At 70.5% G+C, this 57,671-nt stretch carries 44 protein-coding genes and 2 pseudogenes; 24 read left to right on the forward strand and 22 right to left on the reverse strand.

Translation table 11 applies throughout. The features are described from left to right. Positions 1-122: 122 nt before the first annotated feature. From AB0I10_RS23940 to AB0I10_RS23960, 5 genes are all read right to left on the reverse strand, one after another. Positions 123-1,031 carry a virginiamycin B lyase gene (locus AB0I10_RS23940; protein WP_363154620.1) on the reverse strand — a complete coding sequence of 303 codons (909 nt, stop codon included), beginning with the start codon at positions 1,029-1,031 and terminating at the stop codon, positions 123-125. Between the two features lie 214 nt (positions 1,032-1,245). Continuing rightward, positions 1,246-2,328 (reverse strand): substrate-binding domain-containing protein, encoded by a 1,083-nt coding sequence (locus AB0I10_RS23945; RefSeq protein ID WP_363154621.1) that lies wholly within the window; start codon positions 2,326-2,328, stop codon positions 1,246-1,248. Positions 2,329-2,772: 444 nt separating this feature from the next. Continuing rightward, positions 2,773-3,972, reverse strand: a complete 1,200-nt coding sequence (locus AB0I10_RS23950; RefSeq protein WP_363154622.1) for a hypothetical protein — start codon at positions 3,970-3,972, stop codon at positions 2,773-2,775. Between the two features lie 79 nt (positions 3,973-4,051). After that, complete coding sequence (locus AB0I10_RS23955; protein ID WP_363154624.1) at positions 4,052-4,747, reverse strand: dioxygenase; 696 nt, start codon at positions 4,745-4,747, stop codon at positions 4,052-4,054. A 179-nt stretch (positions 4,748-4,926) separates the two neighbouring features. After that, positions 4,927-7,341: a LuxR C-terminal-related transcriptional regulator gene (locus AB0I10_RS23960; protein WP_363154625.1), complete on the reverse strand. Its 2,415-nt coding sequence runs from the start codon at positions 7,339-7,341 to the stop codon at positions 4,927-4,929. Positions 7,342-7,770: 429 nt separating this feature from the next. Here AB0I10_RS23960 and AB0I10_RS23965 point away from each other — a divergent pair, with 429 nt between their 5' ends. The 8 genes and pseudogenes from AB0I10_RS23965 to AB0I10_RS24000 all read left to right on the forward strand — a co-directional run bounded on the left by AB0I10_RS23965 (position 7,771) and on the right by AB0I10_RS24000 (position 14,544). Continuing rightward, positions 7,771-8,415 carry a hypothetical protein gene (locus tag AB0I10_RS23965; protein WP_363154626.1) on the forward strand — a complete coding sequence of 215 codons (645 nt, stop codon included), beginning with the start codon at positions 7,771-7,773 and terminating at the stop codon, positions 8,413-8,415. A gap of 154 nt (positions 8,416-8,569) precedes the next feature. Then, the gene (locus AB0I10_RS23970) at positions 8,570-8,653 is read left to right on the forward strand and encodes a putative leader peptide (protein ID WP_351591484.1); all 84 of its coding nucleotides are present in this window, start codon (positions 8,570-8,572) and stop codon (positions 8,651-8,653) included. Between the two features lie 146 nt (positions 8,654-8,799). Then, on the forward strand, positions 8,800-9,720 hold the full coding sequence (locus AB0I10_RS23975) for an ABC transporter permease (protein ID WP_363154628.1): 921 nt from the start codon (positions 8,800-8,802) through the stop codon (positions 9,718-9,720). After that, positions 9,693-10,532, forward strand: a complete 840-nt coding sequence (locus tag AB0I10_RS23980) for an ABC transporter ATP-binding protein (RefSeq protein ID WP_363154629.1) — start codon at positions 9,693-9,695, stop codon at positions 10,530-10,532. Before AB0I10_RS23975 ends, AB0I10_RS23980 begins: the two co-directional genes overlap by 28 nt. A gap of 92 nt (positions 10,533-10,624) precedes the next feature. Beyond that, positions 10,625-11,668: an ABC transporter substrate-binding protein gene (locus tag AB0I10_RS23985; protein ID WP_363154630.1), complete on the forward strand. Its 1,044-nt coding sequence runs from the start codon at positions 10,625-10,627 to the stop codon at positions 11,666-11,668. Between the two features lies 1 nt (position 11,669). Further along, a complete protein-coding gene (locus tag AB0I10_RS23990) occupies positions 11,670-12,875 on the forward strand; it encodes an LLM class flavin-dependent oxidoreductase (RefSeq protein WP_363154632.1) in 1,206 nt (401 codons plus the stop codon). 234 nt (positions 12,876-13,109) lie between these two features. Beyond that, positions 13,110-13,307: pseudogene (locus AB0I10_RS23995) on the forward strand (hypothetical protein); the annotation flags it as partial. Positions 13,308-13,419: 112 nt separating this feature from the next. After that, positions 13,420-14,544 carry an NAD(P)-binding domain-containing protein gene (locus tag AB0I10_RS24000; protein ID WP_363154634.1) on the forward strand — a complete coding sequence of 375 codons (1,125 nt, stop codon included), beginning with the start codon at positions 13,420-13,422 and terminating at the stop codon, positions 14,542-14,544. Here the strand turns inward: AB0I10_RS24000 and AB0I10_RS24005 are convergent. The 6 genes from AB0I10_RS24005 to AB0I10_RS24030 all read right to left on the reverse strand — a co-directional run bounded on the left by AB0I10_RS24005 (position 14,505) and on the right by AB0I10_RS24030 (position 21,303). Then, positions 14,505-15,098, reverse strand: coding sequence for an ATP/GTP-binding protein (locus AB0I10_RS24005; protein WP_363154635.1), 594 nt, complete (start codon positions 15,096-15,098; stop codon positions 14,505-14,507). The genes AB0I10_RS24000 and AB0I10_RS24005 overlap by 40 nt on opposite strands. Beyond that, the gene (locus AB0I10_RS24010) at positions 15,079-15,462 is read right to left on the reverse strand and encodes a DUF742 domain-containing protein (protein ID WP_363154636.1); all 384 of its coding nucleotides are present in this window, start codon (positions 15,460-15,462) and stop codon (positions 15,079-15,081) included. The genes AB0I10_RS24005 and AB0I10_RS24010 overlap by 20 nt, the downstream gene beginning before the upstream one ends. A gap of 10 nt (positions 15,463-15,472) precedes the next feature. After that, a complete protein-coding gene (locus AB0I10_RS24015; protein WP_363154638.1) occupies positions 15,473-15,880 on the reverse strand; it encodes a roadblock/LC7 domain-containing protein in 408 nt (135 codons plus the stop codon). Then, positions 15,877-18,435: an ATP-binding protein gene (locus tag AB0I10_RS24020; RefSeq protein ID WP_363154639.1), complete on the reverse strand. Its 2,559-nt coding sequence runs from the start codon at positions 18,433-18,435 to the stop codon at positions 15,877-15,879. Before AB0I10_RS24020 ends, AB0I10_RS24015 begins: the two co-directional genes overlap by 4 nt. A 60-nt stretch (positions 18,436-18,495) precedes the next feature. Then, positions 18,496-19,278 (reverse strand): MHYT domain-containing protein, encoded by a 783-nt coding sequence (locus tag AB0I10_RS24025; RefSeq protein WP_363154640.1) that lies wholly within the window; start codon positions 19,276-19,278, stop codon positions 18,496-18,498. A gap of 717 nt (positions 19,279-19,995) precedes the next feature. After that, a complete protein-coding gene (locus AB0I10_RS24030; protein ID WP_363154641.1) occupies positions 19,996-21,303 on the reverse strand; it encodes an MFS transporter in 1,308 nt (435 codons plus the stop codon). Between the two features lie 121 nt (positions 21,304-21,424). On the opposite strand from AB0I10_RS24030, the gene AB0I10_RS24035 reads away from it, so the two are divergent. From AB0I10_RS24035 to AB0I10_RS24050, 4 genes are all read left to right on the forward strand, one after another. Then, a complete protein-coding gene (locus tag AB0I10_RS24035) occupies positions 21,425-22,201 on the forward strand; it encodes a (Fe-S)-binding protein (protein WP_363154643.1) in 777 nt (258 codons plus the stop codon). Beyond that, on the forward strand, positions 22,198-23,688 hold the full coding sequence (locus tag AB0I10_RS24040) for a lactate utilization protein B (protein ID WP_363154644.1): 1,491 nt from the start codon (positions 22,198-22,200) through the stop codon (positions 23,686-23,688). Before AB0I10_RS24035 ends, AB0I10_RS24040 begins: the two co-directional genes overlap by 4 nt. A 73-nt stretch (positions 23,689-23,761) precedes the next feature. Then, positions 23,762-24,406: a lactate utilization protein C gene (locus AB0I10_RS24045; protein WP_363154646.1), complete on the forward strand. Its 645-nt coding sequence runs from the start codon at positions 23,762-23,764 to the stop codon at positions 24,404-24,406. A 171-nt stretch (positions 24,407-24,577) separates the two neighbouring features. Further along, entirely contained in the window at positions 24,578-25,762 is a 1,185-nt protein-coding gene (locus AB0I10_RS24050; protein WP_363154647.1) for an SGNH/GDSL hydrolase family protein, read from the forward strand. Between the two features lie 88 nt (positions 25,763-25,850). Here the strand turns inward: AB0I10_RS24050 and AB0I10_RS24055 are convergent, their stop codons facing one another. Then, positions 25,851-27,704 (reverse strand): ABC transporter ATP-binding protein, encoded by a 1,854-nt coding sequence (locus AB0I10_RS24055; protein ID WP_363154649.1) that lies wholly within the window; start codon positions 27,702-27,704, stop codon positions 25,851-25,853. 138 nt (positions 27,705-27,842) lie between these two features. Here AB0I10_RS24055 and AB0I10_RS24060 point away from each other — a divergent pair, with 138 nt between their 5' ends. Beyond that, positions 27,843-28,301: a MarR family transcriptional regulator gene (locus AB0I10_RS24060; protein ID WP_363154650.1), complete on the forward strand. Its 459-nt coding sequence runs from the start codon at positions 27,843-27,845 to the stop codon at positions 28,299-28,301. 27 nt (positions 28,302-28,328) lie between these two features. After that, positions 28,329-31,280: an FAD-binding and (Fe-S)-binding domain-containing protein gene (locus AB0I10_RS24065; protein WP_363154652.1), complete on the forward strand. Its 2,952-nt coding sequence runs from the start codon at positions 28,329-28,331 to the stop codon at positions 31,278-31,280. Positions 31,281-31,347: 67 nt separating this feature from the next. On the opposite strand, the gene AB0I10_RS24070 is transcribed toward AB0I10_RS24065, so the two are convergent. After that, positions 31,348-32,718, reverse strand: coding sequence for an alpha-amylase family protein (locus AB0I10_RS24070; RefSeq protein WP_363154653.1), 1,371 nt, complete (start codon positions 32,716-32,718; stop codon positions 31,348-31,350). Between the two features lie 312 nt (positions 32,719-33,030). On the opposite strand from AB0I10_RS24070, the gene AB0I10_RS24075 reads away from it, so the two are divergent. Continuing rightward, entirely contained in the window at positions 33,031-34,464 is a 1,434-nt protein-coding gene (locus AB0I10_RS24075) for a Gfo/Idh/MocA family oxidoreductase (RefSeq protein WP_363154655.1), read from the forward strand. 68 nt (positions 34,465-34,532) lie between these two features. On the opposite strand, the pseudogene AB0I10_RS24080 reads toward AB0I10_RS24075, so the two are convergent. The 3 genes and pseudogenes from AB0I10_RS24080 to AB0I10_RS24090 all read right to left on the reverse strand — a co-directional run bounded on the left by AB0I10_RS24080 (position 34,533) and on the right by AB0I10_RS24090 (position 38,116). Next, a pseudogene (locus AB0I10_RS24080) lies at positions 34,533-35,995 on the reverse strand (cation:dicarboxylase symporter family transporter). 209 nt (positions 35,996-36,204) lie between these two features. Next, on the reverse strand, positions 36,205-36,957 hold the full coding sequence (locus AB0I10_RS24085) for a L,D-transpeptidase family protein (RefSeq protein ID WP_363154657.1): 753 nt from the start codon (positions 36,955-36,957) through the stop codon (positions 36,205-36,207). A 367-nt stretch (positions 36,958-37,324) separates the two neighbouring features. After that, on the reverse strand, positions 37,325-38,116 hold the full coding sequence (locus AB0I10_RS24090) for a metal-dependent hydrolase (protein ID WP_363154658.1): 792 nt from the start codon (positions 38,114-38,116) through the stop codon (positions 37,325-37,327). A 145-nt stretch (positions 38,117-38,261) separates the two neighbouring features. Here AB0I10_RS24090 and AB0I10_RS24095 point away from each other — a divergent pair, with 145 nt between their 5' ends. Then, a complete protein-coding gene (locus AB0I10_RS24095) occupies positions 38,262-40,775 on the forward strand; it encodes a DUF3516 domain-containing protein (protein ID WP_363154660.1) in 2,514 nt (837 codons plus the stop codon). A 52-nt stretch (positions 40,776-40,827) separates the two neighbouring features. After that, the gene (locus AB0I10_RS24100) at positions 40,828-41,691 is read left to right on the forward strand and encodes an acyl-CoA thioesterase II (RefSeq protein WP_363154662.1); all 864 of its coding nucleotides are present in this window, start codon (positions 40,828-40,830) and stop codon (positions 41,689-41,691) included. A 76-nt stretch (positions 41,692-41,767) separates the two neighbouring features. Here the strand turns inward: AB0I10_RS24100 and AB0I10_RS24105 are convergent, their stop codons facing one another. After that, a complete protein-coding gene (locus AB0I10_RS24105) occupies positions 41,768-42,658 on the reverse strand; it encodes a DUF6397 family protein (protein ID WP_363154664.1) in 891 nt (296 codons plus the stop codon). A 79-nt stretch (positions 42,659-42,737) separates the two neighbouring features. Further along, positions 42,738-43,145, reverse strand: coding sequence for a roadblock/LC7 domain-containing protein (locus AB0I10_RS24110; RefSeq protein WP_363154666.1), 408 nt, complete (start codon positions 43,143-43,145; stop codon positions 42,738-42,740). Positions 43,146-43,311: 166 nt separating this feature from the next. On the opposite strand from AB0I10_RS24110, the gene AB0I10_RS24115 reads away from it, so the two are divergent. Further along, positions 43,312-43,740, forward strand: a complete 429-nt coding sequence (locus tag AB0I10_RS24115) for a PPOX class F420-dependent oxidoreductase (protein ID WP_363154668.1) — start codon at positions 43,312-43,314, stop codon at positions 43,738-43,740. Positions 43,741-43,813: 73 nt separating this feature from the next. Here the strand turns inward: AB0I10_RS24115 and AB0I10_RS24120 are convergent, their stop codons facing one another. After that, the gene (locus tag AB0I10_RS24120) at positions 43,814-44,428 is read right to left on the reverse strand and encodes an ATP/GTP-binding protein (protein ID WP_363154670.1); all 615 of its coding nucleotides are present in this window, start codon (positions 44,426-44,428) and stop codon (positions 43,814-43,816) included. Between the two features lie 321 nt (positions 44,429-44,749). Between AB0I10_RS24120 and AB0I10_RS24125 the strand changes: the two genes are divergently transcribed. Together AB0I10_RS24125 and AB0I10_RS24130 are read left to right on the forward strand one after the other, a co-directional pair. Further along, positions 44,750-46,234: a cytosine permease gene (locus AB0I10_RS24125; RefSeq protein WP_363154671.1), complete on the forward strand. Its 1,485-nt coding sequence runs from the start codon at positions 44,750-44,752 to the stop codon at positions 46,232-46,234. Continuing rightward, the gene (locus AB0I10_RS24130) at positions 46,231-46,842 is read left to right on the forward strand and encodes a class I SAM-dependent methyltransferase (RefSeq protein WP_363154672.1); all 612 of its coding nucleotides are present in this window, start codon (positions 46,231-46,233) and stop codon (positions 46,840-46,842) included. The genes AB0I10_RS24125 and AB0I10_RS24130 overlap by 4 nt, the downstream gene beginning before the upstream one ends. Before the next feature lie 17 nt (positions 46,843-46,859). On the opposite strand, the gene AB0I10_RS24135 is transcribed toward AB0I10_RS24130, so the two are convergent. Next, positions 46,860-47,756 carry an oxygenase MpaB family protein gene (locus tag AB0I10_RS24135; protein ID WP_363154673.1) on the reverse strand — a complete coding sequence of 299 codons (897 nt, stop codon included), beginning with the start codon at positions 47,754-47,756 and terminating at the stop codon, positions 46,860-46,862. A 129-nt stretch (positions 47,757-47,885) separates the two neighbouring features. Then, the gene (locus tag AB0I10_RS24140; protein WP_363154674.1) at positions 47,886-48,287 is read right to left on the reverse strand and encodes a hypothetical protein; all 402 of its coding nucleotides are present in this window, start codon (positions 48,285-48,287) and stop codon (positions 47,886-47,888) included. 89 nt (positions 48,288-48,376) lie between these two features. Between AB0I10_RS24140 and AB0I10_RS24145 the strand changes: the two genes are divergently transcribed. Beyond that, a complete protein-coding gene (locus tag AB0I10_RS24145) occupies positions 48,377-49,159 on the forward strand; it encodes a hypothetical protein (protein ID WP_363154675.1) in 783 nt (260 codons plus the stop codon). A 270-nt stretch (positions 49,160-49,429) separates the two neighbouring features. Here AB0I10_RS24145 and AB0I10_RS24150 read toward each other — a convergent pair whose 3' ends face one another. Next, the gene (locus AB0I10_RS24150) at positions 49,430-49,612 is read right to left on the reverse strand and encodes a hypothetical protein (RefSeq protein ID WP_363154676.1); all 183 of its coding nucleotides are present in this window, start codon (positions 49,610-49,612) and stop codon (positions 49,430-49,432) included. Between the two features lie 150 nt (positions 49,613-49,762). Here AB0I10_RS24150 and AB0I10_RS24155 point away from each other — a divergent pair, with 150 nt between their 5' ends. The 3 genes from AB0I10_RS24155 (at position 49,763) to AB0I10_RS24165 (ending at position 57,651) form a co-directional block, all read left to right on the forward strand. Next, a complete protein-coding gene (locus AB0I10_RS24155) occupies positions 49,763-52,888 on the forward strand; it encodes an SNF2-related protein (protein WP_363154677.1) in 3,126 nt (1,041 codons plus the stop codon). Next, positions 52,885-54,321: an SWF or SNF family helicase gene (locus AB0I10_RS24160; RefSeq protein WP_363154678.1), complete on the forward strand. Its 1,437-nt coding sequence runs from the start codon at positions 52,885-52,887 to the stop codon at positions 54,319-54,321. Before AB0I10_RS24155 ends, AB0I10_RS24160 begins: the two co-directional genes overlap by 4 nt. A 402-nt stretch (positions 54,322-54,723) precedes the next feature. Next, complete coding sequence (locus AB0I10_RS24165) at positions 54,724-57,651, forward strand: glycoside hydrolase family 2 TIM barrel-domain containing protein (protein ID WP_363154687.1); 2,928 nt, start codon at positions 54,724-54,726, stop codon at positions 57,649-57,651. Positions 57,652-57,671: the final 20 nt, after the last annotated feature.

Genomic DNA, 57,671 nt, shown 5'->3' on the forward strand with positions numbered 1-57,671 from the left:
GGTGGTGGACGTTCTGTACGCCGCCTGGGTCAGGGCGCGGGCCCGGCCATGATCCATCGGAGAGCCCCTAGGCCGACCGCACCGGCCGCCGGTCCGGTCAGTCTTGCCGGACGACGATCCGATCAGTCTTGCGGGACAACGATCCGGGCGAGCGATCCCGTCTCCAGGGCAACCCACAGCGCGCCGTCGGGGCCGAGTGTGATGCCGTGCGGCTCCGAGGCGCGGTCCGGGAGGTCGTAGCCGTCGATCCGGCCCTCGGTGGTGATCCGGCCGATCCGGCCGGCGCCCCACTCGGTGAACCACAGGGCGCCGTCCGGGCCCGCGGCGATGGCGTGCGGGCGGGACTCCCGGTCCGGGAGCGGGAATTCAGCGATGGTGCCGTCGGCGGCGATCCGGCCGATCTGGCCGGCGGCGATCTCCACGAACCACAGCGCGCCGTCCGGCCCTGGAGCGATCCCGACCGGCCCCGCCTCGCGGGTGGGCAGCGGATGGAGGCCGATGTCGCCGTCGACCGTGATCCGCCCGATCTTGCCGCCGGCCTGATTGACGGTGAACCAGAGGGCGCCGTCCTGGCCCGGTGCGATGACCGACGCGAAGCCGCCGGCGGTCGGCAGAGCGAACTCGCTGATCTCGCCGTCGGTGGTGATGCGGCCGATGCGGTCGACCGCGGACTCGGTGAACCACAGGGCGCCGTCGGACCCGGCGGCGATGCCGAGCGGCCCGGCCTGCTCGGTCGGCAGGGCAAACGACCGGATCCGGCCGTCGGTGCCGATCCGGCCGATGCGGTGCTCCTTGAACTCGGTGAACCAGAGGGCGTCGTCGGGCCCCGCGGTGATCATCGTCGGACCGCCGGAGGCGGATTCCAGGTCGTACGTGGTGACCTTGCCCTCCGTGGTGACCCGCGCGATGCCGCCCCCGTGCACCAGCGTGCACCACAGCGCGCCGTCCGGCCCGGAAGCGAGCGCGTACGGCCCCGCGCCGGGCCCGGCGACCGTCAACTCCTGGATGGTGACCTCGGTTTGCTGCGGCATCGGAGCGGGCTGGTCCTCTCGGGGCAATAGGGGCAATGGGGCAGGTGGAGGTTACGACACGGGACCGGGCATGGGCATCCGCATTAGCCGACCGACGGCTCAGCCAGCCCACAGCCCAGCCCGTCCAGCCGGCTCAGCCGGTCCACGGAGACAACAAGCAGGGGGCCTGCCGCTCCGCAGCGACAGGCCCCCTACGAGGTAATGGCGTCAGGAATCAGTTCAGGTCGAGCGATTTGCAGGCGGTGGCAAGGTCCTTGGTGCAGAGCAGGTCGACGCGGACGACGCCGTCCTGAACCACCGTGTCCTTCAAATTCTTCCTGGTGACGATCTCAGCGCTGAACAACTTGGCAGGAATGCCGGACTTGCTGGCGCTGTCGGCGGTCGTCGAGGTCAGGGACTTGATGCTCTTCCCCTCCAGAAGACGGAAGGCGATCTCGGCAGCGGTTTCGGCTTCCGGCCTGACCTCCTTGTAGATGGTGAAGGACTGAGTGCCTCTAATGATGCGCTGCAGTGCGGGGAGTTCGGCGTCCTGACCGCCGAGCGGCACATTCCTGATGCCGGCCGACTTGAGCGCTTCGGCGATGCCGCCGGCCATGCCGTCGTTGGCCGAGTAGACGGCGTCAAACCCCTCCGGGCCAAGGGCATTGATGACCTCGGTCATCTTCTTCTTGGCCTCGGCCGGCGACCAGTCGGGGATGTCGTTCTCAGAAACGATCTTCTGGACCTTGCGGTCGAGGACGCCGTGTGCGCCCTTCTTGAAGGACGGCGCGTTCGGATCGGTCGGCGAGCCGTTCATCATGACGACATTGGCGGTCGACGCCTGGGAGCCCAGCGCCGTGGCGATGCCCTGCCCCTGGAGCCGGCCGACGCTCTCGTTGTCGTAGGAGACGTAGGCGGCGACATCGCCCTCGGCGAGCCGGTCGTACGCGATGACCTTGACGCCCTTCTTGGCGGCCGAGTTCACCCAGCTCTTGGCGGCCTGGGCGTCGACCGGGTCCAGGATGATGACCTTGACACCCTTTTTCACCAGGCCCTCGAACTGCATTTTCTGGGTGTCTACCGCCGACTTTGCATTGCGGTAGTCCAATTCACATTCAAGGCAGAGCGTCGCTATCCGCCGCGAAATGATTCGGTAGTCGAAATTCTCGTAACGGGCCGCCTTGTTCTCCGGCAGAAGCAGGCCAATGGTCTTCTCGCCGGCACCTGCGTCGGTTTGTTCCTCTCCGCATGCCGCCAACGGCACGGCGAGCGAAAGTGCCATCGCACTTGTGACGATGCGACGCAGTCTTGCATTCATTTCAGGTACCTCCCATGGGGCCGCCCTGACCGGCCCCGAACTGCTGAAGTGAACGACACCGTCGCGTCGCCGTCAAGAATCGACGCGGTACCGATATGAAAGAGAGTTGTGTATTGGCCAAGCAAAGACGGGAGGCCTGTGCGACAGGGCGTCAAGTCGGCGGATCGGCACAGTGGATGGGGTGTGCGGCACGTCGGTGACGCCCTCCGGATCTCAGGGGTGAGCGTCGGCCATTTTTTCATCGTTTGTCCGCACACCCCACGATGATCACTGGTGTCCGGATTCGCCCCCGACGACGCCCACCGGCAAGATCGCGATCTGCGGGTAGTGCAGCACCTGCGCCTTTTCATTTACCGCAAATTCACTGCACATAAGCTGCACACAATCTGCGGAAAATCAGCCGCATCGCGCATCTGAAGACCGGCACTTCTCCACGCCGCCGAATCAGCCCTTCATACGGGTGATCGCCGGAACGAGGTCCCCCTGTTCGGCAATACCCGCGACCCAGAGGCCGGCGCTCTTCGGCACTGTGGCAAAACCCCGTACGACCACACCCGGGCCTGCTGCCCTGTCCCACCGTTTGTCCTGCCTGTTCCAGCGCAGGGCGACGGGCGCGGCACCCTTGCCGCCGACCGCCCAGAGCTCACCGCCCCCGGCCCGGCCGACGGCGCGCAGCCGCCCGTCCGCCACGTCCGGGGTCTCCGCTGCCGACCACTTCGCGCCGTCCCAGTGCACCGTGTAGGGGCGCTCCGCGCTTCCCGAGGTTCGGCCGCCCACCGCCCAGATGTCGTCGGCGGCGAACGCGGTGATCCCCCCGAGCCAGGCGTGGCCTGCCGCCGGGCCGTCCACGTCGACCCGCTTCCAGGTCGTGCCGTCCCAGTGCAGCAGCAGAGCCGTCTGCGGCGACTTCTCGTCCACGGCGTAGGACGCGCCCACGGCCCAGACGTCGTCCGGTGCCACCGCCGTCACACCGTTCAGCTCACCCTTACCGACGTCGGGCAGCGGCTGTCGGTGCCAACTCCTGCCGTCCCACGTCTGGATGGCGGGCACGGAGTCCTTGATCGACCGGGCCATCGCCCGGCCCACCGTCCACGCCTGCCCGTCGGCTGTCGTCGTCACGGCTTCGGGTACCACCCGGCCGGCCGGATCGCGGTCCAGAGGGCGCGTCGTCCAGGTCTTGCCGTCCCAGTGCTCGGTGGCGGTGCCGACGGCCCAGATGTCGTCGGCGGACCGGACGGTGAGGGCCTGCGGGAAGCTGTTCTCCGGGAGCGTGGACTCCTGGGCCCAGGACGTACCGTCCCAGCGGAGTGCTACGGCTTCGAGCGCGGTCGCGCTCTTCAATCGGTAGCCCACGGCCCAGGCCTGCTTGTCGCCCAGAGCGGCTATGGCGGTCAGGTCGCCTTTCGTCACGGGTACCGGAGTCCGCTGCCACTGGCCGGAGCGCGATGCGGACGAGGACACGGCGGAGGAGTCGGTCACGGATGGGGCAGACGACGCGGGGACGGTGGGCGCTGCCGAGGCGGTCGGACCACCGTTCAGGCCGACGGCGGCCAGGCTCCCGGCCGCGACGGTGACGGCAACCGCCGCCAGCAGGGGCACCCGGCCGGGCCTCGGCCCCCGGGACGACGACGTACTCGATGGCATCACGGAATTCCTTCGCTGGTGAGGGAGTTGACGAGGGCAGGGGGAGTTGATGATGAGGGCAGGGGTAGGGAAGGCCGACCTAGGCCGTGGTTTTGAGGACGAAGTCGAATGTGCCGGTGTAGCGGGTGTTCTCGGGGGTGGCGGTGAGCCTGATGGTGCAAGCGCGGTTGAGGAGGCGGTCTGCCGCGTTGAGGGCGGCGAAGTCCCGGCCGTACGCCTCGGTGTCGTCGGGGAAGTAGAGCTGGGTGATGAGCACGGGGCCGCCGGGTGACTGGACCTGGGTGTGGATGTGCGGCGCACGCTGGCCCCAACGGCCCCAATAGTCCCGGGGGATGATCGTCCGGAGCCGGAAGGCGCCCCGGCTGTTCGTGTACTGGTGACCGCGGAGCGAGAATCCCGAGGTGTCGTAGTCACCGTTCTGGTCGCACTGCCAGAACTCGATGAGCGTCCCCGGCAGCGGCTTGCAGGCCGTGTCGTGGACGACTCCGCCGAGGTCGAGTCGGACGCCGCGGATGCCGGGCGTGATCAGGTCCGACCGTTCCGGGGAGTCGGGCTTGAACAGGGGGCCCTCGATGGCCGCGGGCGTCTCGTGGCCCGAGCAGGCCGGGGTGACGGCCAGGGGGAGCCCATCGCAGCGCGCCTTCCGCGGCTCGGCCGCGGAGGCCTCCGGCCCGGCCGAGGCGGCCACGGTCGCCGCGAGGGCGACCGAAGTCACGCCTGCGGAGGTGGTCTTGATGAACGCTCTCCTTGAGCTCTTCTCCTTGCCGTTACGCATCCGCGTCTCCTTGTCCCGTCGTGAGGTCGTGGGGTCGTGGGGTCGGCCGGCGACCGTGAGGTCGTGGGGTCGTAGGGTCGTGGGGCGACCGTGCGGTCGTCCGGGAGCGATTCGCCCGGACAGCCTCTGCCGCCGCGCGGCCCACTCACATCGGTCGGATGACCGGTGACCTGCGCGCGTTACGAAACCTCGGCGCCGGGATGCCGCGGAGCCTGCCCGGCGACCCACAGCGCGATCTGCGTACGGGACCGGACTCCCAACTTGTCCCGGACCCGGTCGAGATGACTGGCGACGGTGCTCTTGGACAGGCCCAGGTGTGCGGCGATCTGCCGGTTGGTCAGGCCCTCCGCGACGAGCCCGGCGACCACCGTCTCGCGCTCGGTCAGCGGGGACACAACAACGGCACAGGCGGCGCCGTCGACGCGTACGGAACCGCCACGCCGGCCCCGCAGCGCATACGCAACGAGCGCGTCTCCGTGCAGCCTTCGGCCCGCCGCCAGCGCCGCCTGCGCCCCGGATTGAGTGAGCCGGTCCCTCGCCCGCGCTGCCGCCGCCTCCACCTGCCCCCGCCAGTGCGCCTCAGGCTCCGTGTCGAGTCGCCGCCGTGCCGCAGCAGCAGCCGCGTACAGCCGCAACGACCGCTGCATATCGCCCCGCTCACCCTCAACAATGGCGAGCCCTTCGAGCGGATAGAGCGCGTGGTAGCTCTCCCCGGACGTCATGTGGAGCACCTCCGCGAACATGGCCTCGGCGGCGTCGAAGTCCCGCTGCGCCAGCCGGATGGCGCCGACGGTGTGCAGCGCCGCCGTCACCTGCCCCGCAGGGGCGCCCGCCCTCAGCTCGGGCAGGCACCGCGCCATCAGCTCATCGGCCTCCGTCGCCCGGCCCGTGTGCAGCAGGGCCCAGGCCAGGTGGTGCCGGCAGAGCGCGGTGTCCAGCGGGCGGTGGAGCGTACGCACGACACCGAGGCACTCCGCGAAGACGGCGACGGCATCGGGGAACTCGCTCCGGCACAGCCGCGCGGCCCCCAGCGCGTCCAGGGCGTTGACCAGTCCTCCGGGGCAGTTCCCGGCACGCTCGACGGCCACCGCCTCGTCGGCGAGGGCGAGTGCGGCCGTGTGATCCGCCTGGAGACAGGCCGAACGCGCGGCCAGCGCCAGCGCCACGCCCCGATGGACACCGTCCGACGCCCGCTCCAGCACCCCCGACAACAACGTCCGGGCGGCCGTCAGCTGTTCCTGCTGGTACCGCGATCGGGCCAGTGCGATCGCGAGCGGGACATAGCGGCTGTCGGAACGGCCGGAGGTGTACGCGACGGCCGCCGCGAGGTTCTCCCGCTCGCCGCTGAGCGGCCCCTCCGCGGTGTCGGCGAACACCGACGCCGGGGCACCGGCCGCCTGGCCGGCCAGCCGGTCCAGCGCACGGTGCCAGGTCGTGTGCAGCTCTCCGGACTCGGCGAGCCGGTCCATCCCGTACGTACGGATCGCGCTGAGCTGCCGGAACCGCGCCGTGTCCGGATCGCCGTCCCGCATCCGTACGATCAAGGACTTGGCCTCCAGGGCGCACACCACACGCAGCACCTCTTCTGGCCGCACCCCGGCACCCGCGCCGCCACGCCCGGTGTCCGCGCCGCCACCCCCGCCGTCCGCGCAGACCGCGGCCGCTCCCCTGGCGTCGAAGCCGCCGCCGAGGACGGAGAGGCGCCGGAACACCGCCCGCTCCACGGGATCGAGTAATCGGTGACTCCAGTCGATCGCGGCGCGCAGCTCGCGGTGGCGGCCCGGTCCCGTCCTGCTGCCGTCGGTGAGGAGGGAGAGCTGGTCGTCCAGCCCGCGCAGAATGTCCCCCAGCGGGAGCGAACCGGTGCGGCCTGCCGCCAGCTCGATGGCCAGCGGCAGACCGTCCAGCCGTCGGCAGATCTCGGCGACGGTACGGGCGTTGCCCGAGCCGAGTGCGAAGCCGGGGTCGGTGGCTCGCGCCCGCTCGGCGAAGAGCCGGACCGCCTCCGAGCGCAGCAGCACCGCGGTGTCCTCGCCCTCGCCGACCTGGCTCTCGCCGGCAGGCGACAGCGACAGCTCCCCCACCCGGAACACCACCTCGCCGGGCACACGTAACGGCTCCCGGCTGGTGGCGAGAATCCGCAGTCCGGGGCAGCGGGCGAGCAGGGTCGCGGCCAGGTGCGCGCACGCCTCCACCAGGTGCTCGCAGTTGTCCAGGACGATCAGCCGCGTACGGGTACCCAAGGCGTGCACGAGTGCCTCGACGCCCGCCCGCCCGCCGCGCTCGCCCACCCCCAGGGCCCCGGCGACGGTCTGCGGGAGCAGCTCGCCGTCATGGAGCGCTTCCAGTTCCACCATCTGCGTACGACCCGCCCGGCTGCCGCGCACCCCCCTTGCCAGCTCAAGCGCCAGCCGCGTCTTGCCCACCCCGCCGGGGCCGACCAGGGTGAGCAGCCGTGCGGACCTCAGCAGCGTCCGCAGTCGTGCCAGCTCTCGCTCGCGCCCCACGAACGAGTCCAGCGAATGCGGCAGCCCTGGGCCCGCGTGCGGCGCGGCCCGCTCCGGCGGGTTTCCCGTCGTCGTGCGCTCACGCATCGCAGGTTCATCCATGGCACGTTCAGTCATGGCGCGTTCACTCATGGCACGTGCCCGGAATGCTCGCTGGCGGCACGCGCTGGAGCAGTAGCGGGCGGGCCGTCCGCCCCGGGGCCTGCCGTCGCTCGCCCGCTCACCGTGCGCCGAAAGCTCCGTACCGCACGCCTCACACGTCCGCGTCGTCGTCACACGCCGCATCCTGCCCGCGCACCCATGCCCGCACCACCAGCCCCGGCACGCGCCGTCAGTCCACCCGGGCTTGTCATCCGGGCTTGGCATCCGGGCACGGCATCCGGGCACGGCGGCCATCCAGCCTTGTCATCCCCGGACAACTTCGCAGCGGGCCTGAGCGGGCCGATGGCCCTCGACGTACTGGCAGGCAACCGAACCCGCGCCCCCGGGGTTCTACATCGAGGACAGGAGTCATGCGTGTCCCGAAAGAGAAGAGTCGGCAAGGGTACAAAGATCACCCTCTTCGCCAGTGCCGCGACGCTGGTCGGCGGCATCGCCATCGTCACCACGGGCACCAGCCAGGCATCGGCGGCGTGCGACGGACTGGCGACCGCGCTGAGCAACAACCAGAAGTTCATCGCCGCACAGCAGGCCAACCCTGACGCCCAGTCAGCCGACCGGATCGCCAACCGCGAAGCCGTGATCAAGCAGATCGAGGCCCAGCAGAAGGCGGCCGGCTGTGCCGCGGCGCCGCCGGCATCCTCACCCGCGTCCCCACCCGCGTCCCCACCCGCATCCCCGTCCGCATCCCCGTCCGCATCCCCGTCCGCCTCCGCTCCCGACGATCAGGCGCAGGGCTCCGCAGCGCCGGACGGCGATGTCGTCTGCCCCGGGTCAACGGTGACCCTCTCCGGCGAAGGCGGCTCACCAGCCGCGTCCAGCGGCCAATTCCCCGTCGGTACCGAACTGAAGGTGACCAACCTGGACAACAACAAGTCGACCACCGTGTCCGTGACTTCGACGTCGGGCAGCTGTGTGCTGCTCAACAATGCGGCGTTCGAGCAGGTCCGTGAGTCGGGCAAGTTCCTCATCCGCAACGCGCGGATCGAGCGCGTGGGGTAGCCCGCCAGATCGCCACCCACCCCACGACCGGTGCGCCACAGACTCCAGGCTGTGGCGCACTGCCGTGTGCGTCATCGCAATACCCGCGCAACAAAGGTCCACCAGCCGAGACGACGTTTGACCCGTCTCGGAGCACACGGCTACGTTCGGCCACATGTCTACGTCAGCCCTGCTCACCACGCGCGGTCACATCGACCTGCTGCGGGTGGCCTCCGCCGCATGTCGCCGCGGCTGCTGACGCTCTTTCACCTCCCTTAGCTCTTCGCTCCGAGCTCTGCGCCCCGAGCTCTACGCTCTCAGCTCTCCTCTCTCAGCTCCCCTTTCGCAAGGCTGCGCGCTGTCGTCGTGCACCTGGCGTCGCCCTCCCCCGCCCGTGGAGCCTCCATGACGCTCGACCAGGCCGTACCCGGTCACGCCCCACCCGACATTTCCACTGAATCGCGGATATCCAAGCCGTCCGCAACCACATCCACATCCACACCCGCCTCCCCATCCGCCTCCCCCGAGCTCACCCGTGTCGTCCCCGTCTCCGGCCGCCGCGGGTCCGTGCCCCGCTGGTTGCGCCGTACGGTCGGGCCCGTCGCGCTGCTGGTGGTGTGGCAGGTGCTCAGTTCGACCGGCGCGCTGCCGACCGAGATCCTGGCTTCGCCCGGCACCATCGCCGCAACCGCCGGGGATCTCGTCGCGGACGGGACGCTGCCCTCGGCGATGCTGGTCTCCCTCCAGCGGGTCGCCGTCGGGCTGCTGTTGGGCGGGGCGGCCGGCATTGTGCTGGCGCTCGTCTCGGGGCTGTCGCGGCTCGGTGAGGACCTGGTCGACGCGACCGTGCAGATGCTGCGTTCCGTCCCCTGGGTGGGCGTGATCCCGCTGTTCATCATCTGGCTGGGCATCGGCGAGGCGCCCAAGATCGCGCTGATCGCACTCGGCGTGGCCTTCCATCTGTATCTCAATGTGTACGCCGGGATCCGCGGCGTGGACGCCCAGCTGGTCGAGGCCGGGAACTCGCTCGGGCTGAGCCGCTGGGGACTGGTCCGGCATGTCGTACTGCCCGGCGCACTGCCGGGCGCCATGACCGGACTGCGCTACTCACTGGCCACCGCCTGGCTCGCGCTGGTCTTCGGCGAGCAGATCAACGCCGATGACGGCCTCGGCTTCCTGATGAACCAGGCCAGGGAGTTCTTCCGGACCGATGTGATCGTGGTGTGCCTGGTGGTGTACGCGGCGCTGGGGCTGCTGGCCGACTTCGTTGTCCGTACGCTCGAAAGGCTGCTGCTGCAATGGCGACCGACCTTCACAGGCCAGTGACCGGCAACGAGCACGCGGCGGGCCCCGGCACCGCCGTACAGGTCGACGGGCTGGTCCGCTCCTTCGACGGCCGGGCGGTCATCGATGACCTCCAACTTACCGTCCGTCGGGGTGAGTTCGTGGCGCTGCTCGGCCGCAGCGGCTGCGGCAAGTCGACCCTGCTGCGTGTGCTGGCCGGGCTCGACCGGGAGATCGAGGGCGAGGTGCTGGTGCCGCGCCGCAAGGCCGTGGCATTCCAGGCCCCGCGGCTGATGCCCTGGAAGCGGGTCTGGCGCAATGTGTTGCTGGGGCTGCCCGGCAGGACCGAAAAGGCGGACGCGGTAAGGGCGTTGGACGAGGTCGGGCTCGGTCACCGCGCCGATGCCTGGCCCAAGACGCTCTCCGGTGGTGAGGCGCAGCGCGCCTCGCTCGCCCGTGCGCTGGTGCGCGAGCCCGACCTGCTGCTCCTCGACGAACCCTTCGGCGCGCTCGACGCGCTGACCCGGATCAAGGCCCAGCGACTGGTGGCCGAACTGTGGCAGGAACGCGGCTGCGCGGTGCTGCTGGTCACCCACGACGTGGAGGAGGCGCTGCTGCTCGCCGACCGCGCGCTGGTGATGGAGCACGGCCGGATCGCGTACGAGACCGAGGTGGATCTGCCGCGGCCGCGCGATATCTCCGATCCGCGATTCGCCGGGCTGCGCGCCCGGCTGCTCGACCGGCTGGGCGTCGAGGGTCCGGAGGAGGCGGTCCCGCAGCCCTCGGAGAGCGAGAACGAGAACGAGACCAAGAAGCAGAGCCCAGGCGCCAAGCCGACAACCACCGCGGCCTGACCCCGCGGCCCGACTCCGCCCCCACTCCCCCACTCCCCCACTCCCCCATTTCCCCGCCCCAACGCGATCAAGAACGAAAGAACGGACACCTCATGAGACCACGGCACACCGCCCCGGCCCTGCTGCTCCCGCTCGCCCTGCTGCTGGCCGCCTGCGGTGGTGCGTCGCGGGCCGACGGCTCCACGGGCGGAACCGGTAGCGGCACCGACGGCAAGGGGTCGCTGACCCTGAACGTCGGTGACCAGAAGGGTGGTTCGGAGGCGCTGCTGCGTGCCGCCGGCGAGCTGGACGACCTCCCGTACAAGATCAAGTGGTCGACCTTCACCTCGGGGCCGCCACTGCTGGAGGCGGTCAACGCCGGGGCCGTCGATGTCGGCGCGGTCGGTAACACGCCGCCCGTTTTCGCCGCCGCGGCGAACTCCAGAATCAAGGTGATCGCCGCGACCCACAGCAGGTCCGACGGCGAGGCGATCCTGGTGAAGAAGGACTCGCCGCTCAAGCGGCCGGCCGAGCTGAAGGGCAAGTCGATCGCGGTGGCACAGGGCAGCTCCGCGAACTATCAGCTGGTCGCCTCGCTGAAGCAGGCCGGACTGTCCCCGAAGGACGTCAAGCTCAACTACCTTCAGCCGGCCGATGCACTGGCCGCGTTCACCAGGGGAAAGGTGGACGCCTGGGCGGTGTGGGACCCGTACACCTCGCAGGCCCTCGACCAGGCCGACGCCCGGGTGCTGACGACCGGCCAGGGCGTGGTCAACGGTCTGAGCTTCCAGGTCGCCGCGCCCGCCGCGCTGGACGACAAGAAGAAGGCATCGGCGCTCAAGGACTACACCACCCGGCTGGCACGGGCACAGAACTGGGTCTTCAAGCACCCGGACGTCTGGGCGAAGGCCTGGGCGAAGGAGACCGGGCTGCCGGAGAAGGTGGCGCTGGACGCGGTCAAGCGCACCCGGGGTACGGCGGTTCCGGTCGCCGTGGACAAGGCGGCCATCGCCTCCGAGCAGCAGATCGTGAAGACCTTCGCCGCGCTGAAGCTCATTCCCCGCTCCTTCGACTTCGGGTCGTTCGTCGACCCGCGCTTCAACGGTGACCTGCCGCCGTCGAGCACGGCGCCGCGCAGCTACGGAAAGGCCAAGTGACGTGTCCGTACACCTGCATTGGTTTCTGCCGACCGGCGGCGACGGGCGTACCCTCGTCGACCGACACGCCTACACCGACGGCGGCATCCGGCGCGACCGCATCACCCCGGTCAGCGGGGTGCGGGCTCCGGACATCGAGTACCTGGCCCAAATCGCCAAGGCCGCCGAGCAGTTGGGGTTCGAGGCGGTGCTCACACCGACCGGTACCTGGTGCGAGGACGCATGGTTGACGACGGTGGCGCTCACCCAGGTGACCGAGCGGCTGAAGTTCCTGGTCGCGTTCCGGCCCGGGGAGATCTCGCCGGTGCTGGCCGCGCAGATGGCCGCGACGTATCAGCGCATCTCGCGCGGGCGACTGCTGCTGAATGTGGTCACCGGCGGCGACTCGACCGAGCAGAAGCGGTTCGGCGACCATCTCGGCCATGACCAGCGGTACGCCCGAACCGATGAGTTCCTGCAGGTCGTACGGGGTGTGTGGAGTGGCAGGCCGTCCGACTTCCAGGGCGCGCATTACCAGGTCGAGGGCGGTCTGACGGCGCTGCCGCCGGACCCGCTGCCGCCGATCTTCTTCGGCGGTTCGTCGGCGGCCGCGGGTCCGGTCGCCGCCCGGAACGTGGATGTGTACCTCACTTGGGGCGAGCCGCCCGAGCAGGTGAAGGAGAAGATCGACTGGATTCGCGGGCTGGCGGAGCAGGAGGGGCGTACGGTCCGGTTCGGCATCCGGCTGCACACCATCTCGCGGGACTCTTCGAAGGAGGCCTGGGCAACCGCCGACCGGCTGCTCGACGACCTCGATCCGGACACCGTGGCGGCGGCCCAACAAGCCCTGGGCAAGAGCGAGTCGGTGGGCCAGCAGCGGATGCTGGCGCTGCACGGCGGCTCGCGCGACAAGCTGGAGATCGCGCCCAACCTGTGGGCGGGCGTCGGTCTGGTGCGCGGCGGGGCGGGCACCGCGCTGGTCGGCAGCCATGCCGAAGTGGCGGACCGGATCGAGGAGTACCACGCCCTGGGCGTAGAGCACTTCGTGCTCTCCGGCTATCCGCACCTGGAGGAGGCGTACTGGTTCGGCGAAGGCGTACGCCCGGAGCTTGCCGCGCGCGGCCTGCTGGATGCGGGCCCCTCTCCCCTGGAGGGCGTGCCGGCCGCCAACGGCCGTCCGGCGTCCGCGCCCGGAGGCGCGCCGTTGCTGGTCGCGGGCGGACGCTGACGTGGGGAGCGGCGGTCATGGCTTCCCCGGTCCACCTCATGACCGCCGCTCTTATTTCTTGGCGCGCGCCGAGTGGTTCGCGGCATCATTGCCGCCATGCCCCGTCCCCGCCGTACCTCCGCCCCGCTCCCCGACTCCGCGATGATCACCATCGCCGCGTATGAGAATCTGCCGGGCGCCCCGCACCCTATGGCGGCCGTACGGGCTTGACTGCGGGAGCGCGGCATCGACTGGATGCCGCTGCGGGACGGCGACATCTGCTGGGGTCTCGCGTGTGGACCGGGCCCGGACGGCCGATGGCACGGCTGGTACACGGTGCGGGTCCGCGCGGATGCGCTGCGCCCGCTCGGACTCCACCCCGACCAGCCCGCCTCGAAGATCGTCGGGCCGTCCAGGCCGGGTTGGTGGTACGCGGCGGCGGCGCGGGCCGCCGAGTGGCGTCAGGGTTCCCAGTCAGGCGGATGGGCTCCAGCCGGGCTGTACGCCGATGGCAGTGGCCCGGCGCATCGGGAAGACATCACCCCCTCCCCGGGTTGGTAGAAGCATGAACTACACCGACGGGGTGCGCGAGATCGAGGTCGTGGTGATCGGTGCCGGGCAGGCGGGCCTGGCCGCCGCCTTTCATCTGCGGCGGGTCGGTTACGAACCGGACCGGGATTTCGTCGTCCTCGATCACTCCCCGCGCCCCGGTGGCGCCTGGCAGTTCCGCTGGCCCACGCTGACGTACGACAAGGTGCACGGTATGCACGCGCTGCCGGGCATGGTGCTGACGGATGCCGATCCGGGGCGCCCGTCGTCCGAGGTGATCGGCGGGTACTTCGACACCTACGAGCGGACCTTCGGGCTGCGGGTGCACCGGCCGGTGAGTGTCCTCGCGGTGCGCGCGAGCGGTGGGGGAGGGCGGCTGCTGGTGGAGACCTCGGAGGGCGGCTACGCGCCGCGGGCGCTGATCAACGCGACCGGGACCTGGGACCGGCCGTTCTGGCCGCGCTTCCCCGGGCAGGAGACCTTCCGGGGCCGTCAACTGCACAGTTCGCAGTACGACGGGCCAGAGGGGTTTCGTGATGCGCGGGTCGTGGTGGTGGGCGGTGGGACCTCGGCTGTACAGCAGCTGATGGAGATCGCCCCGGTCGCGGCCGCCGCGACCTGGGTGACACGCCGGCCGCCCGTCTTCCGGGAGGGCCCGTTCGGTGAGGAGCAGGGCCGGGCCGCCGTCGCCCTCGTCGAGCAGCGGGTCCGGGAGGGCCTGCCGCCGCGGAGTGTGGTGAGCGTGACCGGGCTGCCGATGACCGAGGCGGTCCGGCGGGCCCGTGAGAGCGGCGTACTGGAGCGGCTACCGCTCTTCGACCGGGTGACACCGAACGGCGTGACCTGGGCGGACGGGCGGACCGTCGAAGCGGACGCGATCCTCTACGCGACGGGCTTCCGCGCCGCCATCGACCATCTCGCCCCGCTGAAGCTGCGCGAGGCGGGCGGCGGCATCCGGATGGAGGGCACCCGCGCCCTGCGCGACGCGCGGGTGCACCTCGTCGGTTACGGGCCGTCGGCGAGCACCATCGGCGCCAACCGGGCGGGCCGGGCCGCGGTCCGCGACATTCGCCGGCTGCTGGCCGAAGACTCTCAACTCGCCTATGGTGCAGCGGTCTTGGAACGCAACTTCGCCTCGTAGGACGAGGCCGCGTGCTCCACCAGACCGATCAGCACCTCCTTGCAGGACTCGCGTTCCCGGGCGTCGCACAGCACCACCGGGGTCCCCGGGTCGAGGTCCAGGGCCCGTGCCACGTCCTCGGCCCGGTAGGAGCGGGCGCCGTCGAAGCAGTTCACGCCCACGACGAACGGGATGCCGCGGTGCTCGAAGTAGTCGATGGCCGCGAAGCTGTCGGCGAGCCGCCGGGTGTCGGCGAGCACCACCGCGCCGAGCGCGCCCTGCGCCAGCTCGTCCCACAGGAACCAGAACCGGTCCTGGCCCGGCGTGCCGAAGAGATACAGCGCCAGGTCGTCGTGGATGGTGATCCGTCCGAAATCCATCGCCACGGTCGTGGTCGTCTTGTGCTGGACCCCGTCGAGCCGGTCGACCGGCCGTCCGGCCTCGGTCAGCCGCTCCTCCGTGCTGAGCGGGCGGATCTCGCTGACAGAGCCGACGAGGGTTGTCTTGCCCACGCCGAACCCCCCGGCCACCAGGATCTTGAGGGCCATGAACGAGTCAGAGCGCGCGGAGTCCATCGATCACTTCCCTGAGAATGTGCGCATCGGGCAACTGGGCGGGCGGTACCGGGCGGTTGACATGGATCAGGCCCTCGGCCAGCAGATCGCTCAGCAGCACCCGGACCACACCGAGCGGCAGCCCGGAGTCGGAGGCGACCTCGGCCACCGGACGGGGGCGTTCGGCGCACAGCGCGTGGATCGCATACTGCTCGGGCGACAACGCGGAGCCCTCGCCGTCCGGGCCGGGCAAGGAATCGGCATGCACCACGGCCATCAGATCGAAGGCCGCGCTGCCCGGCCTGGCCCGCCCGGCGGTCATCGCGTAGAGCCGGACCATCGGCCCCGCCTCGTCGTCGTACCAGTGGGGGGTGGAGTCGGTCATCTGCGGCCGATCATTCCACTCCGGCGCGCTCGGGTGTCCCGAGGTGGGCGCCGACCCGTTTGACCAGCCGGGCCATCTCGTAGGCGACCAGGCCGATATCGGCCTCGGCGTCGCCGAACACCGACAGACACGATCCGTCGCCGGCCGCCACGACGAAGAGGAAGCCGCCCTCCAGCTCGACCATGGTCTGGATGACCTGGCCGGCGGCGAAGTGCCGGCCGGCACCCTTGGCGAGGCTGTGGAAGCCGGACGCGATCGCCGCGAAGCGCTCGCTGTCGTCACGGGTCAGTCCGGTGGAGGTGCCGACGGCCAGGCCGTCTCCGGAGAGCACGACGGCGTAGCGGATCTCCAGTACGCGGGACACCAAGTCGTCGAGAAGCCAGTTGAGTTCGCCGGAAAGGTGCTGGTCGCCGGTCATCGTGTCTCTTCTCGTCGTGGGGAGTTCCCGGTCGGCTCGGCCGGCTCGGCCGGCCCGTTCGGCTGCGGCGGGTGCTGCGCCGGACGCTCTTGCTGTGTCGTGGTGGCGGCGCGGCCGCGGGCCCAGCCGGCGCGCAGGGACGCCATGGTGGCGCGGGCCTGCTCGGGAGAGCGGTGCGGTGGCGGCGTGCCCTGTGCGTGCGGGACCCATGCGGGCTGCTCCGGCGGGCTCTGCTGCAGCTCGGGCGCGAGGTTCGCCTGTCGCACCCGGCGCGGCAGGCCGGCGGGCATGGCCTCCTGGGGGGCTGCGGCGGCCGGGGCGGTCGGCGCGGCGTCGGAAGCTTCCTGTCCAGCGGCTGACCGTTGGCCGACCGACCGTTCAGCAAGTGGCCGTTCAGCGAGCGGCCCATCCGGCCCGTCTCCCGGCTCCGCGCCCACGGGCGGCTCCGGCGGTACGGGCGGCAGCGCGGGCAGCGGCCGGGGGACGGACCCGAGCGCCCGGCGGGTGGCCGGCCGCGGACGGTGGAACATCGAACCGCTCTCCTCGTCCGCCCCTACGGCTGCCGGATCCTCGTCGCCCTCCTGGGCCAGCAGGGCTTCGGGCAGCAACACGACGGCGGTGACGCCGCCGTACGCCGACGGCTGGAGGGTCACCTTGACCTTCTGGCGGTGGGCGAGGCGGTTGACCACGAAGAGGCCGAGCTGCTCGGTGTCCAGCAGGTCGATCTCATCGGCGTCCTGGATACGGCGGTTGGCCTCGTCGAGCGCCTCCTTGCCCATGCCCAGCCCGCGGTCCTGGATCTCCAGGGCGATGCCGGCGCCCACCCGCTCGGCACGGACCTGCACCTTGGTGTGCGGGGGCGAGAACATCACGGCGTTCTCGACCAGTTCGGCCAGCAGGTGGGTGCAGTCGGCCACCGCGCCGCCGGTGAGCCGTTCGTCGGCGACGGTGTGGATCTCGACCCGGCGGAAGTCCTCGACCTCGGCGACGGCGGCGCGCACCACGTCCAGCAGCGGCACGGGGTTGCGCCAGCCGCGGCCGGGGGCGGCGCCGGAGAGGATGATCAGGCTCTCCGCGTGCCGCCGCATGCGCGTGGTGAGGTGGTCGAGCCGGAAGAGGTCCTCCAGTTCCGCCGGGTCCTCGGTTCGGCGTTCCATGGTGTCCAGCAGGGCGAGCTGGCGGTGGAGCAGCAGCTGGCTGCGCCGGGCGAGGCTGACATAGACACCGGAGATGCCGCTGAGCGCCTCGGCGCGTTCGGCCGCCGCCTTGAGCGCGGCGCGGTGCACGGCCACCAGGGCCTCGCCCACCTGCCCGACTTCGTCGCGGCCGGTGCTGCGTTCGCCGAGCGGTGCGACGGCGTCGATGTCGACGGGCTTGCCCGCGTGCAGCCGGCGCATGGACTCGGGCAGATCGCGGCCGGCGACCCGGAGCGCGGAGTTGCGCAGGTCCTCCAGCTCGACGACGAGCCGTCGGCCGATCTTGACCGAGATGAGCAGCGAGAGCAGCACGCCGGCCAGCCCCAGGACCACGGCGAGGCCGGAGCCGCCGAGGGTGTCGAGGGACAGCGGGTCGGTGTGCCGGGTCGCTCCGCTGGTCGCGTTCTGCTCCGCGGTGCGCAGGTCGCGCAGGACCGTGCCGCTCGCGTCGCTCCAGTGGGCGGCGGGGACGGCGGTGGCGGCCCGGGTGCCCGCGCCGGCGTCCCGTACGGCGTCCTCGGCGGCGCGCAGATCGCGGTACGCGGGGCCGTTCAAGATCCGGCGGTAGGCGTCGGCGTCATCGGGGCGCAGGTCGTCGACGGCGGTGGTGAACAGTTCGCGCTGGGTGTGCGCGGAGCCGGTGAAGGCGTCGAACCGGTCGCGCGACATCCGTCCGGCGGCCTGGGCGGCGCCGAAGGCCGCGTCCTCGCGGGAGATCGCCTCGCGGGCCCGGGAGAGTTCCAGGACGACACGGGCCTCCGAGTACGCCGCCGGCTTCTCCAGGCCGGTCAGCGAGCCGACGGTGGCGAGGGCGTGCTCGATGGTGTCGGTGTAGCCGCGGACCGTGCGGTCCGGATCGGCCTTGCCATGGGCGTCCTGGGCGCGCAGCGCGGCCAGTCCGCCGGCGTCGTGCATCAGGGTGTCGATGCGGGCGGGCAGATCGCGGACGACGGTGGCCACGTCGGCGCTGCCGGCGTTGACGCCGTCCCGGAGGGCGGCCGCGGCGGAGTCGGTGTCCCGCTGCCGGTCGCGCAGCTCCTGCTGCGGTCCGGCGCCCGGGGAGGCGAGGGCGCGGGCCGCGGCGCCGCGCTCCTTCTGTACGGCGTTGACGAAGTCGCCGATCGGCGTGAGGAGGGTGGCGTCGATCACCTTGAGCCGGTCGAGATCGGAGACCTGCTGAGCGGTGGTGACCGTGGCGAAGGCCCACATGGCGATCAGCGAGACCACGGGGACCATGAGCAGTGCGACGATCTTGGCCCGTACCGAGCGAGGCATCAGGCGGAAGTCGTAATTCGCTCCCGATTTCCTGGACTTGGGGGCTACGGGCAGCGCGTGTCTCGGTCCGGTGGGCGGTCTCATTTCCCCTTCGGACCCGGAATGGCCCGGGGTCTGTCGTACGTGCATGAATTCCTCAATAGGTCAGGAAGTGGTGGGGAGTTCGGATTCGCGGAACGACTCGGCGGAGGCGGATGCGGCACGCTCTCGGGCGGTCGGCGACAATGCGACAAAGGCCACTGTGAGGAAGAGAAATGAGCCGAGTGCGACGGCCAGCGGAAAGATGAATTCCATTGGGGTGACGCCGTCCACGGGCGCCCGACTGGGCGTCAGTTCGATGCGTACGGCGCCCATTCCGGTGTAGTGCATGCTGCTGACGGCGAGCCCCATCACCAGGGAGGCGAGGGCCGCGCCGACCGCGCCGCGCACATTGAGCGCGGCCCACAGCGCAGCCGTCGCCGCGCCGGCGGCGATGACCACGGAGAGTGCGACCAGGCCGGGATCGAAGCCGACGTGCCCGTGCAGGCGCATCGCCGCCATGCCCAGGTAGTGCATGGCCGCGACACCGACGCCCGTGCCCAGGCCGCCGAGCAGCAACGATCGCAGCCGGGCGGCGCCGTAGCCGACCGTGAAGACGCCGGCGCCGACCACGACCATGGCGACCAGCAGGCTGAGCACGGTCAGCGGGACGTCGTAGCGGATCGGGCTGCCGGTGACGCCGAAGCCGAGCATGGCGATGAAGTGCATCGTCCAGATGCCGGAGCCGATGGCGATCGAGGCGGTCAGCAGCCAGTTGCGGCGCGAGCGGCCGTCGGCGGACAGCGCCCGCACGGTGCAGCGGAGCCCGAGAGCGGATCCTACGCACGCCATCGCATAGGCGAGGACAGGGGATACCCAGCCCGCGCTGAAGTGTTGCATGTGGCCCACGGAGTTTCCTTTCGCGTATTCGGTTCGCGGCGACGGACGTTAGCAGGTGATCGTCTTGTGAATTTCGGACACGGACGCAGATCGATTCGGGCGAAAATGCGGGTCCCCTGACGCACCGTTTCGTTACCGGCGAGTTCTGTTAGCCAACCTCCGGGTAAATGTCCGTCATTGCCCGGCACCGCACTGCTGATTACGCGTCAATTCCGGATGGCTGGCGCCCGGTCTGCGAATTGGCAATGAGATCGACAATGAGAAAGGTCACGCGCGCCGTAGCCGCCATGCCCGCATATGCCCGGCACGCACCCGCAAAAGGGAAAAGACCACCAGAGGGGTCGGTTCAGAATTCAACCACCAGTTCGGACATCAAACGTTTACACGAGCGAAAACGAACGCGAGAACGAGTGTTCACTGGAAAGCGTGATCGATACGGGAAGGGCTTCCGGAAGCACACAGCGTCAGGTGATGCTTACGGGGCGCAAGCGGCGGGCTGCAGACCGTTACAGCGCCTCCGGTCGACATCCCTTGCTGGGCCGGAGAGTTGGTCCCACATCGCATGACTTTCTCAAGGAGAACACCCCAGATGGAGAACATCCTCACCAGCGTGATCGCCGGCATCGTCGAGATCGTTGGTTGGCTCGTCTGACGGACTGCGCAGCAAAAGGCGCCGCTCCTCCCTGTCCCGGGAGGGGCGGCGCCTTCCGTCTCCGGGCAGGACGGCTACTTCTCCAGCTTCTGCCGCGACGTCTCCGGCAGCGTCAGATAGACGCAGAACGACACCATGCACAGCACGGCCACGTACCAGGGGAACAGACCGGCGTGCCCGGCCTGCTGGAACCAGGTGCCGACGTACGGGGCGGTGCCACCGAAGAGGGCGACGGTGAGGGAGTACGGGAAGCCGATGCCGGCCGCCCGCACCCGTGCGGGGAACACCTCGGCGTTCACCGCCGCGGCAACCGCGGTGTATCCGGTCAGCAGCACCATGCCCGCACACTGCACCAGCAGCAGCGAGACGAATGCGTCGGTGACCAGGTGGAGCAGCGGCACTGCCAGGACGGCGAAGCCCAGCGCGAAGCCGAGCAGCAGCGGTTTGCGGCCGATACGGTCGGAGAGCATGCCGCCCAGCGGCTGGAGCAGGGCGAAGAACGCCAGCGAGATGGTGCCGACGGTGAGCGAATCACCCTTGTCGAATCCCACGTTGACCTGCGCATAGGTGGGCAGATAGGTGGTCCACGTGTAGTAGGCGAGGGTGCCGCCCGCTGTGATGCCGCAGATCAGCAGGGACTGGCGGGGGTAGCGGCGCAGCCCCTCGAAGAGGCCCGGTCGCGCGGCCGCCCGCTGCTCGGCACTGCGGGTCTCCTGCGCACCGTGCCGGACCCACAGCCCGACCAGGCTCAGCAGCGCGCCCACGAGGAACGGCACCCGCCAACCCCACTGCCCCATCTGGCTGTCGCTGAGCAGCGCCGCGAGCAGCGCCGCCGTCCCGGAGGCCAGCAGCTGGCCGATGGTCGTCGAGACGTACTGGAAGCTGGAGAACAGCCCGCGCCGGCCGGGTCCCGCCGATTCGACGAGGAAGGTCGTGGAGGCCGCGAACTCGCCGCCCACCGAAAGGCCCTGCACCAGGCGGGCGATGACCAGCACGATCGGGGCCAGCACGCCGGCGGCAGCGTAGGTGGGGGTGAGCGCGACGAGCAGGCTGCCGCCGCCCATCAGCAGGATGGTGAGGGTCAGCGCGGCGCGCCGGCCGCGCCGGTCGGCGATCGCACCCATCAGCAACCCGCCGACCGGCCGCATGAAGAAGCCCACCGCGAACACGGCGAAGGAGGACAGCAGCGGCACCATGGAGTTGCCGGTGCCCTTGGGGAAGACCTGCTCGGCGAAGTAGACCGCCAGAAAGGAGTACGCGTACCAGTCGTACCACTCCACGGCGTTGCCGACCGAGGCGGCGGCCAGCTGCCGCAGCTGCGATGCCGGCCGGGCGCCCTCGGGCACCCGGTCCTGTTTGGCTATGCGTTCCGCACCCGACATGGTCCTCGCTCCCGGTTCTTCTCCTGGGCCTGCTGCTGGGGCAGGATGATCCGACACGTGATCATGACCCGGTGAGGTGGCCGGCCGCCAGAGGCCGCGGTGGCCGAAAGGAGAGGGCAACGTGCGTGTAGCACTGTTCGTCACCTGCATCAATGACGCGCTCCAGCCGCGGACGGGACAGGCGGTGGTCACGCTCCTGGAACGGCTGGGGGTGGCTGTCGACTTCCCCGCCGAGCAGACCTGCTGCGGCCAGCCGCAGTTCAACACCGGCTACCGGCATGCGACCGAGCCGCTGGTCCGCCGCTTCGACCGGGCGTTCCGGGACTACGAGTACGTGGTGACCCCGTCCGGATCATGCGCGGCCATGGTGCGCGACAACTACCCGCGGATCGGAGCGAAGGCAGCGGCCGAGGGGCGCGGCCGGGAACTCGCGGACATCGCGGCGGCCGCGGTGCCCAAGACGTACGAGCTGACCGAGTTTCTGGTGGATGTGCTGAAGGTGACCGATGTCGGGGCGTACTACCCGCATCCGGTCGCCTATCACCCGACCTGTCATGGTCTGCGGATGCTGGGCCTGGGCGACCGCCCGCGGCGGCTCCTCGAAAACGTCAAGGGCCTGGAGCTGCGCGAGCTGCCCGGCGCCGAGGAGTGCTGCGGTTTCGGCGGCACCTTCGCGGTGAAGAACCCGGCGGTCTCGGCCGCGATGGGCGCCGACAAGGTACGCCATGTGATCGGGACCGGCGCCGAGGCGGTCTGCACCGTCGACAACTCCTGTCTGCTGCACATCGGGGGCACCCTCGCACGGCAGGGCGCGCCGGTCCGCCCGGTCCATATCGCCGAGATCCTGGCCAGTACGGAAGCCGGTACAGAAGCCGGTACAGAAGGGAGCGTGCGATGAGCGGCACCTACCTGGGCATGCCCGCGTTCCCCAAGGCCGCGGCCGTCTCCACCCGCGACACCCGGCTGCGCGCCAACCTCACCCACGCCACCCACACCATCCGCGACAAACGGGCCCAGGCCGTCGCCGAGTTGGACGACTGGGGACGGCTGCGGGCCGCGGGCGCCGCCATCAAGGACCGTACGCTGCGCCATCTCGATCACTACCTGGAGCGGTTGGAGTCCGCGGTCACCGACGCGGGCGGGCAGGTCCACTGGGCGGCGGACGCCGACGAGGCCAACCGGATCGTCACCCGGCTGGTGCGGGAGACCGGCGAGACGGAGGTCGTCAAGGTCAAGTCGATGGCGACGCAGGAGATCGGGCTGAACGAGGCGCTGGCCGAGGCCGGTATCCGCGCGTACGAGACGGATCTGGCCGAGCTGATCGTGCAGCTCGGCAACGACCTGCCGTCGCACATCCTGGTCCCGGCGATCCATCGCAACCGCTCCGAGATCCGTGACATCTTCCGCCGGGAGATGGGGAGTTGGGGCCGTCCGGCGCCCGAGGGGCTGTCCGACTCGCCCGCCGAGCTGGCCGAGGCCGCCCGGCTGCATCTGCGGGAGAAGTTCCTGTCCGCCAAGGTCGGGATCTCGGGCGCCAACTTCATGGTCGCCGAGTCCGGCACGCTGGTCGTCGTCGAGTCCGAGGGCAACGGCCGGATGTGCCTGACCCTGCCCGAGACGCTGATCTCCGTCGTCGGCATCGAGAAGGTCGTACCGACCTGGCAGGACCTGGAGGTCTTCCTCCAGCTCCTGCCGCGTTCCTCCACTGCCGAGCGTATGAACCCGTACACCTCGACCTGGACGGGGACGACGGACGGCGACGGTCCACGGACCTTCCATCTCGTGCTGCTCGACAACGGCCGGACCGACACCCTCGCCGACACCGTCGGGCGGCAGGCGCTGCGCTGTATCCGCTGCTCGGCATGTCTGAACGTGTGCCCGGTCTATGAGCGGGCCGGCGGGCATGCCTACGGATCGCCCTACCCCGGCCCGATCGGCGCCATCCTCACCCCCCAACTCCGCGGCATCACGCGGCCGTTGGAAGCCTCGCTGCCCTACGCGTCATCCCTCTGCGGGGCCTGCTACGAGGTGTGCCCGGTCGCGATCGACATCCCCGAGGTGCTGGTACACCTGCGGGAGCGGGTGGTGGAGGGCGGCCCGGTGACCCGGGGCGGCGTACGCACCGTACTCAAACCGGCCAAGGGGCACGCCGCGGAGCGAGCCGCGATGCGCGCGGCGGGCTGGGCGTTCGACCATCCGGGCGCGCTGCGCGGCGGTATGCGGCTGGCGGCCCGTACCCGTCGGCTGCATCCGCGGCGGCTGCCGGGGCCGGGACGGGCGTGGTCGGACACCCGCGATCTGCCGACGGTGCCCGCCGAGCCGTTCCGCGACTGGTGGCAGCGCACCAGAGGCGAACAGGTCCGGGGAGAAGGGAACACCGAGTGAGCGAGCGCAGCGAGCGAACCATTGGGAGGTGCGCGCCTCGCGAATGCGAGGCCGAGTGCAGCGAGGCTTCGGCATGAGCGGCCGGGACGTGGTGTTGGCGCGGGTGCGCCGGGCGTTGGCGGATGTTCCGCGCGGCGAGGGGCCCGAAGACCCGCCGGTCGCACGCGACTACCACGCGGAGCACGGCTCCCGTACGACGGCGCAGACCGTCGACCTGCTCGCCGAGAACCTCGCGGACTACCGGGCGATCGTGCACCGCAGCGACGCCGACGGGCTGCCGCGGCTGATCCGGCGGCTGCTGGCGGAGCGCGGCGCACAGACGGTGGTGGTGCCGCCGGGCCTGGACCCGCGGTGGATGTCGGCGGCCGACGCCACCCACATCGACGACAGCACGGAGGCCACGGCACATGAACTCGATGCCGTGGACAGCGTGGTGACGGGCTGCGCGGTGGCCATCGCGGAGACCGGAACCCTGGTGCTGGACGCGAGTCCCGACCAGGGGCGGCGCAGGATCACTCTCGTCCCCGACCACCACATCTGTGTCGTACGCGTCCCGGAACAGGTCGTCGGCTCGGTGCCGCAGGCGCTCCCGCGGCTGGCCCCGGACCGCCCGCTGACCTGGATCTCCGGCCCGTCCGCCACCAGCGACATCGAACTCGACAGGGTCGAGGGAGTGCACGGGCCGCGCACGCTGGAGGTGATTCTGGTCGGCCAGTGAGACCAACCGGCCTGCCTCGGAGCTGAGCGCACACGGCGTAGCCGACGAGGCTGACCCTCGCATGGGTAGGCATCCGATGCGTACGAAGCCCAGGGGTCTGGGTAGCCCTCCCGACCGTCGGCAGACTCTCCTTCATCAGCACGGAGCTGATGACAGAGAGGCGGCAGCATCATGAACGACCAGGTGAACAGCAACTCCCCGACTTGGAACGCTGGTTGGGCCACCGCCGTCCAGCGGCCCAGCGTGGGCTTCCACAAGAACTGGGCCGAGGAGGGCTTCGAGGACCAGACCGTACGTCAGATCGTGCGGGTCACCGGCTCCGGTACCTCCGCCCGGATCAAGCTCTCCAACCGCTACGGGACCACCCCGCTGGAGGTTGCGGGTGCCGCGATCGCCCGTACGGACACCGGCGCGGCCGTGCACGACGGCACGGGCCGCCGGCTCACCTTCGACGGTGCCACGTCGGTACGGATCCCGGCGGGCGGCGAGGTCTACAGCGATGCCGCCGAGGTGAGCGTGACGGCGTTCGAGTCGCTCACCGTGTCGCTGTACTTCACCCGGCCGACCGGGCCGGCCACCTTCCACGCCCAGGCGTTCGCCACCGCCTACCGCGCCACGGGCGACCAGCTCACGGCCGCGGATCCGGCCGTGTTCAGCGAAACGACGCTGTCCTGGTACTACCTCGCCGCGGTCGAGCTGGCGGACGGCGGCGAGGCGCGCGGGGACACGGTGGTGCTCTTCGGCGACTCGATCACCGACGGGTTCTCCTCGACCGTCGACGGCAACCACCGCTACCCGGACGCCCTGGCCGAGCGGCTGGCCGCCCAGGGCACCCCACGCCCCGTGCTCAACCTCGGTATCGGCGGGAATCTGCTGCTCAACGATTCGGCGTGGTTCGGCGACCGGGCCGGTGACCGATTCCGGCGGGATGTACTGGACCAGCCGGGTGTCCGCTCCGTGGTCGTACTGGTGGGGCTCAACGACATCGGCTTCAGCGAGATCGATCTTCCGACGTACAAGCCCAATCCGGATAACTCGGCCGCTGAACTGATCGCCGGATACCGCGAGTTGATCGGCATGGCGCATTCGGCCGGTGTGCGGATCACCGGGGCGACGATCATGCCGTTCAAGGGGTCGGAGTACCACACGCCGACCGCCGAGGCGAAGCGCCGGGAGGTCAACGCCTGGATACGCACCTCGGGAGAGTTCGACGCGGTCGCCGACTTCGCCGCGGCGCTCGCCGACCCGGCCGATACGGACGCACTCGCGCCCGCCTACGACAGCGGCGACCGCAAGCACCCGAGCGACGCGGGCTACCGCGTGATGGCCGCCGCCGTCGACCTCGCCGCGCTCTGAAAGCCGAGCTGGCCCGTACGGGATGGGGTGCGGCGGCCTCCCGACCACCGAACAGGCCGCCGCGAAAGCGACCTTACCCGTCGGTTACTTACCGGGTCATCACCTGATCGTCGGCCGGGGTGAGGTGTGTGTCACCCATCTCCCCGTCACCCGGTACTCGTCGCGCATCTCGCCGCACCAATGCCGCATACCGCCCATCCGCAGCGAGCAGCTCCTCATGCGTCCCGCGCTCGGCGATCCGGCCCGCGTCCAGGACGACGATCTGGTCGGCGTCGCGGACGGTGGAGAGGCGGTGCGCGATGGTGAGGGTGGTACGGCCCTCCGAAAGCGCGTCGATGGCCTGCTGCACGGCGTGTTCGGTGCGGGTGTCGAGGGCACTGGTGGCCTCGTCCAGGACGAGTACGGGCGGGTCGCGCAGGATGGTGCGGGCGATGGCCAGCCGCTGTTTCTCGCCTCCGGAGAAGCGGTAGCCGCGCTCGCCGACGAGGGTGTCATAGCCGTCGGGCAGGGCGGCGATGTGGTCGTGGATCTGGGCGGCCTTGGCGGCCCGTTCGATCTCGTCGTCGGTCGCGTCCGGCTTGGCGAAACGAAGGTTGTCGGCGACCGAGGCGTGGAAGAGGTAGGTCTCCTGGGAGACCACGCCGACCGAGCGCGCGAGGGTGTCGAAGCCGAGGTCGCGGACGTCCTCGCCGTCGAGGGTGACCCGGCCCTCGGTCACGTCGTACAGCCGGGGCACGAGATAGCTCAGGGTGCTCTTGCCGCTGCCGGTCGGGCCGACGACGGCGAGGCTGCCGCCGGCCGGGATGGTCAGGTCGATGTCCCGGAGGGTGTGCGGCGCCTCGGGGTCGTAGGCGAAGGTCACACCCTCGAAGCGGATCTCGCCGCGCGGGGCGTCGAGGCGTACCGGCTCGGCGGGCTCGGTGATCGCGACCGGCAGATCGAGGTACTCGAAGATGCGCTGGAAGAGCGCGAGGGAGGTCTGTATCTGCACGCCGGTGGACAGCAGCGAGACCGTCGGCCGCAGCAGGCCCTGCTGGAGCGTCACGAAGGCGACCAGGGTGCCTATCGAGAAGGTGGGGCCGCCGAGCTGGAGGACCAGACCGGCCGCCCAGTAGATCAGCGCGGGCATGGCGGCCATGACGATGCCGATGGTGGCCATCCGCCAGCGGCCGGCCATGTTGGAGCGGATCTCCAGGTCGACCAGGCGCTCGGACTCGGTGGCGAAATTCGTGGTCAGGGAGTCGGCGCGGCCCATCGTGCGGCCGAGCAGAATGCCGCTCACCGACAACGACTCGGTGACCATCGCGGACATCGACGCCATCTGCTTCTGCCGCTGGGTGGTGATCCTCTTGCGTTCGTTGCCGACTCGGCGGCTGATCCAGACGAAGAGCGGGAGCAGCACCAGCGAGACGACGGTCAGCCGCCAGTCGAGGGCGATCATCGCGACGATGGTGGCGACGACCGAGGTCAGGTTGGAGACCAGGGAGGTCGCGGTGGAGGTGACCGTCGCCTGCATACCGCCGATGTCGTTGGCGATCCGGGACTGGACCTCGCCGGTGCGGGTGCGGGTGAAGAACGCCAGCGGCATCCGCTGGAGCTTGGCGTAGACGGCGGTGCGCAGATCGTGCATGACGCGCTGGCCGACGGTGGTGGAGAGCAGGGTCTGCAGCACACCGAAGACGCTGGTGGTCACGGCGGTGACGATCATGCCGAGGGCGAGCAGGGTGAGCAGTCCGGTGCGCCGTTCGGGGATCGCCACGTCGAGGATCTCGCGCAGCAGGAACGGCGAGGCGACGGAGACCAGTGAGGACGCCCCGACCAGCAGGCCGACGAGGGCCAGCCGGCCGCGGTAGGGGTGGAAGAGTCGGAGGATCCGCCGCAGCTGGACAGGCTGTTCGGGGTCCTTGGGCGGTGGTGTCCATTGAGGTTCGTCGCTGCGCATGGGCTCCTTCGAGGTGTGCGGAGGTGAGAGCGTGCAGGCCCGGCACGGGGAACCGGGCGGAAGCCGGTTCGGGATCCATGGAGCTTAGCTCATTGTTACCTATGCTCACAATGAACCTTGTCCTGTTATCCTCGCTCCATGTCCTCCCCCGAGCCGACGGTCAGCACCTCCAACCTCGCCGAGCAGCTGGTACGGCTGACCCGGCGGATGCACCGCGCGCAGAAGCACCATCTGGAGCACCTGGACATCGCCTGCACACCCGCACAGTCGCGACTGCTGCGGATCGTCGGCCACTACCGCGACACCCCGCCGCGGATGGCGGATCTCGCCGAGCGGCTGGAGGTGGTGCCACGTGCGGTGACGACGCTGGTGGACGCGCTGGAGGCGAACGGCGCGGTACGCCGGGTGCCCGATCCGGCCAACCGACGGGTGGTGCGGATCGAGCTCACCGACACCGGCCGGTCCACACTCCATGCGCTGCGCAGCGCGCGTCGGGCCGCCGCAGAGGACATCCTGGCTCCACTGACCGCCGATCAGCGCGAGGTGCTCGGCGGTCTGCTGTCCACCCTGGTCGACGGGCCGGGAACGCACCACTGAGCCTGCGCCGTCCGGAAGGAGTGCGTCATGCCCCTGCTGGAGCCGAAGCCCGACGCCCTGCGGCCCGCCGCCACCACCGGCCCGGCGCCCGACCGGGTGACCGACCGGCGGGCGGCGGGCACCCCCGAGCCGCTGCGCGGCGATCTCATCGCCCTGCTCGGCGCGGACAAGGTGCTCCACAAGATCTCCGACCTGGTCCGCTATGCCTCCGACGCCAGCCCGTACCGCTTCGTTCCCCAGGTCGTGGTGCTGGCCGAGGACATCGACGACATCTCCACGATCTTCTCGTACGCCCACGGCAAAGGCCGGAACATCGTCTTCCGGGCTGCCGGGACCTCGCTGAACGGCCAGGCGCAGGGCGAGGACATCCTCGTGGACGTACGACGGCACTGGGCCGGTATCGAGGTGCTCGACGACGGCGCCCGCGCCCGTATCCAGCCCGGCACGACGGTACTGCGGGCCAATGCCACCCTCGCCCGCCACGGCCGGCTGCTGGGCCCCGATCCGGCCAGTGCCATCGCCTGCACCCTGGGCGGGGTGGTCGCCAACAACTCCTCCGGGATGACGGCCGGCATCACCCGCAACGCCTACCGGACGCTGGCATCGCTCACCCTCGTGCTGCCCTCCGGCACGATCGTGGACACCGCCGACCCCGACGCGGACACGGAGCTGGCGCATGCCGAGCCCGCGCTGTGCGCCGGCCTGCTCGCGCTGAAGGCCGAGATCGAGGCGGACCCGCAGCTGGTGGCCAGGATCCGCGCCAAGTACGAGATCAAGAACACCAACGGCTACCGCCTGGACGCCTTCCTCGACGGCGCGACGCCCGTACAGATCCTGCGCGGGCTGATGGTCGGCTCCGAAGGCACCCTCGGCTTCATCGCCGAGACCGTCTTCGACACCCTGCCGCTGGACCGGCACACCTCCAGCGCACTGCTCTTCTTCCCCACCCTGCGGGCCGCGGCCGCCGCAGTGCCGCGGTTCAACGAAGCGGGCGCGCGGGCCGTGGAGCTGATGGACGGCAACACGCTGCGCGCGTCGGTGCGGGTGGCGGGGGTACCGGCCGACTGGGCGGAGCTGCCGAAAGAGACCACCGCCCTGCTGGTGGAGTTCCGGGCGCCGGACGAGGCCATGCAGCAGGCGTACGAGGAGGCGTCGGCGCGGGTGCTGGCCGACCTGGAACTGGTCGCGCCGGTCCCGTCGATCACCAACGCCTTCACCCGGGACCCGGGGACCATCGGCGGCTACTGGAAGGCCCGCAAGGCGTTTGTGACCGCCGTCGGCGGCTCCCGACCGTCCGGCACCACGCTGATCACCGAGGACTTCGCGGTGCCACCGTCCCGGCTCGCGGACGCCTGTGCCGCGCTGCTGAAGCTGCAGACCCGGCACGGCTTCGACGCCGCGGTCGCCGGGCACGCCGCGCACGGCAATCTGCACTTTCTGCTCGCCTTCGACGCGGCGAAGCCGGCGGACGTGGAACGCTACGCCTCGTTCATGGATGAATTCTGCCGATCGACCGTCGAGCGCTTCGACGGCTCGCTGAAGGCGGAGCACGCGACCGGCCGGAACATCGCACCGTTCCTGGAACTCGAATGGGGGCCGCGGGCAACGGAGTTGATGTGGCGTGTCAAAGAACTCATCGACCCGCACGGCATCCTGGCCCCGCGTGTGCTGCTCGACCGCGACCCGAAGGGACATCTGCGCGGCCTGAAGACCATCCCGGAGGTCGAGGCCCTCGCCGATCCGTGCATCGAATGCGGCTTCTGCGAACCGACCTGCCCCAGCGAGGACTTGACCACCACACCCCGCCAACGGATCGTGCTGCGTCGCGAAATGATGCGCCAGTCACCCGAATCTCCGGTGAACAACGAGCTGTTGGCTTCGTACGGCTATGACGCGGTGGACACCTGCGCCGGCGACTCGACCTGCAAACTGGCCTGCCCGGTGGGCATCGACACCGGCGCGATGATGAAGGACTTCCGGCACCGGCGGCACTCACCGCGCGAGGAGTGGACGGCGGCACAGACGGCCCGGCGGTTCAAGGCCGTCGAGAGGTCTGCGCGACTGGCGGTGGCGGCCGCGGACCGAATCGGCGACCGGCTGCTGGAGTCGCTGACCGGAGCCGCCCGCAAGGCCGTACGCCCCGATCTGATGCCGGAGTGGCTGCCGCAGATTCCCGGCGCGGCGGCCCGTACGCTGCCGCCCACGCGGAAAGTGGGCGCGGTCGCCGTCTACTACCCCGCGTGTGTGAACCGGATCTTCGGCGAACCGGCGGGGTATCACGGACCGTCCCTGCCCGAGGCCGTCGTGGCGGTGTCGCAGCGGGCCGGGCGGCCGGTGTGGATTCCGTCGGACGTGACCGGGACGTGCTGCGCCACGATCTGGCACTCCAAGGGCTACGACAGCGGCACCACGGTGATGGCGAACCGCATCGTCGAGGCGGCCTGGGGCTGGACGGCCGGCGGCCGGCTGCCGCTGGTCGTGGACGCCTCCTCCTGCACCCTCGGCATCGCCCACGAGGTCGTGCCGTATCTGACGCCCGACAACCGCGCGCTGCACGCCGAGCTGACCGTCGTCGACTCCATCGTGTGGGCCGCGCGGGAACTGCTGCCGCACCTGGAGATCCTGCACACCATCGGCTCCGCGGTGCTCCATCCCACCTGTTCCATGCGGCACCTGGGGGACGAGGAGCAGCTTCGTGAGGTCGCCGAGGCGTGTGCGCGGGAGGTCGTGGTCCCGGACGACGCGGGCTGCTGCGCGTTCGCCGGCGACCGCGGGATGCTCCACAAGGAGCTGACGGAGTCGGCCACCGCGAAGGAGGCGTCCGAGGTCACCTCCCGGCACTTCGACGCGCATCTGTCGGCGAACCGGATGTGCGAGGTCGGGTTGGATCATGCGACGGAGGGCCGAGGCTATTACTCGGCCCTCCTGGCGCTGGAGCGGGCGACCCGGCCGGCGCATGCCGCCTCGTCCGGCGATTGAGGACGAGCGCGCGTCGGCGCGCGATGGGCAACGCGACCGGTCAACGCGCGATGTGCAGTGCGACCGGTCAGCGCGCGATGTGCAGTGCGACGGCGCTCTTCGCCGGAACGGTCAGCTTCGCCTTGCCGTCGTCCCCCACGGTGACCGTATGGCCGTCACACGAGGACGGCGCGGCCGCAACGACGTTGCAGTACGTCCCACCTGGCAGCGACGTCGCAAACATCTGCGTCAGCTCGCCGTCGCCGTTGTTGATGGCGGCGAACCCCTTACCGCCCCGGCCGAACGCGATGGCGCTGCCACCGTTGTCCCACCAGTCGGTCAACTCGGCCGACCCCACCGCATTGCGGAAGCCCACCATCCCGGTGATCTCCCGCTTGGCGTGCTGCCGGGTCCAGCCGTCGGTGCCGCTGGGCGGACCCGCGTCCTTGTCGGACCACTCGTAGCCGGAGTAGACGTTCGGCGAGCCGTAGGGGGAGGCCAGCATGAAGACATTGGCGAGGGTGTAGGCCGCGCCGTCCTTATAGGTGAGCGTCGACCCGTTGCGCTCGGTGTCCCAGTTGTCGACGAAGGTACGGGCCTTGTCGCCGCTGAGCTTGCCGTCCGCGATGGACTTGAGCTGAGCGAGGTTGCCGCCCTGGAAGGCGCTCTTGAGGTGCCCGCCGTAGCGGAATTCGTCGACGTCGCCGATGCCGGTGTACTCGTCGGGCTGGACCGCCTCGCCCGATCCGTGGATGACCTCCTGCACCCAGTAGCCGGGGTCGCTCATCTTGCCCTTGATGGCGGCGAGATCGGTGGCGGACATGTGCTTGGCGGCGTCGATGCGGAAGCCGTCCACGCCCAATGACCGCAGATCGTCGAGGTACTTGGCGATGGTGGTGCGGACCGCGTCGCTGCCGGTGTCGAGATCGGCCAGGCCCACCAGTTCGCAGTTCTGGACGTCGTCCCGGTCGCCGTAGTTGGAGATGTTCTTGCGGCAGCCGTGGAAGTCCTGGTCCTGGTAGTAGCCGGGGTAGTTGTACTTGGAGTACTGCGTGCCGCCGGTGCCCGTGCCGGATGCGGCCGCCATGTGGTTGATGACGGCGTCGGCGACGACCTTGACGCCCGCTCCGTGACAGGCTTTCACCATCGAGGCGAACGCGTCACGGTCGCCCAGCCGCCCGGCGATCTTGTAGCTGACGGGCTGGTACGAGGTCCACCACTGGCCGCCCTGGATGTGCTCGGAGGCGGGTGAGACCTCGACATAGCCGTAGCCGGCGGGGCCCAGCTGATCGGTACAGGCCTTGGCGACATCGGCGTACTTCCACTCGAACAGCGTGGCGGTGACGGTCTTTTCGCCTGGTGGGGTGGCTTGTGAGGACCAGGGCGCGAGGGTGGCGAGGCCGGCCGCGGCCAGCACTCCGGCCAGCGCCCCGCCCAGCACACGGGAACGTTGCTGCATCTTGCGGCTCCTTCAGCATCGGACACGGCACGACATGCCGCGCCCTTGAGAGCAGCCACGCGCCGGGCCGCCGTGGGGGGATTCCGCGTCGGAGCCTGCCGTTCACACGTGAACACGTCAAGGTTTTAACGCAAGATGTTTCAGCGGCTTGCGAAAGAGCGAGCGTGCGGCGGGTCCGGCACCGCGACGAAGAGTCCAAGTACGCCGCACCAAGAGTCCAATTGGCCCTCTTGTGTCTCATGCCACTCAACCGCCAGGGTCCTGACCGAGGTTCACGTATGCCCGTACGCCATCCGCTCTTCTGGAGGACCGATGAACGAGGCACATCCGCAGGGCCACGGCCATGACCGCGACCGCGACGAGGCGGGCCCCAGCCGTCGTTCGGTGCTGTGGACCGCAGGTGCTGCGGGCGCCGGGCTGGGGCTCGGCGGACTCGGGGCCGGCCATGCCGCGGCGGCCACACCCGCGGCCGCCGGCGCCGCCGCGGCTCCCGAAGCCAAGGGCAAGACCATGATCGGGGTGCCGTTCGAGCGGCGCAGCACCGTGCGCGTCGGCATCATCGGCCTGGGCAACCGCGGCGGCAGCATGATCGACCTCTTTCTCGCGGTGCCGGGGGTGCGTGTCGTCGCGCTGTGCGACCCGGTGAAGGAGAAGACCGCCCAGGCCGCCAAGAAGGTCACCGACGCCGGGCAGCCCGCACCCGCCGTCTACACCAACGGCGACAACGACTTCGAGAAGCTGTGCAAGCGCGGCGACATCGACTTCGTCTACGTGGCCACGCCCTGGGACTGGCACTTCGAGATGGCCAAGACAGCGATGCTGAACGGCAAGCACGTCGGCGTGGAATGTCCGCTCGCGCTGCGCCTTGATGAGCTGTGGAAGCTGGTCGACCTCTCCGAACGCACCCGCAGACACTGTCTCCAGCTGGAGAACTGCTGTTACGGCCGAAACGAGATGCGGGTTCTGCGGATGGCCCACGCCGGCCTGTTCGGCGATCTGCTGCACGGCGCCGGCGCGTACAACCACGACCTGCGCGGGCTGATGTTCGACCCGAGCTACTACGAGGGCCCCTGGCGACGGCTGTGGCACACCCGGCTGAGCGGCGACCTGTACCCCAACCACGGGTTCGGCCCGGTCGCCAACTACATGGACGTCAACCGCGGCGACCGCGCCGTACGGATCTCCAGCTTCGGCACACCCGCACTGGGGCTCGCCGCGTACCGCAAGGAGCACATGCCGCCCAACGACCCCAGCTGGAAGGAGTCCTACATCGAGAGCGACCGGACGATCAGCCTCGTACAGACCGCCAAGGGCCGGGTGATCCGCCTGGAGCACGATGTCTCCACCCCGCACCCCTACAGCCGCATCAACAGCCTCGGCGGCACCAAGGGCGTCTTCGAGGACTATCCGGAGCGGATCTATATCGAGCCGGACCACAGCAACGACGAGTGGGGCGACTTCGCGCAGTACGCGGACTGGGACCACTGGCTCTGGAAGGACCACGCGAACCCGCCCGGCGGCCACGGCGGCATGGACTACATGCTGGTCTTCCGGCTGACGCAGTGCATCCGGCTCGGCCTCGTACCGGACTTCGACGTCTATGACGCGGCGACCTGGACCGCGCCGGTGCCGCTCAGCGATCTCTCGATCAAGGCGAACGGCGCACCGCAGGAGATCCCCGACTTCACCCGGGGGCTGTGGAAGAAGGCACGGCCGGGGATGGATTCGGAGAAGCCGGAGGAGTAGGAGCGGGTTCGGACGGTGGTTCCGGGGCCCGGCGGATGGTTGCGGGTGGGTGGGCCGGGCCCCGGGGGTCACTTTTCGGACGTCGTGACAGGCGCTGCATCCGGCTCGGCTGCCGGCCCCTCCGGCTGACCGGAAGGCGCGGTGGCCGGTGCGGTGGCCGGTGCGGTGGCCGGCGGATTGGCCGGCGCGGTGGTCGGCGGATCGGTCGGCACGGTGGCCTGCGGATCGGTCGGCGCGGCGACTGTTGCCTCACCGTTCATGACCTTCCTCGCCGTCACCCGGTCCAGCGCGCCTTCCCAACGGGACACCGCGAAGACCGCGACACAGTTGCCGAGCAGGTTGGTCGTCACCCGCATGGAATCCATGATCCGGTCGACGCCCAGCAACAGGGCGACGGCGGTGGCCGGGATGACGCCCAGCGCGGAGGCGGTCGCGGACAGCGCGAGGAACGCGGACCCCGGCACCCCCGCCATGCCCTTGCTGGTCAGCATCAGCACCAGGACGACGGTGATCTGCTGACCGAGCGACAGATCGACGCCGATGGCCTGCGCGATGAAGAGCGTGCCGATGGAGAGATAGATCGAGGCGCCGTCGAGATTGAAGGAGTAGCCGGTCGGCAGGACCAGCCCCACCGCATCGTCCCGGCAGCCCGCGGCCCGCAGCTTCTGCATCATCCGCGGCATCACGGTCTCGCTGGAGCCCGTGCCGAGCGCCAGCAGCAGCTCCTCGCGGGTGTAGCGGACGAACTTCCACAGGCTCAGCCCGGTGACGATCTTGAGGGCGATCCCGAGCAGGACGAGGAAGACCAGCGCGACGCCGTAACAGACCGCGATCAGCTTGCCGTACGTCGACATCGCACCCAGGCCGTATTCGCCGACGAGGTGGGCGGTGGCACCGAAGACCGCGAGCGGGGCGAGCTTCATGATGTAGCCGACGATGGTGAACACGACGTCCTGGGCCTGCTCGATCAGCGGCAGGATCTGCGGCACCTTCTTCTGCCCGAGGTGCAGCAGCGCCGCACCCACCAGGCAGGCCAGCACCAGGACCTGGAGCAGCGAGTTCTCGGCGAAGGCGCCGACCGCGCTGTCGGGCAGCGCCTCCAGGACGAACTGGGAGGTGGAGGGCAGCTGCCCGCCGCCCGTCTTGGCGTCGACGGCGCCCTTGTCCAGGGACTCCGGGTCGACATGCATCCCCGCGCCCGGCGCGAAGACATTGCCGGCCAGCAGGCCGACGACGAGGGCGAGGGTGGTCGCCACCTCGAACCAGATCAGCGCCTTGATGCCGATCCGACCGAAGGCCTTGAGGTCGCCGGCCTTGGTGATACCGGCGACGACGACGCAGAAGACCAACGGGGCGATCATCGCCTTGATCAAACGCACAAAGCCGTCACCGAGCGGCTGGAGCGACGATCCGGCCTCGGGCCATATGCGTCCGACGAGGACACCGAGGAGCAGGGCGAGACCTGCACGAACAGGCTGGTGCGCAGGAGACGCCCTGCGCGGCGGGGGAGGGATCCGGTGGCGTGCGGCACGGGCACTCCTACATGGGCGGCTTCTGCTACATGAGCGACTTCTGCCATGCGGAAGTAGACTTCCGCGGTCCGTCACTATTGCCGCTTGTCGTTCTCCACGAAAGAGCCCCATGTAACTTCCCTGGAAATCTTGGAGCTTGATCCAAGGCAGCGCGGGCCGACCCTCCCGCTTGGCGCGGCTTCGATCGGCAAAGCACCGTTTCCGCCGCTCAACCGGAAAGGCGCGCCTTGTCTCCCATCACCACGACGGGATGCCGCGCCGGGTCGAGGGCGCGCAGCAGCGTCGCCATCCCGGACTTGGAGATGCTGACGCAGCCGGAGGTCCCGCTGCCGTGGTCCATGTGCAGCCAGATCCCGCCGCCCTTGGCCTGCCCCTCGGGACGCGTCGGGTCCAGCGGGGAGGTCCCCTTGACGCGGTTGTAGTTCACGGCGACGACGTAGTCGAAGTCGTGGCGGGTGTTCTTGGACCAGTACGGGGGCGGGGTGAAGGCCGCCGAGTGCGTATAGGGCAGCTTGGCCCCGGGGTCCGCGAGGACGCCCCCGGCGTCGGTCAGCGCGAACACGCCGACCGGGCTGCGTTTATCGCCCTCATGATGGTCCAGCGTCCAGCCGCGGCGACCGTTGTGCCCGGCCCAACTCTCTTTGCGGTCCCAGCCTTTGGCGCCCTTCTCGTACAGGACGACGGTCGCGTCCGCGGAATCCGGGCCCTTGCCGTAAACCGCCACGACCTGACGCGAGTCCGCGGGGATCTTCGACCGTAGGGCGGCACCGACCTCCGGGACGTTCTTGAGGTGCATGCTGCGTCCCGAACCCTCACGGGCCGGACCGTCGGGACGCTTCCCCTTCCCCGCGCCATCGTCACTGCCGCCCGCGGTGCCACCCGCTCCGTCCCCGCAGCCCGCCACAAGGACCAGACCTGCCGCGGCCACCACCGCCCATATCGCACCGCCCTCTCTCCGCATGGGCCCATGGTCGCACCGCCGGCCCGACGACCGTTCCGCGCCCGCCCGTTGCGTATGCGTCCCCGACGATTGGTCGGCTGCACGCGGATGAGTTCTGTCGTGGCGAGTTCCGTCGCGGCGAGTTCCGTCGCGGCGAGTTCCGTCACGACGAGTTCTGGCACGGCGGAGGGGTGTCTCGGCGAGGGGGTGCCTCGATGAAAGGGCGCCTCCGCGAGGGGGTGCCTCGATGAAAGGGCGCCTCGATGAGGGAGCGTCTCCCCAGCTGGCGCCGGAGTCCGTCCCTGACCCTGGTGATCAGCGACCCGGTGGCGGGTCGCCCCGGAGGGCGACCGGTGGCGCCGCGGCCTGCGGCGCCGCGGCGGGCCGGTCAGATGTAGTCGAGAGCGCCCAGGCCGCCGATTCCGCCGAGCACCATGAAGATCGGCATCAGCACCTTGAGCTCCACCCAGCTGCCGGCCTTGAAGCGCATGGCCTTGGGCGGACCGAGCGGATACCAGCGCTTGCGGCCTATGGGGATGGGCCACAGTACGGGGCAGCCCGAGACGGTCAGCGCATCGCCGATGTCGTGGACCAGCGCACCGAGCACGATCGGCAGCCCCAGCCAGAGGTATTCCTGTCCCGGTTCGGTGAACAGCCAGCCCGCGCCGTTGCCCGGCTGATCGAGTATGCCGGCCAGGATCCAGGCCGAGGCCGCGCCCAGCAGCCACACGAGCACATCGCTGGAGACCCGCGCCGCCCGCCACAGCAGACCCTCGATGGCGAGCACCATATGGACGAAGAGGATGCCGAGGACCGCCCAGCGGCCGCCCCGGCTCGCCAGCAGAGCCATCCCGCCACCGACCAGCACGGCCCACACCCAGGTATGGGTGAGCGTGCGGTGCCCTCCCCCGCGGTTGGTGTCGCCACGCATCTTGGTGGCCTTGTAAACCGCGTGCGAGATGTTGTCGACCACCTCGCACAGCATCCGCGACAGCGGCCCGAAGGCTCGCGAGATGGTCGCGGACTTGTGGTCGAGGTCGGGAGCGAGCGCCGCTCCGGCGCAGATCAGAGCGCCGCAGACGATCACCGGCCAGGGCATGGGGTGACCGGCGGCAGCCGCCGCCGCGCCCACCCCCAGCCAGGCCGCGGCCCCGGACAGCGAGTGCGCCGGTCCCATCATGGTCGTTCCCCACCCCTGGTTTCTTCGGTTGGTTGCTTGGTTCTCGCGCTTCTGACGCCTGGTCGGCGACACAGCGTAGCGTCCGATGATCTCCGTCTGACCCTCCGGTTCCCTGATACGGGCAGAAGGAAGGCAGTATGGGGGCGTGACCCTCATCGATCATTTGCCGAAAGACGCCGACCCCGATGCCCTGTTCGAAGCCTTTTCGGGCTGGGCCGAGCAACGGGGCATCGCGCTCTACCCCGCCCAGGAGGAGGCGCTGATCGAGGTTGTCTCGGGGGCGAACGTCATCCTGTCCACCCCCACCGGCTCCGGCAAGAGTCTGGTGGCGGCCGGCGCGCACTTCACCGCCCTCGCCAATGACCAGGTCACCTTCTACACCGCGCCGATCAAGGCCCTGGTGTCGGAGAAGTTCTTCGATCTGTGCAAGCTCTTCGGCACCGAGAACGTCGGCATGCTCACCGGTGACGCGTCCGTCAACTCGGATGCGCCGGTCATCTGCTGCACCGCGGAGGTGCTCGCTTCGATAGCGCTGCGCGACGGCAAGCACGCCGACATCGGCCAGGTCGTCATGGACGAGTTCCATTTCTACGCCGAGCCGGACCGCGGCTGGGCCTGGCAGATTCCGCTGCTGGAGCTGCCGCAGGCACAGTTCATCCTGATGTCGGCGACGCTCGGCGACATGTCGCGGTTCGAGGAGGATCTGGCCCGGCGCACCGGCAAGCCGACGGCCGTGGTGCGGTCCGCGACGCGGCCCGTTCCGCTGTCGTACGAGTACCGCACGACGCCGATGACGGAGACCCTGACCGAGCTGCTGGAGACCCACCAGTCCCCGGTCTACATCGTGCATTTCACCCAGGCCGCCGCCGTGGAGCGGGCCCAGGCGCTGATGAGCATCAATATGTGTACGCGGGCCGAGAAGGACGAGATCGCGCAGCTCATCGGGAACTTCCGGTTCACCACCAAGTTCGGCAGGAACCTGTCGCGTTACGTCCGTCATGGCATCGGCGTGCACCACGCGGGCATGCTGCCGAAGTACCGCCGACTCGTCGAAAAGCTGGCGCAGGCGGGCCTGTTGAAGGTCATCTGCGGTACGGACACGCTCGGCGTGGGCGTCAACGTCCCCATCCGCACAGTGTTGTTCACCGCGCTGACGAAGTACGACGGCACCCGGGTGCGGACGCTGCGGGCGCGGGAGTTCCATCAGATCGCGGGCCGCGCCGGTCGGGCCGGATTCGACACCGCGGGCTTTGTCGTCGCGCAGGCCCCCGAGCATGTCGTGGAGAACGAGAAGGCACTGGCGAAGGCGGGCGACGACCCCAAGAAGCGCCGCAAGGTCGTGCGCAAGAAGGCTCCGGAGGGCTTCGTCAACTGGGGCGAGAACACCTTCGAGAAGCTCATCGCCTCCGATCCCGAGGCCCTGACCTCCCGCTTCCGGGTCACACACGCGATGCTGCTGTCCGTGATCGCCCGGCCCGGCGATGCCTTCAAGGCGATGCGCCGGCTGCTTGAGGACAATCACGAGCCGCGCCGCAACCAGCTGCGGCACATCCGGCGGGCCATCGCCATCTACCGGTCGCTGCTGGACGGCGGGATCGTCGAGCAGCTGAAGGAGCCGGACGCGGAGGGGCGGATCGTCCGGCTGACCGTCGATCTCCAGCAGGACTTCGCGCTCAATCAGCCGCTGTCCACGTTCGCACTGGCCGCTTTCGACCTGCTCGACCCCGAGTCGCCGTCCTACGCGCTGGACATGGTCTCGGTCGTGGAGTCCACGCTGGACGACCCTCGGCAGATCCTGGCCGCGCAGCAGAACAAGGCCCGGGGCGAGGCGGTCGCCCAGATGAAGGCCGACGGCGTCGAGTACGAGGACCGCATGGAGCGGCTCATGGACGTCGAGTACCCCAAGCCGCTGGACGAGCTGCTCTCCCACGCCTACAACCTGTACCGCAGGAGTCACCCGTGGGTCGGCGACCATCCGCTGTCGCCGAAGTCGGTCATCCGCGATATGTACGAACGCGCCATGACCTTCACGGAGTTCACCTCCTTCTACGAGCTGGCGCGCACCGAGGGCATTGTGCTGCGTTACCTGGCGAGCGCGTACAAGGCGCTGGACCACACCGTGCCGGACGATCTGAAGTCCGAGGACTTCCAGGACATCATCGCCTGGCTGGGCGAGATGGTGCGACAGGTGGACTCCAGCCTGCTGGACGAATGGGAGCAGCTCGCCAACCCGGAGGAGGAGACCGCGGACGAGGCCGCCGAGCGGGCGGACCAGGTCCGGCCGGTCACCGCCAACGCCCGGGCCTTCCGGGTACTGGTGCGCAATGCGATGTTCCGCCGGGTGGAGCTGGCGGCGCTGGACAAGGTCGAGGAGCTCGGCGAGATGGATGCCGACTCCGGCTGGGACGTGGATGCCTGGGGCGACGCGATGGACGCCTACTGGGACGAATACGACGAGCTGGGCACCGGTCCGGACGCGCGCGGCCCGAAGCTCCTGCAGATCGAGGAGGATGCCGAGCACGGACTGTGGAAGGTGCGGCAGACTTTCGCCGACCCGAACGGTGATCACGACTGGGGCATCTCCGCGGAGGTCGACCTGGCCGCCTCCGACGAGGAGGGGCGCGCGGTGGTGCGCGTCACCGACGTGGGTCAGCTGTAAGGAGGCGGCCTCGGCCGAGGCCGTCGAGGGATGCGACGGAGGGCCACCGGTCATGACCAATCCGGCCGAGAAGCTGGTCGATCTGCTGGATCTTGAGCAGATCGAGGTGAACATCTTCCGCGGCCGCAGTCCGCAGGAGTCCTTGCAGCGGGTCTTCGGCGGGCAGGTCGCGGGCCAGGCTCTGGTGGCCGCCGGGCGGACCACGGAAGGGGACCGCCCGGTCCACTCGCTGCATGCGTACTTCCTGCGGCCGGGCCGGCCCGGTGTGCCGATCGTGTACCAGGTCGAGCGGGTCCGCGACGGGCGGTCCTTCACCACGCGCCGGGTCGTCGCCGTCCAGCAGGGACGCACGATCTTCAATCTGACCGCCTCCTTCCACAAGCCGGAACCCGGCTTCGATCATCAGTTGCCGATGCGCCGGGCGGTGCCCGGTCCGGAGGACCTGCCGAAGGTCGTCGACGAGGTCCGCGAGCACCTGGGCGGGCTGCCCGAGGCGCTGGAGCGGATGGCGCGCAGGCAACCGTTCGACATCAGATATGTCGACCGGCTGCGCTGGACGCCGGACGAGGTCGAGGGTGCGGAGCCGCGCAGCGCCGTATGGATGCGCGCGGTCGGGCCGCTGGGCGACGATCCGCTGGTGCACACCTGCGCGCTGACCTATGCCAGCGATATGACGCTGCTGGACGCCGTCCGCATCCCGGTCGAGCCCCTGTGGGGACCGCGCGGTTTCGACATGGCGTCCCTCGACCATGCGATGTGGTTCCACCGCCCCTTCCGCGCGGACGAGTGGTTCCTCTACGACCAGGAGTCGCCGATCGCCACCGGCGGCCGGGGCCTGGCCCGCGGGCGGATCTACGACCTGGAGGGCAGGCTGCTGGTCTCGGTCGTCCAGGAAGGGCTTTTTCGTCCCATCTGAGGACGTGCAAGACCATCCCAGGAGGGGCTCTTTCGTCCTCTGTAGGGACGTGCAAGACCGTCCCAGGAGGGATTGTTCAGGGCACTGCAGGAAGCGCCAGCCCCTCCCAGGAAGGGCTGTTCAGGAATGTCGGGGGCTGACGCCGACGGGCCGCGTGCGATGGCGCGGCGGCTTTCCGCGGGCGCCCGGGATCGTCCCGGCGGGCCGCTTCGAGTGCCCGGGAGAGATTGACGCGGTACCACATCACCTCGTCGAACTCCTCGGCCGTCAGCGCCCGCTCGAAGGCGTCCCGGGCGGCGGGCGTCGCGGTGATCACTGAGGCGAGGACGGGCCTGAGCCCGCGCAGCAGGGATCGCTCCAGCGGGTCGTCGACGACCGAGGCCAGCTCCTCTGGCGGCAGTACGGCGGCGATCACCGCCGCTTTCTCCCAGCGGTCCTCCGTCTGCCCCATGAGCTGGGCGACCCGGCGGCCGCGCCACTGCCGCGCCCGCCAGTCCTGGCCGTCGTCGAGCATCACCCGCATCGCGGCGGGGGTGTTGCCCCGCATCAGCTCGGGCTCCCGATCGGCGAAGTCGGCGACCTCGGCCGCGAGATAGAGCCAGGCCACCGCACCGTAGCGGTTCACATAGAACCTGACGGGACCGAAGCAGCCGGCCCGGGCCAGCCGCAGGAACCGGCCGGGGCCGATGCCCATCAGCTCGGCGGCCTCGGTCGTGCCGACGGTGCGGATGCGTTCGCGGAGGGTGTCGGGGAAGCCCGGCTCGGCCTGGAGCCGGGCGACCTCCTCCGCCGGAACGCGGCGCCGGCCGAGCGGTCCGGCGCCGCCCGGCCGGCCGTCCTCCCCGGCCGGGATCGTTCGTACTTCTCCTAGCTGGGTGGCGAGCTCGAACTCGCCGGTCCTCAGCTCCAGTTCACGGGCTGCTCGCCCCACCGCGAGCGCCTGCTGCCCGTCGCACGTCACTGTCATGTCTGTTCCCCCGGAACTCGGTCGATCACTGACAGTGACGACCATAGCCGCGGGGTGTGACAGTGCGTCAACCCCCACCTCAGGCCTGTGGATAACTTTCCGGCTGCCGGGCCGCGACGCCCAGATGCTCGCCGACGCGATTGACCAACAGCGTCATTTCGTACGCGATCTGCCCCATGTCGGCGTCGGCGCCCGCCAACACGCACAGGCAGCTGCCATCGCCCGCCGCCGTCACGAACAACACCCCGTCATCGAACTCGATCATGGTCTGGCGTACCCGCCCGGCTCTGAAGTGGAGCCCGGAGCCCTTCGCGAGGCTGTGCAGTCCCGAGGCGACCGCGGCGAGATGCTCGGCATCCTCCCGCTCCAGCCCCTGGCTCGCGCCGGTCACCAGCCCGTCGTTGGAGAGCACCAACCCGTGTCGTACCTTCTCCACCCGTTTGGTCAGGTCGTCCAGCAGCCAGTCGAGTCCGCTGCTCAAAGCCATGCCGGTTCCTCCCCGTATTCCCGTCCGCACCTTTGGCCGGACGGTGGTCAGCAGCCCATCCGCGACTGCCGTGCCAGCCTGTCCCACCTCCGCCGTCTCGGCAAGCGGCCCGGCGGCCCGGCGTGCCACACCCTGCCCGATCGCGCCGGATGGGGAGGATGGCGTCATGGCGAGAAAAATGACCAAGGACGAGTGGCAGAGGTTCCTTTCCGAGGGCACCCGCACCGGCAAGCTGTCGACGGTACGGTCCGACGGCAGCCCGCACATCGCCCCGGTGTGGTTCCTGATGGACGGCGATGAGCTGGTGTTCAACACCGGCAAGGACACGGTCAAGGGCCGCAACATCGCCCGCGACGGCCGGGTGGCGCTGTGCGTCGACGACGAGCGGCCGCCCTTCTCGTTCGTCGTTGTCCACGGGGCGGCGGAGATCAGCGAGGATCTCGCCGATGTACGTCACTGGGCGACCCGGATCGCGGCCCGCTACATGGGCGAGGACCGCGCGGAGGAATTCGGCGCACGCAACGGCGTTCCGGGAGAACTGGTGGTGCGGGTCCGCATCGACAAGGCCGTCGCCATCGCGAGCCTGGCGAGCTGAGAGGCGCACAACGCCGGCCGCGCGGCGTCCGCGGCATGGCCGCCGCCGGACGTCCGCGCGGCCTGGCGGCCCGTCACCTCACCGAGTCCAGCGGCCGGGCGGTGTGCCGCCGCCCGGCGTGCTCGACCAGGCGGATCAGCACTTCCTTGCCCGAGTCCCGGTCCCGCGCGTCGCAGAGCACCACTGGGATTCCGCGGTCCAGGTCGAGTGCGCGGGCCACCTCGTCCGCGCCGTAAGACCGCGAGTCCGCGAAGCAGTTGACGGCCACCAGGAACGGGATCGCGTGGCGCTCGAAGTAGTCCACCGCCGGGAAGCAGTCCTGCAGCCGCCTGGTGTCCGCCAGCACCACGGCTCCCAGAGCGCCCTCCGACAGGTCGTCCCACAGGAACCAGAAGCGGTCCTGTCCCGGTGTGCCGAAGAGGTAGAGCGAGAGTCCCGCTCTTATGGTGATTCGGCCAAAATCCATCGCCACTGTGGTGGTGCTCTTGCGGTCCACCCCATCGGTGGCATCCACCGATTCGCCCGCCTCGCTGAGCCCTTCCTCGGTGCGCAGCGGGCGGATCTCGCTGACCGACCCCACAAGGGTTGTCTTGCCCACCCCGAATCCGCCCGCGACTAAGACCTTCAGGGCCAACTCGGTGTCAGGGCCCGGGGGTGCGCTCTCCAAGGCCCCTTGTGCGACGTTCATCGGCCGTCTCCTCCAGGATGCAGGTTCCGTTGCGTCAGGGGGTGTTCGGATTCATGGCTCGACGATGAGAGCCCCCGGCGGCAGAGCGCCGTCCGGAATCCATGGCGAGGACCGTACCGCCGACTGATCGGGATTACCTCGATTTCGCCAAAGGCGCGCACAGTCCGATAGTGGAGCCCCACCATGCTTCCCCGGCACGGAAGTTGGGATATACGGCGACCAGGACGCATCAGGACGCACCAGGGAACGATCGCCGTGCGACCGAACACATTCATCGCATGTATGTTCCCCTCCCCCGCCATCCTTGGGGATCATGAGCTCATGACGCAGCAGCAGTCGCGGGAGCGGCACGGTCCACGCGCCGGTGCGAACACCTCGGCCGGTGCCGTCGAACGCAACGGCATCAATACGGTGCCGGAGTCCGAACGGCATGGCACACCCAGGTCCCTGTTCTGGCCGTGGGCCGCGTCGGGGCTGTCCCTGTTGTCCGTGGTGTACAGCAGCTACCTCATGGGGCTCGGGCTCGGTCCCTGGGAGGCGATCGCTTCGGGGGCCATCGGCTATGTGCTGTCGTTCGTCCTGGTCGGCCTGATCTCGATCGCCGGGGCGCGCACGGGCGCGCCCACGATGGCCATCGGCCGGGCCTCCTTCGGACGGGTGGGCAACAAGCTGCCCACGTTGTTCAGTTACGTCTCCAACGTCGGCTGGGAGACCGTGCTGGTCGCCCTCTCCTCGCTGGGCGGATCCGCCATCCTGGCACGCGTCTCGCCCGGTACCTTCGCCCGCGCCGACGGATCGACGCCCACCACGGCCGCGCAGGCGCTGTGCTTCGCGGTGACCGCCGTGTCGGTCGTGGTCGTCGGCATCTTCGGGCATGCGCTGATCATGAAGGTGCAGAAGTATCTGACCGCGGCGATCACGGCGATGACCGTGGTGTACATGGTGCTGATGGCCGACCGCATCGAACTGTCCGTCATCGGGGACGGTGGTTCGGGCGGCCTCGGCACCTTCATCGGCGGCATCGTGTTCGCGATGACGCTCCTGGGCCTGGGCTGGGTCAACTGCGGCGCCGACTACAGCCGCTATCTGCCCCGTACGAGCAGCGGCCGGGCCATCACCGGCTGGACGACGCTGGGCGGGGTGCTGGCCCCTCTGGTGCTGCTGCTCTTCGGGGTGCTGCTGAACGCCGGTGATCCGGAGCTCGCCCAGGCCGCGGCCGCCGACCCTGTGGGCGCCCTGGCCGCCGAGCTGCCGACCTGGTTCCTGGTGCCGTATCTGCTCACCGCCATCGGGGGCTTCGCCTCCGGGGCGATCATGGACATCTACAGCTCGGGCATGTCGATGCTGGCTCTGGGCGTCCCGGTCCGCCGGCATCTCGCGGTCCTGGTGGACGGTGTGCTGATGGCCGCCGGCGGCTGGTACGTGCTGTTCGTCTCCCCCAGCTTCTTCGCCACCTTCCAGGCGTTCCTGTCCGTCATCGGGGTGGCGATGGCCGCCTGGACAGCGGTCTTCCTGGTGGAGCAGTGGCGGCGCCGCCGGACGGGCTTCGACCTGTCCGCCGTGCGCACACTGGGGTGGCCGGCGGTGCTCTCGCTCGGCGTCGCCACCGCCGTCGGCCTCGGTCTGATCACCTCCGCCGATCCCAACATCGCCAAGGCCGTGGGCTTTCTGCTCACCGACAGCGCCGCACACGGCACGCTGGGCGCCATGAATCTCGGTGTTGTGGTCGCCCTCGTCGTCGCGGGCGCCCTCTACGCTGCCACCGCCTCTCTGGCCGACCGTTCCGCCCCCGAAGGAGCACGATGACCGACCGCAACGCCGACCAGCCGCACGACGTCCGCGCGTTCTTCGGGGCGCGCGCCGCCAACTGGGACGCCAAGTTCCCCGAAGACGCACCCGCCTTCGCTGGGGGCGTCGCCGAACTGGGCCTCCACGAAGGCGACCGGGTCCTGGACGCCGGCTGCGGTACGGGGCGCGCGCTGCCCGCGCTGCGGGAGGCCGTGGGAGCGCGCGGGACGGTGCTGGGGGCCGATCTCACACCCGAGATGCTGCAGGCGGCCGTACGGGCCGGGCGCGACCGCTCTGCGGGGCTGTTCCTCGCGGATGTGGCCCGGCTGCCGCTGCGCGACGCCGCCCTGGACGCCGTCTTCGCCGCCGGGCTCATCTCCCACCTGGCCGACTCGGCGGCAGGTCTGGCAGAACTGGCCCGAGTCGTACGCCCTGGCGGCCGGCTGGCCCTCTTCCACCCCATCGGCCGGGCGGCCCTCGCCGCGCGCAAGGGCCGCCCGATCACCCCCGACGACCTCCGGGCGGAGCCGAACCTGCGGCCCCTCCTGGCCGGCAGCGGCTGGGACCTGGTCCGGTACGTGGACGAGGACTCCCGCTATCTGGCGCTGGCGGTCCGCCAGGGGTGAGGCACCGCCCTCGCTCTTCAGGACACCGTCGGGCCCTCCCCGTGCGGAACCGGGCAGCCGCCCGCGCGACGCGGGGCGGGGAAAGTGCCGAGGTCGGCGACGCGGAAGCCGTCCGGATAGCCCTTGATCTCGGGGTTCTGCCGGGCGTAGTGCGGGGTGCGGCGGGGCGGCAGCAGCCGTACCGCCTTGGCGCGCAGCTTGAGGGCGGTACGCACGGCACTCTGGACCGCCGGTTTGGGCCGGTCGTAACGGAAGGCGTCCAGCAGCGCATCGTCAAGGAGAGCCATGCTGGCACCGCGCACCACCGGGGCGAGCGGGCCGTACCAGCCCGCCATCAGGTCCAAGGTGGCGTCCGAGACCCGCCGCGCGCCTTCGTCCCAGCCGAAGTGCGCCTCCTCGTAGTCGTCCAGGCAGCGCTCGAAGTCCTGGAAGGTCTCCGGGAGTTCGGTGATTCCCATATGGCGGCCGAGGGTGCGGTAGTAGGCGGCCATGGCACGCTTCTCGTGCTCGCTCAGCCGCCGCCAGCCGTACTCGTCGAGCCAGCGTTTGGGCACCACCACGAAGGTGCACAGGACATACCGCATGTCCTCGTTGCTGATGTCGTAACTGCGGTGCATCTGGTTGATGCGACGGATCGCCGTCCGGCCGTCCTCACCGTCGAAGCCGTGCTCGACGACGGCATCCAGGAGGAGCGCGGTGTCGTCGTAGCGCTTTTGCGTACGGTCTGTCAGCTCGGCGGTTTCGGCCAGCAGTCGGCCGATGCTCGGGACGGCGTAAGTGCGGTAGAGCGCGAGTTCCAGTGCCCGGGTGATGTCCCAGGGGAATTCGTGGGTTGCGGTGATGCGGTAGATCCGCAGGAAATCGCGCTCCGGATCGAGCCGCCGGATCTCCCTCAGCCAGTCATAGCGCCGCACCTGACATCCGTCCCTTCGTTCGCCGAAGACCCAACTTTAGGTGCTTCAGGTGCACTTCAACGAGGCGACGGGCGCCCGGCAGGGAGGTGGCATGGCTGGATTCCTGCCTTCGCGCGGCTCCCTCGGGTGTCAGCCGCGCCGCCGCCCGGGACTCCCGCTCCGCCGTCGGGCCGCGGCCCCGTAGCGGTCCGCCGTCGTGGGGTCCACCACGGCCAGCGCCTTCTTGACGGGCATCCCGGTGCGTTCGGCGAGCGCCAGCCGGTCCCGGACCTCGCGCGGCGTGCGCGGACGGTAGCCCGGCCCCGTACCGCAGCAGCCGCCATGGAAGGTCAGCCCGGAACGCAGCACGGCGTCGAGCGCGCGCCAGCCCGCGTCATCCCGCCGCTTGGGGACCGCCAGGTCGGCGCCGGCGTTGATCAGCTCGCCGCGGCACTGCGGGCAGCGGCCCGGTCCGTGCGAGGTCGCCGTCTTCTTGTAGGCGACCCGGCAGTCCAGGCACACGAAGTGCATTCGGCTGCTGTAGAAACACATGAGCGCAGGGTAGGGCTGGTGACAAGCTCGTACCAAGCCAATTAGGGTGCGCCGACGTACTCCGGATGGTTCGGATGGGGAGGCCCCGCGTGCCCACGACCGAGAGCGCCGACGACGACCAGTTGTTCGTACTGACGGCGGTGCTGCTGACGCCCGCGCAGTTCCCGAGCGTGCTGGGCGACGACTACCCCGAAGTGTGTGCGGGCCTCGGTCTCGAACCGTACGCGGAGGGTTACGGGCTGGTTCTCGGGCAGGACGGCAACGGCGCGCGCTGGACGGTGGCGACGGAGGACGTCTCGCTGGTGGCCTGTGCGATCGCGGCCTGGGACTGCGGGATGGAATACGACCTCTCGCCCGGGGAGAGCAGCATTGTCGCCGCTCTCCCCGGCTGGCCGCTCGCCCTCGCCGTGTCGGCTCCGGATGTGCCGCAGCCCCACGATCCGGAGCCGCACGACGGGGATCCGGCGCCGCTCGCGCCTCCGGAGCCCGCGGAGTGGGGGCCTGCCCAACGGCGGCTCGGCGCGGACGAGATCGCGATGCAGTGGGCGGTATGGCGCGAGCAGGTGGACGACGACGTCACCTTCGTCGAACCGGGCGAGCAGCCGCACAAGGGGGTGCGGCGGGTGCTGGAGGAAGCACGCGGTTATGTGGCCGAGCCGCCGCCGCCCGGCCGGGTGCGGTCGTCGTTCGCGGCGAACGAGGCCCGCACACTGCGCGTCGACGGGCCGGGGTGGAGCATGGTCGCCCGCACCGACGACATCGCGTTCGTGCTGCTGGACGAGGAGCCCGGCGAAGTGCATCCGGTCGGCCGTGGGGCCGAACTGCCCGGACTGCTGTCGTCGTTGGACGAGCTGGCGGCACGCCCGGTCTGAGGCGTGCGGTGGGGCGGTGGCACCGCCGCTACCGGGGTTCGGTGATCCTGCGAACGGATACGCCGAGGAGGCGGACCGGCCTGTCGAGGTGTTTCTCCCGCGCGTCGACCGGGCGTATCCGGATGCCGAGCAGCAGCGCTAACCGATGGCCTTCTGGCCGCAGGGTGCATCCGTCGCCGCTACCGCACCTGTCGGGTCCAGCCGCTCCCCGGTCTCTTGGGGCGCGCACGGGCGTGCCCGGACCCCCGTGCGCGACGGGGGCCCCGCGGCTCAGCGACCGATCTGCTTGCGGCTGACGCGGCGCAGTCGGCGCCGCTGGGAGGAGTCGAGCGTCAGATACGCGACGGCCGGGACCCCGACCATGACCAGTACGGCCGCCCAGAAGGGCAGCAGCCACAGCAGGATCACTCCCACCGCGACGCCGCCGATCGCGACCTTCGCCTGTGTGGACATCCTTCACGCCCCTTCCGCGGCGCATGCCGCGCTCTGTGTACTCCATTGAACGCTGTTCTCGTACCGCAGGTTCCATCCAGTGTGCCTTGTCTTCCTGTACCCTCGGGCGCTCCAGGCGCCAGTAGTCAAACTTGAGGAGTCCTCGGCCCAGTGGCATCTCACCCCGCGGTCCCGCCCGCTCACCTCTCCGAGTTCTCCCGCTGTGCAGCGGTATTCCTGCCGTCGGACCCGCCCCGAGCCGGGCGGATCGCCTTCTGGCGCCCCGACGGTGAGCCCGTCCCGGGCGCCACCGGCGAGGACGGGACTGCGCCGGACAGGCCCGCACCGGACGGTCCCATGTCACACGGGCCGACGCCGGACTCGCGGCCGACGGTCGGCGAGCTCTCCGTCGCCCTGCCCGACGAGGACGGCGGGATCTCCGTGTGCGCCGTACCCGCCGTGATCCTGCCCGTCGCCGCCGCGGTGCCTGTCCTCACCCGTGCGCGCGCCGCCCGTGGCGCCGATCCGGCTGCCGCCTTCTGGGGCGCCGCGTCCGTGCTGGCGCTGCAGCTCGCCGCCCGTGGCCGGCTGCTGCCCGGTCTGAGCCCCGCCGATCACGACGCCTGGCGCATGGGCCCGCTCGACCCGGGCGACATCGAGCGGCTGCGGGACCTCGCAGCCGCGATGCCGCCGTACGCACACGCCACCCCGCTCCCCGGCTCCGACCCGCTGGAACTGCCCGATCCCGAGCGCCAGGTACGGACGTTCCTCGACGCGGTGGCCGACGGACTGCCCCGCTCCCCCGCCGCGGCGCTGGTCACCGGTGCGCCCGCCTTCGCGGCGTCCGCCCCGCAGCGCATCCCCGAGCAACGCGCCTGGGCCGCGGATGTCGCCGCGGGACATGACGCGGGCGTAAGGATCTCGCTGCGCGTGGAGGTGCACGGGGCGGACGGGCTGAGCGGCCCGGACGTTTCCCGGGGTTCGGGCGGACTGCCGGGCGCGGACGAGTCCCACGCCGTCCCCAACGGCACGTCCGCCGTCGACAGCACAGCCGACACCACCACGCCTACCGCTTTCGCCGCCCCCACCACACCCACCGCCCCCATAACCTTCACCGCCGTCCTCCAGCTGCACAGCCTCACCGATCCGACGCTGGTCGCGGATGTCGCCGAGGTGTGGGCCGGGGCGTCGCCCGCGGGGCAGGCGTTCGGTCCGCGGGCGCGGATGGACACGCTGCTGACGCTCCGCCGGGCCGCCGCGGCCTGGGCGCCGCTCACCCCGCTGCTGTCCGCGGCGGTACCCGACGCGCTGGAACTCGCCGACGAGGAGATCGCCGAACTCCTCGGCCCGGCCGCCCGTGCGCTGGCCGCCGCGGGAGTGCAGGTCCACTGGCCCAAGGAGCTGGCGCGCAAGCTGACCAGCCGGGCTGTCGTCGGACCGCCCGACCCGATGGACGGAACGGAGTCGGCGCTGCCGTCGCTGCTGGGCGCGGATGCGCTGCTCTCCTTCAGCTGGCGGTTCGCGGTGGGCGACGAGGAGGTCGGCAGGGCGGAGCTGGACCGGCTGGCCGAGGCCGGGCGGCCGCTGGTGCGGCTGCGCGACCAATGGGTGCTGGTCGATCCGGAGGCGTTGCGCGCCGCCCGGGACCGCCAGGACCGTAAGATCACGCCGCTCGACGCGCTGGGCGCCGCGCTCACCGGCACCGTCGAAGGCGACGACGGCCGACGGGTGGAGGTACAGGCCGCCGGCTGGCTGGCCCGGCTGCGGGACCGGCTTGCCGACCCGGAGGGTGACCCGGAGCGCGGGGATACCGCGCCCGTGAAGCAGCCCGCGGCGCTCACCGCGACGCTGCGCGACTACCAGCTGCGCGGGCTCGGCTGGCTGCACCGGATGACCTCGCTGGGCCTGGGCGGCTGTCTCGCCGACGATATGGGCCTCGGCAAGACCATCACGCTCATCTCCCTTCATCTGCACCGGCAGAGCGATCCCGCCTCGGCCGGACCCACGCTGGTCGTCTGCCCCACGTCCCTCATGGGCAACTGGCAGCGGGAGATCGAGAAGTTCGCGCCGGGCACGCCGGTGCGCCGCTTCCATGCCGGGCGGCGCAGCCTGGCCGGTCTGGCGGACGGCGAGTTCGTGCTCACCACGTACGGCACGATGCGGCTGGATGCCGGGAAGCTGGCGGAGGCGGGCTGGGGGCTGGTCGTCGCCGACGAGGCGCAGCACGTCAAGAATCCGTTCTCGGCGACCGCCAGGGCGCTTCGCGCCATCCCCGCCAAGGCTCGGGTGGCGCTGACCGGCACCCCGGTGGAGAACAATCTGTCGGAGCTCTGGGCGATCCTGGACTGGACGACACCCGGGCTGCTGGGCCCCCTGGGCCGGTTCCGTACGCGCTACGCACAGGCCATCGAGGGCGGCGCGGCGGCGTCCCCGGAGGCGGGTGCGGCGGCCGAGCGGCTGACCCGGCTGGTGCGGCCGTTCCTGCTGCGCCGCCGTAAGTCCGATCCGGGGATCGCACCGGAGCTGCCGCCCAAGACGGAAACGGACCGTGCGGTGGCGCTGACCAAGGAGCAGGCCGGGCTGTACGAGGCCGTGGTGCGCGAGGGGCTCAGCGAGATCGCCGGGACGGACGGTTTCGCCCGCCGCGGGCTGGTCGTCAAGCTGCTCACCTCGCTCAAGCAGATCTGCAACCACCCCGCCCAGTATTTGAAGGAGTACGACGGGGCCGACGGCCGCACGACGGCGGAAGCGGTACGGATTTCCGGGCGTTCGGGGAAGGTCGAGCTGTTGGACGAGCTGCTCGACACCATCCTCTCCGAGGGCGCGAGCGTGCTGGTGTTCACGCAGTATGTGCAGATGGCGCGGCTGCTGGAGGCGCATCTGGCGGCGCGGGGGGTGCCCACGCAGTTCCTGCACGGTGGCACACCGGTGGGCCGTCGCGAGGAGATGGTGCGGCGGTTCCAGGACGGCGCGGTGCCGGTGTTCCTACTGTCGCTGAAGGCGGCCGGTACGGGACTAAACCTGACCCGGGCCGCGCATGTCGTGCACTTCGACCGCTGGTGGAATCCCGCCGTCGAGGCGCAGGCCACCGACCGTGCCTACCGCATCGGGCAGACCCAGCCGGTGCAGGTCCACCGGATGATCACGGAGGGCACGATCGAGGACCGGATCGCCGAAATGCTGTCCCGTAAGCAGCAGTTGGCGGATGCGGTGCTGGGATCGGGCGAGGCCGCGCTGACCGAACTCACCGACGCCGAGCTGGCGGACCTGGTCGCACTGCGAGGGAGCGAGCGATGAACACTTCGGAAGACAACCGGGAAAGCAACCTGGACGGCAACGGGGACGGCAACGGGGACAGCAACCTGGAAACCCGCTGGGAAGACGACACCGCCGGAGGCGACACCGTCGACGAGAACGCCTCGGGAGTCCACACACCCGCAGGCAGCGCTCCTCGGGAGAACACCCCCGAGCGGACGTTCGCCGCGCTGCCCGCCGCCCGCGGCGGGGCCTTCGCACGGAGTTGGTGGGGGCAGGCCTGGCTCAAGGCACTGGAGGACACTGCACTGGACGGCGAGCAGCTGAAGCTGGGACGTCGGCATGCGCGCGCCGGAGCGGTCGGTGCGGTGTCGGTGCGCCCCGGGCGGATCACCGCGGTCGTGGAAGACCGCGACCATACGCGGCACCGCTCCGACGTGCTGCTGCAACAGCTCAGCGCGGCGGACTGGGACCGTTTCCTGGACATGGTCGCGGACCGGGCGGGGCATATCGCAGCGCTACTGGACCGTGACATGCCGCCGGTCCTCGTGGAGGACGCGTCCGCAGCCGGGATCGAACTGCTGCCGGGCATCGGCGACTTGGAGTCGGAGTGCAGCTGTGAGGCATGGGATCACTGCGCACATTCGACGGCGCTGTGCTACCAGTTGGCCCGACTGCTGGACCAAGACCCCTTCGTGCTGCTGCTGTTGCGCGGCCTCGGGGAGCGGGAGCTGCTGGACGAGCTGCAGGCGCGCAGCGCGTCCCGGGCGGAGTCGTCGGCGAGCTCAGCACTGACGGACGAGGACTCGGCGGCGCGCGCGGGGGTGCCGGCCGACGAGGCATACGCGGCGCGCGACATCCTGCCGCCGCTGCCCGCTCCGCCGCCGCCCGTCGAGACACCGGGCGAGGCACCGGTCCTCAGCGGCGGCACCCCGCCCGCACCCGGAGTGGACGTGGCCGCGCTGGAGTTCCTCATATCTGACGCGGCAGCGCGCGCCCAGCGTCTGCTGGCAGACGCGCTCTCCACCTGGCACCCGGACAATCCGCCGCCACCCGCTCTGACGACCTCCCAGGACGCGGTGCGACTGGCGGCAGCCGCCCCCGGGGCGGCCATATCCCAGCGGCTGGCGGCCGGTTCAGGGCGCGATGCGCGAGGCCTGGCGCTTGCCGTACGGGCCTGGGAGCTGGGCGGCACGACTGGGCTCGCGGTCCTGGAGGAGGACTGGACACCGGAACCGGCGGCGCTGGCGCGCGCGACCGACCGGCTCGCGGCCGCCTGGGAGGAGGGCGAGACCCGGCCTCGGCTGCGCGCCACCCGCAACCGCTGGACGGTGGTCGGCGGCGACGCCCAGCTGCGCTACGGGCGGGACGGGCGCTGGTGGCCGTACCGCAAGGAACACGGCCACTGGGCACCCGCCGGGCCCGCCACGGACGATCCGGCGGGCGCGCTAGCGGCACTGTCGGCGGAGGCCTGAGACGGAGCTGCGAGAACAACCGGGACCATCTGAGGGGCGCTCAGGGCCTGTCCGATGGGTCATGTCCGGGCGCTAGTCGTGAACCAGGATTGCCGGGCGGTGCGACCCACGCCCGGCAATCCTCCCTTTCCGGCTGCGGCGCGCGCCCGGCCGTGATTCGCTGATCTGATCCCCCCACCTCCAGGCCGTCGCCCGAAGCGAGGAGGACCATTGACCGGTACTTCGCATCACGTGCCGCACCACACGTCGTACGAGCAGGCACCGCGGAACACGGAAAAAGCGGACGGCCCACCACAGCATCAGGAGCGCCCACACCACCCGGGCCCCGCAGAGCACGCAGGCCCCGTAGAGCACCCACCTCTCCCGCCGTACTACGAGGACCGCTCGCCGGGCAGCGGGGCCCTGCCGCCGCGCGCCTGGTACGCCAGGTCGGATGCCGCCCGGATCTCGCTGCACGGCACCTGGCGGTTCCGGCTGTCCGCGACCGCCACGGCCGAGGACGACTCCTTCGCCCGGCCGGACTTCGACGATGCGCAGTGGGAGGATCTGCGGGTGCCCGGCCACTGGGCGCTCAAGGGACACGGCGCGCCCGCGTACACCAACACCGCCTACCCCTTCCCCGTCGATCCGCCGCGCGTGCCGGACGAGAACCCGACCGGCGATCACCGGCATCTCTTCGACCTGCCCGAGGGCTGGGGCGAGGGGCCCGCGGTGCTGCACTTCGGCGGGGTGGAGTCCTGTGCCCGGGTCTGGCTCAACGGGCAGGAACTCGGGCACTTCAAGGGCAGCCGGCTGCCGCACGAGTTCGAGGTCGGGCATCTGCTGCGCCCGCGCCGCAACGTCCTGGCGGTGCGCGTCCACCAGTGGTCGTCGGGCAGCTATCTGGAGGACCAGGACCAGTGGTGGCTGCCCGGCATCTTCCGGAACGTGTCGGTTCATCGCCGTCCCGAGGGCGCGGTCGTGGACCATTTCGTGCACGCCGGATTCGATCACGTCACGGGACAGGGCACCCTGCGCGTGGACTGCGCACCGGCCGGCCGGGTCACCGTCCCCGAGCTCGGCCTCGATCTGGCGACCGGCGAGAGCGCGAGCGTTCCGGTGCGCCCATGGACGGCGGAACGACCGCACCTCTACCACGGCGAACTGGTCACACCCGGCGAGCGGATCCCGCTGCGGATCGGGTTCCGTACGGTCCGCGTCGAGGACGGTCTGCTGAAGGTCAACGGCCGCCGCATCCTGCTGCGCGGCGTCAACCGCCATGAATTCCATCCGCGGTACGGGCGCACCGTCGGCCCGGAGGCGATGCGCCGGGATCTGCTGCTGATGAAGCGTCACAACATCAACGCGGTCCGCACCAGCCACTATCCGCCGCACCCCGCCTTCCTCGATCTCTGTGACGAGCTGGGCCTGTGGGTCATCGACGAATGCGACCTGGAGACGCACGGTTTCGCGCAGCAGGGCTGGCGGGGCAACCCGGTGGACGACGCACGCTGGGAGCCGGCGCTGCTCGACCGCGCCCGGCGGATGGTCGAACGGGACAAGAACCACCCCGGCATCGTCCTGTGGTCGCTGGGCAACGAGTGCGGAACGGGACGCGGGTTGTCCGCCATGGCCGCCTGGATGCGCGAGCGCGACCCGTCCCGTCCGCTGCACTACGAGGGCGACCGCAGCTGTGCCGACACCGACGTCTACTCCCGGATGTACGCCGATCACGCCGAGGTGGAGCGCGTCGGGCAGCGCACCGAGACTCCGCTGTCCGACCCGGAACTGAACGCCCGGCGGCGTGAACTTCCGTTCATTCTCTGCGAGTACGCGCATGCGATGGGCAACGGTCCGGGCGGGCTGAGCGAGTACCAGCGGCTGTTCGAGAGATATGAGCGCTGCCAGGGCGGCTTCGTCTGGGAGTGGATCGACCACGGGCTGCGGCAGCAGACGTCCGACGGCGAGGTGTTCCACGCCTACGGAGGCGATTTCGGCGAGGAGCTGCACGACGGGAATTTCGTCTGCGACGGGCTGGTCTTCCCCGACCGGACGCCGTCACCGGGGCTGATCGAATTCAAGAAGGTCATCGAGCCGGTACGGATCGAGGGCGGTAGCGGCGGGGGTACGGACGGCTCGGGCGGGGCTGACGGCTCGGCCGACACGGTCCGGATCACCAACCTGCACGACTTCGCCGACCTCGACCACCTCGCGTTCCGCTGGACGTACGAGGTGGAGGGCGAGGTACGCGGGGACGGCGGGCTCGCGGTGCCGCCGCTGGCGCCCGGTGAGTCGGTCGAACTGAAACTGCCGGCGCCGCCCGTCGTGGCGGACGACGGCCGGGAGGCGTTCTGGACGGTGCGGTCCGTACTCGCCGAGGACACCGCATGGGCGAAGGCGGGGCACGAGGTCGCCTGGGGTCAGCTGCCGGCCACGCGCCGCGTCGCCACTCCCCCGGCGCCCGCTCCGGCCCTCGCCACCCCGCGCCGCGGCGAGGGAAACGTGATCGTCCTCGGGCCGGGAATCTTCGACGCCACGACGGGCACGCTCGGCTATCTGGACGGCATCCGGCTCACCGGGCCCCGGCTCGACGTATGGCGGGCGCCGACCGACAACGACGAGGCGGCGCCGTGGCAACCGGAACCGCGGCCGGCCACCGAGTGGCGACGGATCGGCCTGCACCGTATGCGGCACCGTGTCGACGCCGTCGAGACCGGCCCGGACGCCCTGGTGGTACGCACCCGGGTCGCGCCGGCCGGTACGGATCTGGCGCTGCGCGCGGTCTACTGCTGGACGGCGGAACGGGATGTGCTGCGGTTGGCGATGGCCGTGGACCCGGAGGGCGACTGGCCGGGGCCGCTGCCGCGGATGGGGGTGCGGATGTCGGTGTGCGGCAGCCTGCGGCTCGCGGAGTGGTACGGCGGCGGGCCCGGCGAGGGCTATCCCGACACCCGGGCCGCGGCGCGGGTGGGCCGCTGGTCGATGCCGGTGGACGCGATGCAGACGCCGTACGTCCGGCCGCAGGAGAACGGTGCGCGGCCCGGTGTGCGGTGGGCGCAGGTCACCCGTTCCGACGGCTCGGGGATGCGGATCGAGGGCGACCCGGAGTTCTTCTTCACCGCGCGCCGGTGGCCCGTGGAGGAGCTGGACACAGCCCGGCACACCACGGACCTCACGCCCGGCGATTCGGTGTGGCTGCATCTCGATCATGCGCAGCACGGCATCGGCAGTCAGTCGTGCGGGCCGGGGGTGCTGCCGCAGCATCGCCTGGAGGTGGCGCCGGCCCGGTTCTCGTTCGCCTTCTCCTCGCTGCGGGGGCCGCACATTTCGCTGGCTCTTGACCCTCAATGACCGGTGGTAACTGGCAAGTA

The sequence above is a fragment of the Streptomyces sp. NPDC050636 genome (assembly GCF_040654775.1).
Taxonomy (GTDB): Bacteria; Actinomycetota; Actinomycetes; order Streptomycetales; family Streptomycetaceae; genus Streptomyces.

What these genes read in the sequence shown, in the direction of transcription:
- AB0I10_RS23940 (WP_363154620.1), bottom strand. Translation starts at nt 1,031, where the DNA reads ATGCCGCAGCAAACCGAGGTCACCATCCAGGAGTTGACGGTCGCCGGG.
- AB0I10_RS23945 (WP_363154621.1), bottom strand. Translation starts at nt 2,328, where the DNA reads ATGAATGCAAGACTGCGTCGCATCGTCACAAGTGCGATGGCACTTTCG.
- AB0I10_RS23950 (WP_363154622.1), bottom strand. Translation starts at nt 3,972, where the DNA reads ATGCCATCGAGTACGTCGTCGTCCCGGGGGCCGAGGCCCGGCCGGGTG.
- AB0I10_RS23955 (WP_363154624.1), bottom strand. Translation starts at nt 4,747, where the DNA reads ATGCGTAACGGCAAGGAGAAGAGCTCAAGGAGAGCGTTCATCAAGACC.
- AB0I10_RS23960 (WP_363154625.1), bottom strand. Translation starts at nt 7,341, where the DNA reads ATGCGTGAGCGCACGACGACGGGAAACCCGCCGGAGCGGGCCGCGCCG.
- AB0I10_RS23970 (WP_351591484.1), top strand. Translation starts at nt 8,570, where the DNA reads ATGTCTACGTCAGCCCTGCTCACCACGCGCGGTCACATCGACCTGCTG.
- AB0I10_RS23975 (WP_363154628.1), top strand. Translation starts at nt 8,800, where the DNA reads ATGACGCTCGACCAGGCCGTACCCGGTCACGCCCCACCCGACATTTCC.
- AB0I10_RS23980 (WP_363154629.1), top strand. Translation starts at nt 9,693, where the DNA reads ATGGCGACCGACCTTCACAGGCCAGTGACCGGCAACGAGCACGCGGCG.
- AB0I10_RS23985 (WP_363154630.1), top strand. Translation starts at nt 10,625, where the DNA reads ATGAGACCACGGCACACCGCCCCGGCCCTGCTGCTCCCGCTCGCCCTG.
- AB0I10_RS24000 (WP_363154634.1), top strand. Translation starts at nt 13,420, where the DNA reads ATGAACTACACCGACGGGGTGCGCGAGATCGAGGTCGTGGTGATCGGT.
- AB0I10_RS24005 (WP_363154635.1), bottom strand. Translation starts at nt 15,098, where the DNA reads ATGGACTCCGCGCGCTCTGACTCGTTCATGGCCCTCAAGATCCTGGTG.
- AB0I10_RS24010 (WP_363154636.1), bottom strand. Translation starts at nt 15,462, where the DNA reads ATGACCGACTCCACCCCCCACTGGTACGACGACGAGGCGGGGCCGATG.
- AB0I10_RS24015 (WP_363154638.1), bottom strand. Translation starts at nt 15,880, where the DNA reads ATGACCGGCGACCAGCACCTTTCCGGCGAACTCAACTGGCTTCTCGAC.
- AB0I10_RS24020 (WP_363154639.1), bottom strand. Translation starts at nt 18,435, where the DNA reads ATGAGACCGCCCACCGGACCGAGACACGCGCTGCCCGTAGCCCCCAAG.
- AB0I10_RS24030 (WP_363154641.1), bottom strand. Translation starts at nt 21,303, where the DNA reads ATGTCGGGTGCGGAACGCATAGCCAAACAGGACCGGGTGCCCGAGGGC.
- AB0I10_RS24040 (WP_363154644.1), top strand. Translation starts at nt 22,198, where the DNA reads ATGAGCGGCACCTACCTGGGCATGCCCGCGTTCCCCAAGGCCGCGGCC.
- AB0I10_RS24045 (WP_363154646.1), top strand. Translation starts at nt 23,762, where the DNA reads ATGAGCGGCCGGGACGTGGTGTTGGCGCGGGTGCGCCGGGCGTTGGCG.
- AB0I10_RS24050 (WP_363154647.1), top strand. Translation starts at nt 24,578, where the DNA reads ATGAACGACCAGGTGAACAGCAACTCCCCGACTTGGAACGCTGGTTGG.
- AB0I10_RS24055 (WP_363154649.1), bottom strand. Translation starts at nt 27,704, where the DNA reads ATGCGCAGCGACGAACCTCAATGGACACCACCGCCCAAGGACCCCGAA.
- AB0I10_RS24060 (WP_363154650.1), top strand. Translation starts at nt 27,843, where the DNA reads ATGTCCTCCCCCGAGCCGACGGTCAGCACCTCCAACCTCGCCGAGCAG.
- AB0I10_RS24065 (WP_363154652.1), top strand. Translation starts at nt 28,329, where the DNA reads ATGCCCCTGCTGGAGCCGAAGCCCGACGCCCTGCGGCCCGCCGCCACC.
- AB0I10_RS24070 (WP_363154653.1), bottom strand. Translation starts at nt 32,718, where the DNA reads ATGCAGCAACGTTCCCGTGTGCTGGGCGGGGCGCTGGCCGGAGTGCTG.
- AB0I10_RS24075 (WP_363154655.1), top strand. Translation starts at nt 33,031, where the DNA reads ATGAACGAGGCACATCCGCAGGGCCACGGCCATGACCGCGACCGCGAC.
- AB0I10_RS24085 (WP_363154657.1), bottom strand. Translation starts at nt 36,957, where the DNA reads ATGCGGAGAGAGGGCGGTGCGATATGGGCGGTGGTGGCCGCGGCAGGT.
- AB0I10_RS24090 (WP_363154658.1), bottom strand. Translation starts at nt 38,116, where the DNA reads ATGATGGGACCGGCGCACTCGCTGTCCGGGGCCGCGGCCTGGCTGGGG.
- AB0I10_RS24100 (WP_363154662.1), top strand. Translation starts at nt 40,828, where the DNA reads ATGACCAATCCGGCCGAGAAGCTGGTCGATCTGCTGGATCTTGAGCAG.
- AB0I10_RS24105 (WP_363154664.1), bottom strand. Translation starts at nt 42,658, where the DNA reads ATGACAGTGACGTGCGACGGGCAGCAGGCGCTCGCGGTGGGGCGAGCA.
- AB0I10_RS24110 (WP_363154666.1), bottom strand. Translation starts at nt 43,145, where the DNA reads ATGGCTTTGAGCAGCGGACTCGACTGGCTGCTGGACGACCTGACCAAA.
- AB0I10_RS24115 (WP_363154668.1), top strand. Translation starts at nt 43,312, where the DNA reads ATGGCGAGAAAAATGACCAAGGACGAGTGGCAGAGGTTCCTTTCCGAG.
- AB0I10_RS24120 (WP_363154670.1), bottom strand. Translation starts at nt 44,428, where the DNA reads ATGAACGTCGCACAAGGGGCCTTGGAGAGCGCACCCCCGGGCCCTGAC.
- AB0I10_RS24125 (WP_363154671.1), top strand. Translation starts at nt 44,750, where the DNA reads ATGACGCAGCAGCAGTCGCGGGAGCGGCACGGTCCACGCGCCGGTGCG.
- AB0I10_RS24130 (WP_363154672.1), top strand. Translation starts at nt 46,231, where the DNA reads ATGACCGACCGCAACGCCGACCAGCCGCACGACGTCCGCGCGTTCTTC.
- AB0I10_RS24140 (WP_363154674.1), bottom strand. Translation starts at nt 48,287, where the DNA reads ATGTGTTTCTACAGCAGCCGAATGCACTTCGTGTGCCTGGACTGCCGG.
- AB0I10_RS24150 (WP_363154676.1), bottom strand. Translation starts at nt 49,612, where the DNA reads ATGTCCACACAGGCGAAGGTCGCGATCGGCGGCGTCGCGGTGGGAGTG.
- AB0I10_RS24160 (WP_363154678.1), top strand. Translation starts at nt 52,885, where the DNA reads ATGAACACTTCGGAAGACAACCGGGAAAGCAACCTGGACGGCAACGGG.